Origin of the sequence: Algoriphagus aestuariicola, assembly GCF_017254835.1 — a bacterium.
Classification (GTDB): Bacteria; Bacteroidota; Bacteroidia; order Cytophagales; family Cyclobacteriaceae; genus Algoriphagus; species Algoriphagus aestuariicola.
Window position 1 is genome coordinate 346,029 of the sequence record NZ_JAFKCW010000001.1, and the last position, 57,671, is coordinate 403,699.

Consider the following 57,671-nt stretch of genomic DNA (forward strand, 5'->3'; position numbering starts at 1 on the left):
GCTGAAAATCCAGATTTCGAAGAACTTCTTTCCGGGAGTTTTTTCGGCGATAGCCGAGCGTTAGTCCCTTTCCTTCCAGTGCGATATGTGGCTGGTGTTTTCTCATTTCTTAAAAGTCCCGACTAAAGTTGCGCTTCAGAATCAGGGCAATCACGATCGGAGCTCCTACCAGGGATGTTACCGCGTTGATGGGAAGTGTGCTGGCCATGCCAGGAAGCTGCCCTGCTGCATCACAAAGGAGTAGCAAGATCGCGCCAATAAGGGCTGAGCCGGGAAAAAGAACCCGGTGGTCAGAACTCTTCCAAACTATTCTCGCCAGATGGGGCACGGCAATGCCTACAAAGGCTATCGGACCACAAAATGCCGTGATGCCTCCGGCCAGAATACCCGTGCTGACGATCATCAGCCAGCGCATTTGGGAGGTGTGAATACCCATACTCTTGGCATAAACTTCCCCTAGCAAAAGCGCATTGTAGGACTTGATCGAGCCAACTACCGGGATAGAACCTAATAAAATCAGCAGCCCCACAATGCCAACCTGCGACCAGCCCAGGGCACCGAGGCTGCCCATGGACCAGACGGTAAACAACTTTAGCGCCTCAGCTCCGGAAAAATAGGAAAGCACCGAAATCACGGCGGAAACGGCGGAGCCAAACATCAATCCGACGATCAACAAGGTCATGCTGTCCTTGACCCGCCAAGCAACCAAGCTCACTCCGGAAAGTACCAGGCCTGCACCCAGGACCCCTGCCGTTGCGATGGCCCAGGAGTTGATTCCGCTGATGACAAGGCCAAATGCGCTACCTGCCAAAATCAACACTGCCACACCAAGTCCCGCTCCCGAGCTGATGCCCAAGACGAAGGGGCCCGCGAGCGGATTTCTGAAGAAAGTCTGCATCTGCAGCCCGCTCACACTCAATCCCACTCCTGCAAAAACCGCCACCAAAGCCTTAGGTAGTCTGTAGTTTAGAATGATCTGCTCCCAGGAGTTTTTTGACCAATCGCCAGATACTATCCCCGAGGCGATTTCCCCAAAAGGAATCATGACGGATCCCAGACCTAGGTTGAGCAGGAAGCTCAGTCCGAGGACTAGGAGACCGATAGGAAAGAGGTAGGGGCGCATGCTGGTATGGTCTGGATCAGTGTAAACTCTGACTCCGACATTGGTTTTGGTCTAGTTCAATTTTTGGTAAAAGTACATTTCGTAATCCGGCAGCAGGTCGGGATGCAGGATTTTTATCAGATCCTTTAGGATCAAGTCCGGCCGCACATACCCCAACTCAAAATATTCCAATCCGCCGGTGGCACCTTTTTTGGCGGTGTAGGTGAAAACCTGCCCGTTTTGCCAAGCCTGAAAAGCTTGGTAGCGAGGCTCCGAAGTTCCCATGGTTTTTAGATTTGGAAAGTCAGCCGAACCTATCCAAAAGTCGGCTTCCATACCCCTGTCCAGCACAAATTCGTAATTGAGCTGAAGGCTTCCAGTCCCTGCCTGATCGGCGAATAAGTAAGCTCCTCCGGCGTTTTCAAGGATGCGTGCACCCCAGCTCTCCGCTCCCGGTGCGTACCAGATGTCCTGATACATCACTCCGCTGAGCACTTTTGGTTTTTTCTCCGATGGAATCGACGCGGCTAGCTTTTCGGCATCTTGGTAGGCTTTTTCTATTTCGTTGAAGACAGTTACAGACTCCTCGTATTTTCCGAGCAAAATTCCCGTGAATTTGATCCATTCCGCTCTGCCAAGGGGATTTTGCTCCACATATTCCCCGTTGATCAGCGCGGGTATGCCTGCTTGTGTCAAAAGATCCAGGTAGCGCAAGTCCTCGCCCAAAGTGGAGATCATTATCCAGTCCGGCCGAAGGTCTATCACCATTTCGGGATTGGCGGAGGGACCACTGCCCAGGTCGGTGACTTTTTTCGAGTCGACGCGAGTGCGTGCGGCGGGGGAGGAGATCAGGTCAGTGTTGGGGAATCCAGCCAAGAGATCTGTTTGACCCAGCAGGTCGAGGTGGGGAATTTGCGTGGTGGATGTCATCACCACCTTGGCTATCGGCAGCTGTACTATGGCGTCAAAACCGTTTCGTTCAGCCCTCGAATCCTCTTCCAGAACCAGGTAGCGATAGGTTTTTTCCGCGCCAGTGTAGCCTTGAGTCACATGGATTTCCCAGAAATCTTCACCGCGGAAAATCTCGAATCCCTGGGCATATTCCAGGATTAGCGGTTTTTTCTCAAGGGTGTTCTCTGTTGGTTTTCCGCAGGAAAGAAGTAGGAAAATACTCGATAGAGCCAGTAGGTAAGTGCTTGGATACGAGGGTAAAAAGTGTTTTTGAAATCTTGCAAACATGGAATGATCCGAACGAAATATTCTGCCAAGGTAAAAGAGATCTTGGCTGTTTTCCAAAATTATTGATCGTCTCTCGCTTTTCTGCCAAATCAAAATCGCTTTACTTTGCAGCGATTTAGGTTCCCAATCCGTCCCGTCCCGATAGTTTTCGGAAACGGGTTCGGCGCTTGGGATGAAAAGGGAATCCGGTGCAAAACCGGAGCTGTCCCCGCAACTGTAAGTCTGTCCCTTACCGATAGCCATCGGGATCGGGAAAAAGCTTTTGCGCCACTATGCCATTTTTCCGTCCCGTCCCGATACCTATCGGGAGTCATCGGGAGGAGAGAGAAGGCCGGCAAAAGTCAGACGAGCCAGGAGACCTGCCTCGATCGTTGGATTCTGTGCTTTCGGAGGAAAAGCAAAAAGGATTTGTCTATTTCCCTTCCCACGCGTGGGTTTGGATAGTTTTCAATTCTTTCTATTTCTCTTCAAGCCCGAATCGAGTTGCAACAAATTCGATCTGGCATGACGCTGCTGCTTTGGGTAGTTACGGTTTTTGGTTTTGTTCCGGTGCAGGACACGGTTTCCCTGCAGCCTGTGGAGGTGTATGCGCCAGCTTTGGATCGCTACGCCCAAGGGCAAAAGGTTGTCGACTTTGAGGTAGAGACGCTCAGAGCTTACTCCGCCCGATCGTTGGGGGATCTTCTGCAGGAGAAAAGCCCCCTCTTCATCCGTCAATACGGTGCGGGAATGTTGGCCTCGCCTTCTTTCCGGGGCACTTCCGCCGGGCACACCGCGGTCTTTTGGAACGGGCTTCCCATCAACAGCCCCTCACTTGGCCAAAGTGACCTGAGCATCCTGCCAGTAGAGGCGATGGATCGGGTCCAACTTCAATTTGGCAGTGCAGGGGCGCTTTTTGGAAATGAGGCCATAGGGGGAAGCCTTCACCTTTCTTCGGAAAGTGACTTTGGCAAAGGGTTTCAAGCGGCACTTTCCCAGACAGTCGGCAGCTTTGGATTGTTCAATACCTCGTTTTCTGGCGGTTTTTCTTCGAAAGAATCAACCCTCCAAGGGATTGAAACCCTTCGAGGGTTAGGCAAAAGCTTCAGCGCCAAAACCCGTCTTTACCGCCAGTTTGCCAACAACGATTTTCGCTACCAAGATCTAGCCCAGGCTGGAACTCCGGAGGTGCGCGAAGACCATGCACAAGTCGAGCAGATCGGGCTGGTGCAAGATATGGCTTGGAACCTCAGTACGCAGGATCAACTCAAGGCTGCTTTTTGGTGGCAAAAGTCGGATCGTGAGATCCAGCCGCCGATGGGATCCCATACACAAGATCGGCAATCCGACGAAAGCATCCGGGCGGTGCTTGACTATTACCGTTTTGGAAGGCACTCGACTTTGAATCTGAAGTCGGGTTTCATCCAAGATCAGCAAATCTTTAATGGTAGTTTAAACCAAACCCGCCAGTTTTTGCTTGCAACGGACTATGATTTTTCACCGGGCGAGGACTGGAACTTTAAGGCAGGGGCAAGGGCTACCCTCGTCCGGGGGGACTTGAGTACCTATAGCGCCACAGATCGGCGCTATGAATTTTACCAATCCGCACGCTGGTATGCTGGCGAAGGTCTGTCGGTCTCCCTGAATCTTCGACAGTTGGCCTATCCCGAGAACTTTGAGCCTTTCTTGCCGAGCATAGGGGCAGATTGGAAGTTTTGGGAAAATGGAAAACATCAAGTCCTGCTGAAGGCTTCGTTGGGCAAAGGCTTCAAGGTGCCGACGCTCAACGACCGATTCTGGGAGCCAGGCGGCAATCCCGACTTGCTACATGAGGAGAGCCTGAACGGGGAAATTGGGGTGAGTTGGGAGAAAAAGGCCTCTTTTTCATGGGAGCAAAGCCTTACCTACTATCGAATGCAGGTAGATAACTGGATCATCTGGCTGCCAATGGGCTCTGTTTGGACTCCTCAAAATATACGGGAGGTCAAAAATCAGGGCATAGAATACCAGGGAAAGGCAGAGTGGAAAACGGGAAGATTGGAATGGGCCTGGATGATGGGCTATACTTTTTCCCAAGCTTTGGACTTGACCACGGAGCCCGAGAATCCCAAACAGCTGCCCTATACGCCCGAGCATCAGGCAAATGGAAACCTCAGCGCTACTCGCGACTGGATCTCCCTCAATTTGTCCTCCTTTTTCGTAGGCCAGCGCTCCATCGGTACGGGCGGCGCCCGAATCATGGACGCGTACCAAGTTTGGAATGCGGGCCTCTTATTTTCCAAACTGCACTGGGGCAAGACCAGCTTCCCGCTCAGTTTTCAGGTGCTCAACCTGCTGGACAAGAACTACCAAGTCCTCTATCTCCGAGCCATGCCGGGCAGATCGTATCAACTTAATTTAACCATACACTTATGAAGTACATTTTCAAAAATCAACTTTGGGCGCTTGTCCTGCTAATTTTTGCTTTTTCTTGTAATGATAACGGCGGCGAAAAACCCCTAGGAAAATATGACACGGGAATCCTGATCATGAATGAAGGAAACTTTGGAACGAATGATGGAGAGGTTTATCACTACGATCCATCTACCGAAACGCTCACGAAGGATATCTTCGAGTTGGAAAACAGCCGGCCTTTTGCAGGATTGGTTGAAGATATGGTGCTGGAACAGGATAGACTTTACTTAGTCGCAAATACCGGAAAGGTGGAAATCGTCAACCCAGGCGACTTCAAATCCATCGGCGCTGTATCGGCAGACTTGGATCAGCCAAGGTCCTTGGCTACGGCCAGCGGCAAGTTGTTCATCTCGGATTATGGACCTTATGACGCCAGCTATGCAACTCCGGATTCCTATATCGCTGTTGTCTCCGGCTTGGATGGAGGCACCGTGAAAAAGAAGATCGAGGTCTCCAACAAACCTGAGGATCTTTTTGCTTTCGGCAAATATGTGTTTGTCGCAGGATCCGAGGAAAGCCAGATAGAAATCATTGACGCTGAAAAGGAAGAGGTCGTCAAGTCATTAGAGGTAACTGGACGTCCCGTGCAATTCTTTGAGCAAAATGGTGACCTATGGGTTTATTCTTACGATTCCGACCATGTTTATTTTCAGTCTTTTCATAGGGATAACCTGACCAAGAAAGAGTTTCGAGAGCTGCCGGTTGGCCAGGCTACAGGAAGAATCGCACTTGGCGAGGATTCGAAGATCTACATCGTCACCAGTAGTGGATGGCCTGAATACCAAGATGGAGTCGCGGTAGTTTCAATCTTTGATACAACATTGATTCCTGACTGGACAAGCGGTTCGGGATTTTATGGTATCGGCTATGATCAAATGCGACAGGAAGTCTACCTAAGCAATGCAAATGATTTTCAGGGAGCAGGAACAGTCACCGTTTTTGGCAAAGACGGAACCGAAGTAAAGAGCATGGAAGTGGGGAGAGGGCCGTCTGGATTTATGTTTAGGTAGGCGGATTTCGAAGAAACTGGATTTACTATATAATAAAGGTGCCGTGGGGGATTCCCGCGGCATTTTTTGTTTTTGGGGGGAAAATGAAATCAGAGCTTGTGGCCCTTGATGAGTATTGCCGCCTGGATGGATTGTTCTTTTAGGTGTAGAAAGCGCTTTCTTTCGTCGTCCTTCATGAAGTTTTCGAAATCCCCCTCCGAGTCGAACTCGACCAGATGGATCTCGTAGGGTTTTTCGATGGAGGATTCGATGAAAGCGCGTTCCTCCGGCCTGATCCTGAGGAGAAGTTTGCCATTGTATCTTGAAATTGTGGGGATGGCAACGTCCTCAAACTGATGAAAGACCTCTTCTTGACCCGCTTTGATGTAGATGAGTTGAGTGATCAATAACATGGAATCACTCTTCGAGGCGTTTGTTCATGTTATTTTCGAATTTTACAAAAAGCGGCAGATAGCGATGCTTGATGTTATCCAGGAATTTTTGCTGCGTATCCATGGTATAGATGGGGTTATATTGGATTCGGTCGATGATCATGTCCAGCCAAGTTTTGCCATCGTCGATCAACTCGGCATGGAAGGCTTCCACGGTCGTATCTCTGGATCCCGAGAAGGGCCCCTTGCCCATCGTAGCCAAATAGGCCGAAATCACGTTGAGCGCAAGCTCGTGTGTCGTTTCGAAACTTGCAATCAGCTCCCGGCCCTGTGGTTCGCTTATGCTGTTATTTGGGCTGCGGTTGGCGAAGGCATTCAGGTCGTCCAGTGCGATGGCAAAGTCGGACAGAAATTGTTCGCATGATTGGGGGATTGTTCTCATTTTTGTTTTGAAATTACAGATTTAGTATATGTTATATTCTGTTTTTTTATAGTTAGTGTACTTTTTGTTTTTATCGATATATACATAACGTAAGTTACTATTTAATACAAATTGTTTCCTATTCCGGTAGGGCTTTTTGCTTTGATATTTATCAAATGTTTAAAAAATGTTAAAAAATCATTAACCGTTCATCACTTAAATGGCCCACCAGTAACACTGTTTGAGGCTTGGATGTATGATTTTTAGGAAGGTAGCCAAATGAAAAGTCATATTTAAGGCTATATCTAACCAAATTTTCACTTATGAAGAAAGTATTACTAGCTGCCTTACTGTTAGGCTGTTTTGTGCAATTTACTTTTGCACAAGACAGAACTATCAGTGGCACCGTTTCTTCGTCAGAAGACGGAGGGCCCTTACCGGGCGTTAGCGTTTTGGTCAAGGGTACAACCCTTGGCACGATCACCGGGATTGACGGTGAGTATTCTATTTCACTTCCTGAAGGAAAGAACATCATCCAGTTCTCCTTTGTGGGTATGGTAAGCCAAGAAGTGGTGGTAGCCGAGTCCAATGTCATCGACGTGACGCTGGATCCGGATGTGAAGGCACTGAATGAGGTAATCGTCACCGCCCTTGGTGTGTCGCGTGACGAGCGCTCGGTAGGTTCATCCATCCAGTCTGTGGACGGAGACAAACTATCAGCGGTTCGTGAGCCAAACTTGGTAGGTTCGCTTGCTGGTAAAGTGGCCGGTGTACAGGTAATCGGTAGCTCCGGCGCCGCTCTGGGAGGTACCCAAAACATCCGTCTTAGAGGGATCAACTCTCTGGGTGGTGGTTCGCCGCTGTTTGTGGTAGACGGTACCCCGATTGCCAACAATTCATTCTCCCCGGACAATGACGGAGCCGGCCGGGATTACGGGAACTTGGCGTCTGACATCAATCCGGATGACATCGAGAGTGTCTCGGTTTTAAAAGGCCCAACTGCTGCGGCGCTCTATGGTAACCGTGCAGCCAACGGTGTGATCCTGATCACCACCAAGAAAGGAAATAAGAAGAAAGGTCTGGGAGTAGACATTAACCAGAGTACTTCCTTTGAGAATGTGTACATTCTGCCCAACTACCAGAATGAATATGCAGGTGGTTACACGCAGGATTTCCTGACATTTAACTATGATCCGGCCATCCATCCAGAGTCATGGTCGAGCTTTGACGGCCAAAAGATGCTGAACTATGCAGCTGACGAATCCTGGGGCCCAAGAATGGACGGTACTCCTGTTAGACATTGGGATTCATGGTTGCCAGGCGAACAATTCGGAGAGCTAAGACCACTGGTTGCCCAGCCGGACAACGTCCGTGACTTCTTTGATACTGGAATTACTGTGAACACCGGTGTTTCTTTCTCAGGAGGAAACGACGAGGGGAATTTCAGAATTTCTGCAAACAACATCTCCCAGAAAGGTGTGATGCCGGGTAGTGAGCTGACTAAGAATAACCTGAGCTTTAACGGTTCCCAGAAATTTACAGACAAGCTGAATGTAGGTATCAACTTCAACTACACAGGAACCGAAGGTTTGGGCCGACCTGCCTCTGGATACACTGGACGTAACCCTACCAACTCCTTCAACCAGTGGTTTCAGCGTCAGATCGACATGGATCGTCTGCGCCAGTACAAAAACCCTGATGGAACTTACCGTTCTTGGAACATCAGAAGTCCATTGGATGCCCGTCCGCTGTACTGGGATAACCCATTCTACGAGGCGTTGGAAAATGCTCCAGAGGACCGCAGAGACCGTGTTTATGGAAACATAAGCGTAGGCTACCAATTTACGCCAGAATTCAAAGTGACTGGATTCGTCCGCTCCGACTTCTACAATCAGAAAATCGAAGACCGGATAGCTTCGGGCGGGTTGGACTTGGACTTCTATGGAGTAAGCCAGCGATTCGGCAAGGAAGACAACTATGAAATCTTGCTTCAATACGACAAAACCTTCGGTAACCTCTCTCTAAGTGCAACCGCTGGCGGAAACATTCGAAAGAATATCTACTCCTACCTGTATGAAGGTACTGTTGGTGGACTTTCCGTACCAAACTTCTATAACATCGACGCATCGGTGGATAGACCTACCACCGACTCCTATAAGCAAAACAAAACCGTACGCTCTGTCTATGGTAGTGCTTCCCTAGGTTATCAAAACACCATCTTCTTGGACGCAACCCTGAGAAATGACTGGTCTTCTTCACTTCCAGTGGCAAACAACAGCTACCTGTACCCTTCCATCGCGACTTCTTTCGTGTTTACCGAATTGATGGGATCCAGCGACTTCCTGAGCTTCGGTAAGTTGAGACTGAGCTACGCGCAGGTTGGGTCTGATATCGATCCTTATGAGATTGCCCAAGTGTATGAGGTAGGCACGCCGTATGGTTCATTCCCAAATTTGGGAGTACCCAACACTTCACCTAATCCAAACTTGAAGCCGGCACTTTCCTCCAGTTACGAAGCAGGTCTGGATCTGAGATTCTGGAATGGCAAGCTCAACTTGGACATGACTTATTACAGAAACAACAACAAGGATCAGATCATGACCCTGACTGTACCGGGATCCAGCGGAGTGACCGGTGCCATCGTCAACGCGGGTAACATCCGAAGTGAAGGTTTCGAAGTTTCCCTCAATGGTACTGTACTTGAGAAAGGCAATTTCTCTTGGGATATGGCGCTCAACGCTGCCAGAAATACTTCTGAAGTAGTGGAACTGGCAGCAGGTATCGACAACAGACAGCTCCAGTCTGCCTACTGGGGAATGACCCTAAACGCGAAAGTAGGCCAGCCATGGGGTACCCTGATCGGTACTGGTTTCCAGTATGCTGAAAACGGCAAGCCAGTGATAGACGAGGACGGATTCTATGTTCAGCAGACGAACAAAGAGCTCGGAACGACTCTTCCTAAGTTTACCGGAGGTTTCAACAATACCTTCCGTTACAAAAACTGGGATTTGACCGCATTCATCGAGTTCCAGGGTGGAGGTCAGTTCTACTCCGTGACCAAGATGTTTAACAACTACTCTGGTCTGGGCGAGGAAACTGCCGGTCTGAACGACAAAGGAAATCCTGTCCGTGATGCAGTAGCTGACGGTGGTGGGGTTCGTGTTGACGGTGTATTGGAAGACGGTACAGATGCGACAATCTATGTGGACGCCTATGATTACTACTCTTCGTTGTTTGGTATGCACGAGCGCTGGATCTATGATGCATCCTATGTGAAGTTCAGAGAATTGAGATTGGGTTACAGCCTGCCTGCGAGCCTCTTGACCAAGACTCCTTTCCACACCGCAAACATTGCATTGATCGCAAAAAATCTTTGGTTGATCCACTCCAACGTAGAAGGGCTTGATCCATCTGAATTTGGCGTCGGAGCAAATGGCTATGCTTACTTCGAGTCTGGTCAGCTGCCAGGCGTGAGATCTTTTGGTTTTAACATCAAGCTTGGCCTCTAATTGAAACTAATCATGAAAAAAATAAATAAACTAGTAATGGGTTTGTTGGCAGGATCTATACTGCTAACCTCCTGTAATGATTTTGGTGATCTGAACACGGATCCCAACAGACCTTCGAATCCGTTGACGTCCGGCCTTTTGACCGGAGCCCAGAGATCTGTCAGCAGCGTTGTCGGTGATGCCACCAGCGTACTGTACGCGCAGCAGCTTTCAGAAAAGCAATATACGGAGGCCTCACGCTACCAGACGATTTATTTTAACTTCAACGATTTCTACTCAGGTCCACTGATGAACCTGCAAAGAATCATTGAGTTGAATACCAACGAAGAGACCAAAGGTGACGTACTGAGCTCAGGAAGCAATGAAAACCAGATTGCCGTTGCCCGAATCCTGAAGGCTTATTTTTTTGCCACGCTGACTGACAGATGGGGAGAGCTTCCTTACACCGAGGCGCTCAAGGGCGAGCTCGATTTCTCTCCGGCTTACGATTCCCAGGAGTTTATCTACACAGACCTGTTGAAGGAGCTGAAAGAAGCCGCCGCTCAGATCGACCCTGGTACGGCAGCTGTGGAAGGTGACTTGCTTTTCGACGGCAACATGGAAAGTTGGAGAAGATTTGCCAACTCCCTGAGAATGATCCTTGCGCTGAGAATCAGCGATGTATCACCTCAGGCGGCCCAGACAAACTTCACCGAAGCCTATTCCGGAGGAATTCTCCTGACTGATTTTATGTATCCATATCTGGGTGAGGCCAACAACCAAAACCCTTGGTATGGCAGATACCTGACACGGGTGGATTACGCGATCAGCGACACGATGCATGACTATATGAAGCCTCTGAATGATCCCCGTCTGGAGGTTTACGCTGATACTACTGCAAGCGGAAAAGGGATAGTTCCGATGCCTTATGGAATTTCCAACGCTGAAGCCGGATCAATCACCAATGCGGATGTTTCCTATTTGGGAATGGCTATGCGCGAGCAAGGTGCCGAGCTGCCTATCCTTACTACTGCGCAGCTGGAATTCAGCTTGGCTGAAGCAGCTCTCAAGGGTTGGATCAGCGAAAGTGCAGAAGACCATTACCTCAAGGCAATCGAGTCTTCGTTCAGACAATACGGTGTTTACACCCAAGCTGGTTTTGATGCTTTTGTAGCTCAGCCGGACGTGGCTTGGTCTGACGCAGCAGGAATCGAAAAGATCGGCTATCAGAAGTGGGTAGCGCTGTTTCTTCAGGGGTTTGAAGCTTGGGCAGAATGGAGAAGACTGGACTATCCGGCCTTGGCTCCGGCCACGGCTGCGCTTAACTCAAGCAAGGAAATTCCTGTAAGACAGGCTTATCCTACCACTGAGCGTGATATCAATACAGACAACTATCTGGAGGCTGTATCCCGTCAGGGTGAAGATGGCCTGGATACCAAACTCTGGTGGGATGTGAAATAAGCAAAAGCTTATTGATAAAACTTTTAAAAGTCCCGGGAGTGCTCCCGGGACTTTTTTTTGTGTATGTGGCTAGTCCTGGAAAAAGTCGGCACCAAACCTCACTCCGTCCATTTCTTCGCGTTTTTTGCGGTTAATTTTTGCCGCCAAGGGCACAAAGGTTTAAGGGATTAATGCCCAGAGGCTGCCAAGAATCTCAATCCGAGAACTATCGCCAGCCTTTTTGAGGACGCAAAGGAAAAAAGCTTCGCTTTTTCTTCGTGTTCTTGAAAAAGGCCCCCAAAAGTCAAGTGGTCAAAGGATCAATTGGCCCAGAGTTTACTCCTTCCATTCCTTCGCGCTCTTTCCGGTTAAATTTTGTTTCTCAAAACCAACATTCCTCCTGTTTTAAAGGCGGTAAATAAGCCTATTACCTCACATTAAAGCTCTGCAAAAATGGCTGACCATTGGGACCCACTCCTTCGAGTCTGAGACGGCCGCTATATTTTTCCAAGTACTTTCCAACTTCATCTGGATCTTTTGCAGGCATTTGGTTGATATGGGTGATCACGTAGCCGTCCCTGAATCCCAGGTCTCTCAGATATCCACGAGTCAGCGAAGTGATCTTCACTCCATAGGGGATCTTCAGCCGGTCTCTTTCAATCGTGTTGACAGCCTCTAATCTGGCCCCAAGCAGACCAGAGCTGTAGAATTCCCGCTTGATGACGCCGGTTCCTCCCTCAAGGTTTTGTAGGGTCAGTTCCGCACTTTGAAGGCTTCCGCCCCGCATGAACTCCACATTCACCTTGTCTCCCGGATAATAATAGGAGATCGCTTCTTCGAAACTTCCCTTTCCTGTGATTTTCCAATCTGCTACCCGGGTGATCACGTCGTTTTTGAGAAGCCCGGCTTCCGCGGCGGCTCCCTCACCCAGGACATGGGTGACGATTACACCATCCAAACTTTTTATTTTCATCTCCTCGGCAAGTTCTGGCGTCAGCTCGACCACGTCCATACCTGGGATGGCTTTTTGTACCTCTCCATATTTGATGAGGTCGTTTGCGACTTTTACGGCGATGTCTACCGGTACCGCAAAGCCATAGCCAGTATAGGTTCCTGTACGGGAAAGGATGGCGGTGTTGATGCCTACCAGTTCGCCATTGACGTTTACCAGCGCACCTCCGGAATTGCCCGGGTTGATGGGCGCGTCGGTCTGGATGAAGCTTTCCAGTGGGAATTCTCCGCCCAGGATATTGATTTGTCTTTCCTTGGCGGAGACGATTCCGGCAGTGACCGTAGAGGTAAGGTTAAATGGGTTGCCTACGGCCAGTACCCATTCGCCGATTTTTAAAGCTCTGCTGCTTCCCCTCTTGATCTCCGGGAGATTGCTGGCTTCAATTTTCAGTACCGCGATATCGGTGTTTTTATCGGTCCCCACGAGCTTGGCCGGATAGGTTCGCTTTTGGTGGACCACCTCGATGGTTTCGGCACGCTCGATCACGTGGTTATTGGTGACGATGTAGCCGTCTTTGGAGAGGATGACTCCTGATCCAGTACTCACCTGCTGGGTAGGCCCTGTACCAAAAAAGAAGTCAAACATGCTGTATCGGCTCGGGTCTGTTCCGCTGAAATTTTTGATGAAAACCACGGATTCGGTGCTGTTTTGTGATGCTTCTACAAAGGAAAGCGGTGGATCAGTCCTCAAGGGAAGTGGGGAGTTGTCCGAGGCGAGTTGGGTTGGGAGTGCTGAAAATCCATCTCGGATAGAGTTCTCCAAGGGAATGCTTTCCGAATCTATGTTGGTCCAAAGTGCCGCTCCTCCCAGTCCCGCAGCGAATGGAATTGCTATTGATTTGATCAGAGTTTTCATAGGAGTGTTTATCGAATGTGCTTTATACAAGTTGTTTACCTTGGCTATGCTTTACAAATTTTAAGAAGTATTTGATGCATTTATTTTTTTCAAAGACCGCCTAGAACCCCGTCTTCTTGATAGCGGTCCTAGTGTGTATAGCCTTCGACATGCCCGATTTCCTCCATGGAAACGGCAATAATTTTTCCAAATCCCAAAATCTGACGGATTGTACAAGGAAAAGTCTTTCCAATTGGTAATTTTGTCAGCCTAAGCCTGAAATCTACCTTTTGAAAAGGTGTTTTTTTTGGGCGCTAATCCCATTGAATGACAGAATCAAAACGTGTAGCCATCCTCGGTAGCACCGGAAGCATTGGCACACAGACATTGGAGGTAATCCGACAGCACCCAGACAAGTTTACTGTGGAGGTGCTTACCGCACAGAACAACTGCGATTTGCTAGTTGCCCAGGCGATTGAATTTCAGCCCAACGCCGTCGTGATCGGCAACGAGGCCAGTTATCAGCTGGTAAAAGACGCGCTCATTTCACATGACATCAAAGTCTATGCTGGCCAAAAGGCAATCACCCAAGTGGTCGAGATGGAAACCATCGACGTGGTATTGACCGCATTGGTCGGCTATTCTGGCCTGATCCCAACTGTCAACGCCATCAAGTCAGGTAAGCAGATCGCTCTGGCAAACAAGGAAACCCTCGTGGTGGCTGGAGAGCTCATCACAGCCTTGGCCCGTGAAAATGGAGTAAATATTTACCCAGTCGATTCGGAGCATTCCGCGATTTTTCAGTGCCTCGTCGGCGAGTTTCACAATCCGATTGAGAAAATCATCCTCACCGCATCTGGGGGGCCTTTCCGAGGCAAGGACCGGACTTTTCTCGAAACGGTCAGCCGGGAGCAGGCGCTACGGCATCCCAATTGGGATATGGGGGCAAAGATCACCATCGACTCTGCCTCCCTGATGAACAAAGGACTCGAGGTCATAGAGGCCAAGTGGCTTTTTGGACTAAAAAAAGAACAGATTGAAGTGGTGGTCCACCCACAAAGCATCATCCATTCCTTGGTGCAGTTTGAGGATGGATCGATCAAAGCACAACTCGGGCTGCCCGACATGCGTATCCCCATTCAGTTTGCGCTGAGCTATCCCCATCGGTTCAAGAGCGATTTTGAACGATTTGACTTCACGAAATATCCTCAGTTGACCTTTGAGCAGCCCGATTTGAAGACTTTCCGTAACCTGCAGCTTGCCTATGACGCGCTTGCTCAGGGAGGAAACGCTCCATGTATCCTGAATGCCGCCAACGAAATTACCGTGGCTGCATTCTTGAAAAATGAGATTGGATTTCTTGAAATGTCTGATTTGATTGAAACGACGATGGGCACCGTGGCTTTTGTTGCAAATCCATCCCTGGAAGACTATGTCGAGTCAGACAGGGAAACTAGAATCATAACCGAAAAATTAATTAAGTCGAAAGTATAATGGAAACATTGATTATGGTGGGCCAATTGCTCCTGGGATTGTCTATCCTGGTCGGGCTACATGAGTTGGGCCACTTGCTTACCGCCAAGATGTTTGGCATGAGAGTGGAAAAATTCTCCATCGGATTTCCTCCGAAAATCGCCGGATTCCAGTGGGGAGAAACAGAATATTCCATAGGCGCAATCCCTCTGGGTGGCTTCGTGAAGATCTCCGGAATGATAGACGAATCGGTGGACACCGAACAAATGGCCGGCGAACCGCAGCCTTGGGAGTTTCGTTCCAAGCCTGCTTGGCAGCGTCTGATCGTGATGCTGGGCGGGATCATCGTCAATGTGATCACTGGGATTCTGATCTTCTTTGCCTTGGTGTACCACAATGGTGAAACCTACTATTCCAGGGATCAAGTCGTAGAAAACGGGATTGTAGCCTACGAATATGGAGAAGAAATCGGTTTGAAGACCGGCGACAAGATTCTAGACATCAACGGCGAGCCGTACCAGAGTATCACGGACCTTACCAGTGGGTCGGCTTTGTTGAGCGAAAATGGCTATTATACCGTAGAAAGAAACGGGGAAACACTGAAGGTTGAAATTCCGAGGGGCTTCATCAATACCTTCAATTCGGAAGACGCGTTTACCAAGTTTGTCGGACTTCGGTTTCCCTTTGAAGTAGGGGAAGTCGACCCGGGCAGCAGTGCGGAGAAAGCCGGTATCGCGGTAGGGGACAAGATTCTTTCGATCAATGGGCAAGAGATCCAGTATTTTGACCAGATGCAGACTTCCCTGAAGGACTTGGTCAATGGATCGGCACAAGTTGTCAGGCAACAGGGGGCAAAAGTCGATACCTTGAGTATTCCAGTGACGGACGATGCGCGGATTGGAATTACCGTGAATCCACTCATAGAACCAGTGAGGAGAGAGTACGGATTGGTTGAGGCGTTTAAAAAGGGCACAACACGAGCTTTCACCGTGGTGATCGTCAATGCCAAGGCCATGGGCAAGATGTTTACCGGGGAGGTCTCCGCCAAAAACGTGAGCGGACCAATCGGCATGGCCAAGATTTACGGAGCCGAGTGGAGCTGGACGAAGTTTCTTAGTATCACCGGTTTGATTTCAATGATTTTGGCATTTATGAACTTGCTTCCGATTCCCGCTTTGGACGGAGGTCATGTGATGTTCCTATTGTATGAGATGATTTCTGGCCGTGCTCCTTCGGACAAATTCCTGGAAAATGCCCAGAAGGTCGGGATGGTCATCTTGCTCGCGCTGATGGTGTTTGCAATTGGGAATGATATACTGAAGCTTTTCAACTGAGATTGATTCTTTCTTTCCAAAGTTTTGAAACCGGGTTCTTTAGCCCGGTTTTTTTGTTTGAAATCAAAAAATCCAAATCGTCAAAAATAAATGTATTGATAACCATTAGCTTATGAACCGCGGTCCTTTCTGTGTAGCAAATTAACAGTTTAAGCATTAACTCGAATTGCAATTCTAGTTTTATGTTTAAAAGTATCTTCCGCCTTGCCATTTTTGGCTGGCTTTTCTTTGGCTCGCTTCCGGTTTTTTCTCAGACTGACAGGCTGTCCGAGTTTGACTGGACCAATGTAGATCCATCCTCTGGGCAAGAATCCGACTTTGTAATTTTGGTGTCGGGGGAAAAGGTCTTCGGAAAGATCGTGAGAAAATACAACCAGGCTTTCTATGAAAAGATCGTGATGGAGACGGGTGGGACTCGAAGTGCGTACGTTCCTGGAGATTTGAAGGGTTTTGGGCTGGACAATGGACAGCTATTCTTTTCTAGGCCCTTGCCAGACTCCATCGAGCCGGTGTTTATCCAGATCCTTGTGTCCGGACCTATAGAATTGAGCGGCTATAAAGGCAAGCACTTCCTCGACGACGGGACGTCGTACCGCCAACTGAATGCCTACTATGCGGATGTGAAGGTGGACGGCCGTCCTCGGAATAAATTTGTCAAGCCATATATTTTTGTGTTCAAGTCGGCCATGAAGGGAGAATGTGGGGTTGCACTTTATTCGAAAATAGACCGTCTCCCGGATCATGAAGAGGCTTTTATCGATCTTTTGGAGAGCTATTACAAATGCCAAGGGGTCGATTATCTAGTGCACGTGGAGAAGGTGCCCTTTTTGAAATTATCTCCTACAGCTGGGTTGGGATTGTCTTACTTTTCCATCCAGTCCATCCAAAAAACCGAGGGGAGGAATGATCAGCTGCTCAACAATGTAGCGTATCAGGGCTTCATTGGCCTAAGGCTGCATGATTTCAGAAATCTCCCGAGACTGAGTGCGGACTTCAGGTTTGGCTACTCGATGTTTAGCACCACCTTACTTTCCAGCTATGAGGGGGCGCAATTCCTGCGGACTGCCTCTGAGAAACTCGAAGAAATGGCGATTTACCTACCGGCAAGCCTTAACTATAGCCTCCTTAAAAACCAACGATCAGAGATCTATCTAGGCATCAGTGCTGGGGTATGGATCAAGCAAGTGACTTTTTCCGAGGGAATGATTGACCAGCGATTTTTGGGGTCAGGGGAAACGCTTATCCAAGAAACCGAAATAGCCGAAGTGTTCGATTCCAATTTTCTCCCCGGTGTCAAGCTGGGGTACAATTTCAGTCTCAATACCAAACTTCGTCTGCTCATGGAATTGGAGGCGAAGCGGCAAAAGGAATACTATCAGTTCAGCCTTTTCTCCAACGAATCGGAATATTCGAGGTCGAGCATTTCATTTCAGATGGGCCTAGAATTCTAAAGTGATGATCAGAAGAATAATAGTAGCGGTCTTTTCGGCGTGGTTGCTGATTTCATGTGCCGAAGATGAGGTAGTCCCGAGGACCAATCCGAGGTTTAGTGTGGCTTTGATACAGGGTGTGGATCAGACGGGAGCGGAATTTTCGGCAAATATCTACGACTATGGTTCGGAGGAAATCCTAGAATATGGATTTGTGTACGGCGATGTCGCGCAGCTGGGAAATATCAACTCGGAGATCATTTCCGCAAAAGGTAATCCGCCAATGGAATTTAAGCTGCGGGCAATACATGGACTCGCCAAGGGCAAGAGCTATCAGGTCGCGGCATTTCTCAAGACCGAGTCAGGTGTAGTCTATTCGGAGAGCCGGCAGTTTGTTGCCGATGGTTCCATTGGATTTATTCTCAGCCAGATTATTGCGCCGTCCGAGGTTTTTTTTGGTGATGAGCTCATTTTCCAAGGGGAAAATTTGCCAAGAAATCCAGCATCGATCCGTGGAAAGTTTGAAGGGGTCGAGATGAAAGTCACCCAGGTAGAGGGAGGCCAGTTCAAGGCTGAGATCCCCCAGATGTTTGTGTTTGATCCAGAGCGGGCCGTGGAGGGTCGGTTTCTGATCACCATCCTAGTCGGGGCAAAGACGCTTGAGGTGGAGAAAGTACTCAATTTCCGCAAACCTACATTTCAGGTTTCCAGCGCTCCCGAAATCGCATACGACGAGCTCATCCAGATCAGGGGGAGGGATCTTCAGGATGCTGGTGTGGCAGTCAGCTACACGGACAATACCGGCAAAAAGACCAAGCTGGACTTGGCGAGCTCTACCGATGAATTGATCGAAGTGAGCCTAAATGCCCTGTTTACCGAAGGAAAACCCAAGCTGACGGTATCAATCAGAGGCATCGCGTATGAGCTGGCCAATGTGTTTTCGTTGAAGCCAACGACGATCACCGCAGGTCAGGGAGAGGAATATGACGGATGGTACCGATACCTGGAAATCCATGGGGAAAATTTCAATCCGATCAGTCCGGACTTCAACAGGCTAGTTCTAGAGGGAGTGGTGTCCCACTATACCGAAATTACCGAAGCGACATCCACCAAACTGCGGGTGACCCTGACTCCCGGCGCGGGAGTCTACTCCAGGCAGATTTCGATTCGTTCAGAGATGGGGCCGGGGAAAAGCGAACACGGTTACCTTCTGAAAGTGACTACTCCCGAATTGCCGGTGGAGGAGTTGCCATACGGTCTTTTTGGCTTGAGCCACGCGCTGGGGGTGAGCTACCAGGGAAAGGGCTACTTGATAGCTGGAGAGGGTATTTACGAATATTCCGCTTCCGATTTCTTTCCAAAAAAGATCCATGGCCAGATACAGGTGCCGTATTTCAGCTTTTCCAGACTGGCCTTCGCCACGGGCGGGGAAGGAAGCTTGTTTGTCTCGGATGGAGAAGTGCTGTTTAGCTTTGATTTGGCCAGCAGGCAAGTCCGACTACATCCCGATCTGCCAAACATCGCGGCAGAAAACCTCGGCTTTTTCGTGGAAGGGGGATATCTCTACGTAGAATATGGGAATTTAAGTGGTTGGGGTTTTACTCCTACCTGTAAAAGACGGTTTAGGATGAACCTGGCTTTGAACGTTTGGGAAGAGCTCGAAGCCGAAAGCCGGGATCGATACTATATCTCCAACAAGCCCTTCCGGGTAAACGGAGTATTGTACTCTTACAGGATCGTGACCGAGCAAAGTGGCAATAGTTCGGAGATTGTACGTTTCAATCCGGCAACCAAAAACTGGGATTTGGTAAAGGTGCTTTCAAGTGATTACATAGAGGTATGGACCAACGAAGTGTATGTGATAGGAGACCTGGTTTATTTTCCCGCGAATGCAAATTCCTTCGTTTTGGACTCCAAGACTTGGGAGGCCAGATTTATAGACAACTTCTTTTTTGGCACAAGGCCAAGAGAGGGCGCCCAAATAGGATCGTATTTTTATCAGTTTAAGTCGAATGCGGACCACTTCTACCTCTACCAAATCGACCCCTCATACTTCGTCCTTAGCAGGAGGGAGTAGGCTAGGGCCTACTTGACCTGCCATTCTGACCCCATTCCTTTTTGGCACCTGTCTTGAAACAATAGGAAGAACCTTCTTAAATTGAAGGTTCTTCTTTTATTTTGGCTATTTCCTGACAGTCCGGCTGTCATTCTGTCCCATATGAACCAATTCGAAAATTCCCTATTCCAACACCTCATGACCGGCGACTATTCCGGAGAAGGAGACTTGATCCAGTTGATTACAGATGAGGAAGAGGAAGACCAGGGCAAAGAGTCCTTTGGAGAGGAGATTCCCATTCTTTCCGTTCGCAATACCGTCCTATTTCCCGGAGTGGTCATCCCGATCACCGTGGGAAGGCAGCGGTCCATCCGACTCGTGAAGAAAGCCCACAAAGGGGATAAGCTGATTGGTGTCTGTGCACAGATCAACCCCAACAATGACGACCCTACCTGGGACGACATCTATTCCGTCGGCACGCTGGCCAAGATCATTAAGATGATTGTGCTGCCGGATGGAAATACGACGATTATTATCCAGGGTAAAAAGCGCTTCAAAATCCGCGAGCAGGTCACCGACGATCCCTATTTTATGGCAAAGGTGGATTACTTGGACGAAAACTTTCCGAAGAGTTCCAAAAAGATAAAGGCTCTGGAGGAATCGCTCAAGGAGGCGGCAACCAAGATCCTTCACTTGAATCCAGAGATTCCCCGCGAAGCACAGGTGGCCTTGGACAATATTGACAATACCACTTTTCTGACGCACTTTCTTTCGTCCAATATCAATGCGCCAGTAGAGTCCAAGCAGCGCCTGTTGGAGATCAACGACGGTGTCGAGCGTGCGACCCTTCTGCTGGAGTACATGATGAAAGACATACAGATGCTGGAGTTGAAGTCGGAAATCCACAAGAAAGTCCACACCGACATAGACCAGCAGCAGCGCGACTACTTTCTGAGACAGCAGATGAAGGTGCTCCAAACCGAACTCGGCGAGGAAGGCCCAGAAAAAGAGGTAGAAGACTTGCGGGAGAGGGGAGAATTGAAGCTTTGGCCTATCGAGGTGAAGAAACACTTCGAGAAGGAGCTAGACAAGATTCTTCGCATCAATCCGTCTGCCGCTGAGTACCCTATTGCGCTGAACTATGCCGAAACGCTGGTCGAGCTGCCTTGGAATGAGTTTACCCAAGACAATTTTGATCTGAAACATGCCCGTGCGATTCTCGATGACGACCATTTTGGCTTGGACAAAGTCAAGGAGCGTATCATCGAATACCTAGCGGTGTTAAAACTCAAAAACGACCTGAAAGGGCCCATCCTCTGCCTCTACGGTCCTCCGGGAGTTGGGAAGACTTCTCTAGGCAAATCCATCGCCGCAGCTTTGGGCAGAAAATACGTCCGGATGTCCCTAGGAGGCCTGCATGATGAAGCAGAGATCCGCGGCCACCGAAAGACCTACGTAGGAGCGATGCCAGGCAAGATCATCCAGAACATGAAGAAGGTGAAAATCTCCAATCCGGTGTACGTACTGGATGAGATTGACAAGCTTTCTTCTGATTTCCGGGGTGATCCTTCTTCCGCCTTTTTGGAAGTGCTCGATCCGGAGCAAAACAGCACCTTTTTGGACAACTACCTCGAAGTGGAATACGATCTGAGCAAGGTTCTCTTCATCGCCACGGCCAATTCGCTTGATACCATACAGCCAGCCTTGCGCGACCGTATGGAGATCATCGAGGTCACCGGATATACTCAGGAGGAAAAGCTTGAAATAGCCAAGCGACATCTGGTGCCAAAACAGCGCAAAGAACACGGGCTCAAGGCCAAGGATGTCTCTTTTGAAAAAGCTGCTCTAATTAAGATCATCGAAGACTACACCCGCGAATCGGGCGTCCGAGGTCTGGAACGCGCGATTGGCAAGGTGGTACGAAACATCGCCAAGTCCATCGCCATGGAGGAAGAGTACAATCATAAAATCGGCGTGGAGGCTGTGCGGAAAATCCTCGGTGCGGAGATCTTCGACAAGGAAATCTATCAGGACAACAGCGTGGCGGGGTTGGTGACCGGCCTAGCCTGGACGAGCGTGGGAGGCGAAATCCTTTTCATCGAGTCCAGCCTGAGCAGAGGTCGGGGTAAGCTCACACTCTCAGGTCAGCTGGGTGAGGTGATGAAGGAATCGGCGATAACCGCACTTTCTTATCTCAGATCGAAGGCAGAGACCCTGGGCATTGACCACCGGGTATTTGAGCAATACGATCTTCACATCCATGTGCCAGCGGGAGCGGTACCAAAGGACGGACCATCGGCTGGCATTACCATGCTGACCGCCATGGCTTCAGTGTATACCCAGCGAAAGGTCAAATCCAAAGTAGCCATGACGGGGGAGATCAGCCTGATCGGGAAAGTAATGCCAGTGGGAGGGATCAAGGAGAAGATTCTAGCGGCAAAAAGAGCCGGGATCAAGGAGATCATCCTTTGCAAAAAGAACCTTAGGGATATCGAAGAGATCGATCCACAGTATATCAAGGGCATTGAGTTCCATTTTGTAGATAGAGTAAAAGAAGTGCTGGATATTGCCCTTACTAAAAGCTTGGTGGATCAACCGCTGAAATTCACCTTCTCCTCGGAGACGAAACAACCACAGGAATAAATTCAAGGACATCATTGGGAAATGCTTCTGAAGCTGTCCTGCTCTTTTGAAACTAAACCACATTCACTAGACCACAACATTTCCATGAACCAAATAGAATCATTGACTCCAAGGCAGATCGTCACGGAGCTGGACAAATACATCATCGGACAAAAAGACGCCAAGCGAAACGTGGCGATTGCCTTGCGCAACCGCATTCGTCGCATGATGGTGAAAACGGAAATCCAAAAAGATATTGTGCCCAACAACATTCTGCTGATCGGAAGCACGGGGGTTGGTAAGACCGAAATTGCCCGCCGTCTGGCAAAAATTGCACAAGCACCGTTTACTAAAGTGGAGGCCTCCAAATTTACCGAAGTAGGCTATGTAGGCCGCGATGTGGAAAGCATGGTACGTGACCTGGTAGAGCAATCTGTCCATCTCGTCCGAGAGATTAAAAACGAAGCGGTAAAGGTAAAAGCTGCAGAAGCGGTAGAAGAGGTAATCTTGGATATTCTGATTCCTCCGGTGAAAAGCGCAGGCTTCACGCGGGCAATCCCTGTGGACACTAATCCTGAAGCCGAGCCTAACTCTGACGAAGAACTCAACGAACGGACTCGGGAGCGGTTCCGGGAGAAGCTCCGCAACGGCGAGTTGGATGATCGAAAGATCGAAATCAATGTCAAGGCCAACAACTCGGTAGGCATTGGCATGATCGGCAACGGCATGATAGATGACGCCAGCATGGCTGGTCTTCAGGACATGATATCTGGGATGATGCCCAAAAAGACCAAAAAGCGCAAGCTCAGCATCTCCGAGGCCCGCAAGGTTTTACTCGAGGAGGAGGTTTCCAAGTTGGTGGACTTCGATGAAGTCAAAGAAGAAGCGATTCGGCTGGCCGAAAACAACGGCATTATTTTCATCGATGAGATTGACAAGATCGCCTCCAAATCCGGAAAAGGAGGTAGTGGGCCGGACGTGAGCCGTGAAGGCGTGCAGCGTGACCTTCTGCCTATCGTCGAAGGTTCCGCCGTCAATACCAAATATGGCGTGGTCAATACAGACCACGTGCTATTCATCGCTGCCGGCGCATTCCACGTAAGCAAGCCTTCAGATTTGATTCCTGAGCTTCAGGGGCGTTTCCCTATTCGCGTAGAGCTGCAAAGCCTCACCCAAGAGGATTTCTCTCGAATCCTTCGTGAGCCGAAAAATGCTCTTACCAAGCAATATCAGGCTTTGTTTGCGGCTGAGGAGGTCTCTTTGGAATTTTCTGAAGATGCAATAGAAGAGATTGCCAGAATCGCATTTGTGATCAATCAGGAGGTGGAAAACATTGGTGCCCGAAGGCTGCATACCGTCATGAGCCATTTGCTGAATGACTTCTTGTTTGAGGTGCCGGACGTGATCGAGGCAAATTCCAAGATCATGATTACCCGGGAGATGGTGCTTGACAGACTCAATTCCCTCGTGAAAAACCGGGATCTGTCCCAGTACATTCTTTAACCCTAAAGGCACCTCGAGTGCCTTTTTTTCTATGAAAAAAACACTGCTCATACTCACAGGACATTCCAAAGGACTTGGAAGGGCGATCTTGGATAGGTTCCTCGATGCTGAAGGGACTGAGGTCATTGCCATTTCCCGAACAGCCCTGGGCTTGAAGCGGGCCAATCTCCGGGAAATTCAGTTGGATTTGGCCGACCTGGAAAGCCTAGGAATTAGACTTCCCGATATTTTTCCAGTTGGCGATTTTGAGAGATTTGTCCTGATCAACAATGCCGGATGGATAGGAGAAATAAAGCCCGTTGGAAAGCTCGATCCAGGCCACATTTCAAAGTTGATGAACCTGAATCTCTTGGCTCCCATGATTCTGACGGATGCCTTTGCAAAAGCCTACTTCCCTCTAAGCGCGGAAAAGTTGGTTTGTAATATCAGTTCGGGTGCCGCTTACAAGCCTATGCCAGGCTGGGCGGAGTATTGTAGCAGCAAGGCTGCTCTGGCGATGTTTTCCAAAGTGGCGGCTGAGGATTTGGCCAAGAATGGAGTTCGGGTCTTCTCTCTGGCGCCGGGGATCGTAGACACGGAGATGCAGGCCGAGATCAGGACAGCCGCGCTCGAGGATTTTCCGGCCTTGGCGCGTTTTGAAAATTTCAAACGGGAGGGTAGCCTTTCACCGCCAGAGATGGTTGCAGATAAGGTCTTTTATCTAGTTTCCCATTCTGAGCGTTTTTCTGACGTGGTCCAAGACGTGAGAGACTTCGAATTGCCCTAGTGGTGCTTTTTTGGGTAGTCCACAAACCAAGGTTCTACGTTTTCCGGCTTCAGATCTTTCCAAAAACCAGATTTTAGCTTAAATCCAAACTGGCCGGAAGTAGGGAGGTTGTCAATGTCACCTCCCAAATAAACTATCAAGTCAGTGAAGCCAGGATTGTGGCCAAATACCAGCACAGTTTGGTGGCGGTCATCCTGACTTTGCAGGTATTTCAAAATGGCGTGCGGAGAGGCATGAAATAAACTTGGTTCAAGGATGATTTTGTCTTTTGGGTAGCCTAGTTCTTTGGCGATGATTTTAGCGGTTTCCTTTGCCCGAAGCGCAGAGGAGCTGAGCAGTAGGTCCGCATGGATTCCGCGATTTTTTAGCCTTTTTGCCATTCTAGGGGCGTCATTTAGCCCCCTTTCCGCCAATGGACGGTCATGATCGCTCAAATTCGGGTTGTCCCAAGCTGATTTTGCGTGTCTTACCAAAATTATTTTCTTCATATCGCCGGAAAAAAAACGATTATTTTGTTTTTTTCGATCAAATATTTACTTTTAAAACACTTTCAAATACAATTTATCACAATTAATTATGTTTACCGGAACAGTAAAATTTTACAATGAAGCCAAAGGTTTCGGATTTATCGTTGATGACGAAACTCAGGGAGATGTGTTCGTGCACGCTACCGGGTTGGTTGACAAAGTCGCCCAAAACGACAAAGTGACCTACGACATCAAAGATGGTAAAAAAGGACCCAACGCCATCAACGTCAAAAAGGCCTAAGAAATTCAAGAGAATGTTTTAGTGTGCATTATCCCCCGGATCTGTTTTCGGGGGATTTTTTTTGTCCCCCAGATTGGCTGAGTCGTCGGGAAGGCTTTTGATGTAAAGGTCTCGCTTGGGGAATGGGATTTCTATGTCGTTTTCTTTGAATGCTTCGAAAATCGCATTCATGACCTCGTTGCGCATCTCCAGCATCAGATCCATGGATTCGATCCAGAAGAGAACCCTAAAATCCACGGAGCTCTCGTTGAAGGTTTGCATCAGAACCCTCGGGACGGGAGTTTTTAGAATTCGGTCTCGTTTCAATACTTCCTCGATGAGCGACTTTACTTTTGTCATGTCCGCATCGTAGGCCACACCGATGATCAGCTCAATACGACGTCTTTTATCAGAGAGCGTCCAGTTGATGAGGCTTTGCGACAGCAGATCGCCATTCGGTATGACCACCTCAGCACCGTCGTAGGAGAGGATTTTGCTTGCACGGATGCCGACTTCTTTGACTTGTCCGCTGTTTTGCCCCACTTCAATATCATCTCCGATTTGTATGGGTCGCTCAAAAGCCAAGATGACGCCAGATACAAGATTGTTAATGATCGTCTGCAGGCCAAAACCTATGCCCACCGAGAGGGCACCCAGCACGATGGTGACTTTGTCCAGGGGGATCTCCGCTGCCGTAGCGGCGATGATAAACCCCACGATCAATACGCTCAGTCTAATCAGCAGGATGGAGCTCCCCAAGCGTTTGGTTCGATTTCCGGAATACTTCTGGTCCTTAAGTGAGGCAAAGTAGGCAATGTTGTTCGCCAAGATATAGGAGGCGTAGATCAAGAAGCCGAAGAGCAAAATGCTGCTAAAGGTGAAGCTGGTGGCTCCGAGTTTTCGCTCTTGGGAAAGAAAGCCGGAAACTGTGTCGTATACATAGTCGCTCAGAGCCAGGTTGTGGAGAAAGATGATCACCCAAAAGAAAAGTGCCAAAAACATGAAAAAGCCACGGATTCTACTTTGAATTGCCTTGTAGTCTATGTAGGTGGTAAATGCGTCTGCGTCCCGCTTGTTTTCCACTATTGCGTAGATGATTTCCATGATCACCTTGACGAAAAAGTAAAGGGTAATCGCATGGACAAACCCTACCACTCCGGCTACACTGAGGATTTTGGCGAGGCTAAACCGCCCAAAGATGTTTGCTACGATTCCCAAAATAAGGAATACCATTGTCAGGGTCCGGAGCCGCTTTAAGAAGAATACTTCATTGGGATCTTCCGACTTGAATTTTTTGGGGATCTGCCAGAGAAGTATCAGCACTGTCAAATTGCCGATCTGAAAGTAGATCCGTTCCTGGTACGCGATTTCCCAGTATAGATTGCTCACGGAGAAAAAAAGGAATACGGCCACGACTATCAACCACTTGACGAAGACATTTGTCGGGAAGGCTTTGTGTATCAAAATCGTGGAGAAAAAAACGAGCAGATACATGAAAAAGGTCAGTAGCGCTACCGACCCGGTGTCAAACATGAAAAGTACCAACGGGAGCAAAGCCACCATCACGCTGGAAAAAGTTCTCTCGGATAGGAATTTGATCCGGTCGAGGATGACTTTTCCATATTCCTTGTCCTCTTTGATTTTTTTGAGGGTTTGTTTAATCATCAAAAAGCTGACTGCCAATATCAACACCGCCAACACGGTGGTGAACAGATCCAAACGCAACTGTCTTAAGAGAAAGAGGTAGTTGATTTTTAAGGAGTCCAGCGTAATGTTGAAGATGCTCTTTGGGGAAGCGATTTCATAGGATTCCCAGATAAAATTGATTTCCTTTTTGAGTAGGTTTTTTTCCAGAATGGTCCGGTTGATTTCAACATAGCGCAGCAATTCCATGATGCCTATGGTGATGGAGCTGAGTTTGGACTGATATCGTGCGGCCTGCAGTTCCTGCCGGTAGATGGTACTGTCCAGTTGATGGATGTTGGCTTTGAGATTTTCTATTTCTGAAGAATAGGTGGGCAGCAAAAGTGTATCCCTGATTTTGTAAGTGAAAAAATCGTCCGCCTTAATTGCTCCCAACAGGCTGTCAAGGTATTGCAAGCGATCCAGTCTCACTTGCACAATCCTATCCAGTTCGGCGTTGTTTTCTTCTGTTGACTTCAGGACTCGCAGCAAGGCTGCTACGTATCTGAAGTTGAATTTGGAATTGGGGTTTTTCGCCCTTTCCCTAATGGAAGCAATGTACCCTTCCATCATGGGAATCTCCTCGGCAAATCTGGAGGTATCCAGCTTTTCCTCAAGCTCCAGCATGATCTCATTGGCCTGAAGGCTGTAGTTTCTTCCTTTGTAGATTAATTCTTCGAGTGAGGGGGATTTGAGGGATTCCGGGACCTCAGGTTGGATAAGCGTGGAGTCTAAAAAAATCAGGCTGTCCTTGGAAGACATCAAAAGACTGTCGGCATTGCTTTTCAACGGACTTTCTTGCGCAAAAGCTGCCTGGACAAGCAAAAGGAAAAAGAAGAACGGGATCGAAAAATAGTTTTTCATCGGGTTGCGATAGGTAACTAAAATTAGGGATTATATCGAATATAGAAGAAAGGCAGAGAGGCTTGTTTTACTTTTTGGCTAGCCTGGAATAGGACAAATTGACCGTATTTGGTAAAGATGAAGTGGTTTGTGAGACAAAACGGCCGAAAAATCCTTTTGGAACGAAATTTACAGCTAGGGAGGATGAAAACATTTAACCACAAAAACAATGAAACTCGTGAGATACAATCAACTCGAAAACGAAAGTCCTATCACTTTCAGCGCTATGCTCGACAGGCTGTTCAATGAATCCCTTGGCTCGTCCTTGAGACAATTCAGCCCCGCCGTGGACATAGCAGAAGACGAAAAATCCTATGAGATCCAGCTCGCATTGCCGGGGATGAAAAAATCGGATTTCAAGATTGACCTGGTAGATCGCAAGCTCACCGTCTCTGGCGAGCGAAAGCATCAGGAGAAAAAGGAGGGAAAAAACTTCCATAGCGTAGAAACCCAGTTTGGTTCGTTCAAGCGCTCCTTTTTCCTCCCCGAAGATGTGCTGGAAGATCATGTAGAAGCCAGCTATCAGGACGGATTGCTTACCTTGGTTCTCCCGAAAAAGGAGAAAAAGAACAGCAAAGCTGTCATCGAAGTGAAATAGATTGGAAGTGGGTTCGCCCACTTCTTTTTATTTAAGGATATCCATTGAAAATATCCAAAAAGCGGTTAAATCTTGTTAATTTGAAGGATTGGATTAATCGCGCGGGTATAGAATTGAGTCTATACTTTAGAAAATTTGTATTGACAAAATCGAAAATCAGAAAAAAATTATGAGCAAAAGACAGTTCTTTCTGGGCATGCTACTCGCCGCTATCATCGGTGGAGTGGTGGCCTTGGCGGGTGTAGGTTTTCTGATCAAACCACAAAGCGCCGGAAGTTTTGATGAGAAACAACAAGCCAGTTTTGTAAACCTCCTATCTGGAGAGGATTTTACGATTCCTGACGGGATCAATTTCGTTGCCTCAGCACAGGTGGTCACCCCAGCGGTCGTCCACGTCAAAAGCCAAATCGCTTATACTTCGCGCTCGGAGCGGGATCCCGTTCAGGAGTTTTTTGGATTCCCGGATCCAAGAGGCGATCAGGGTGGCCCAGGCGGCAATATGCCGGTAAGCTCCGGCTCAGGGGTGATCATCTCCAGCGATGGCTACATCGTCACCAACAATCACGTGGTGGATGGCGCGACCAAAATCGACATTTCGCTTGAAAACAATAAACGCTATGAAGCTGCAGTAATCGGAACCGATCCGACGACCGACTTGGCCCTGTTGAAGATCGAGGCAAACAACCTTCCCTTCGTCAGATTTGGCGACTCGGATGAGACCAAGATCGGCGAATGGGTGCTGGCAGTGGGGAATCCATTTGATTTGAACTCCACCGTCACTGCAGGGATCATCTCCGCAAAGGCTAGAAATATCGGTATTCTTAGAAATGTGGAAAACAACCTGCAAATCGAATCTTTTCTCCAGACTGATGCAGTGGTAAACCCTGGCAATTCGGGAGGTGCATTGGTGAACTTGGCCGGTGAGCTGATCGGTATCAATACCGCAATTGCAACCCGCACAGGTACATTCTCGGGATACTCTTTCGCAGTGCCGAGCACGCTGGTGAAGAAAGTTATGGACGATCTGATGAAATATGGAGCTGTGCAGAGAGGTCTTCTAGGAGTCCAGATTCAGAGCTTGAGCCCAGAATTGGCGGATTACCTTGACAAAACCTTCCCCGTGGAACAAGGTGTCTATGTCGGTGGCGTCAATGAAAATTCCGCTGGTCAAGAGGCTGGTCTGAAAGAAGGCGACATCATCATCGCTATAGATGGAAAGAGGGTCAACAACGTAGCCAACCTTCAGGAATTGGTGGCACGAAAACGACCTGGTGACAAAATCGAGGTTGAATACATGCGCGATGGAGATACGAAAAAGGCCAACGCGACATTGAAGAATTTCTCCGGAGACACCAATATCGTCAAGCGGGAGGTTCCCAAAACCTATACCTTTGAAGGCATCCAGTTTGAGGAGCTCAAAGAGCAGGTGAAGGATGATCTGAAAATCTCCGGTGGTGCTGTGATCAAAATGAACAGCAATGAAAACTGGAGAAAGGCTGGCGCCAGAAACGGATTCATCATCACCTCGGTCATCTCTGACAGCGGCAGAACCCGAATCAACAGCGCCCAGGATATGATTGATTTCCTCGAAAGCAACAACGGAGCGGAGATCGTGATCTTGGGGATGTTCCCTGACGGTACGGAATATTACTTTGAAGTAGAGGGGAATTGATTCGTCAAAACTTATGGGAAAGCCGGAGTGATCCGGCTTTTTTTATGCTCGCTTTTTTCTAGTTTAAGGGCTTTTAAACCTAAAATGACATGAAGAAACGAGTTTTGTCTGGATTGGCCCTTCTTGCAGTAGCCAGCCAGCTTTCCTTTTCACAGACCCTATCAGACCCAGGCAAAAATCCAGTTCCGGGTATTTCCCAAGAGCGGGTCGCTAGACTGGATGCTATGCTTGAGGAAGCCATGCAAAAAGACCAGGTGCCCGGTATGGTCGCCATGGTAGTGAAGGACGGAAAGATCGTCTACCACTCTGCGAAGGGGTTGGCGGATGTGGAGTCTGGCAAGGCAATGGAGAAAAATTCCATCTTTCGCATAGCTTCCCAGACTAAGGCTATTACCTCCACGGCGGTCATGATCCTTTGGGAAGAGGGAAAAATCAGGCTGGATGAACCCATTTCCAAGTATATCCCAGAGTTTAAAAACCCCCAGGTTTTGGCCAATTTCCGCTACGCGGACACGACCTATGCCACCAAGCCCAGCAGCAAGGAGATTACCATACGTCATCTCCTGACCCATACTTCCGGCTTGGGCTATGGGGTGATAGACGGAGACGAGCGGATGAGGATGATCTACCACAAGGCAGGCGTGGTTGATCTTTTTACTACCGAAAAGGTGACCATTGGAGAAAGCGTGAAGCGTCTGGCCAAGCTCCCGCTCCATCACGAGCCGGGGACTAAATACACGTATAGCGAGGGACTGGATGTATTGGGCTACCTTGTGGAGGTAGTGAGCGGAAAACCCTTTGACGTCTTTTTGAAAGAAAGGATTTTTGATCCCTTGGGCATGAACGATACCAGGTTCTATCTGAGCGAAGCCCAAGCGCCGAGATTGGTGACCGTGCATACCAGAAAAGATGGCAAGTGGGCTTCCTATCCCGTGACTTTTTACGATCCGGCTTATCCGAAAACCGGAGCAAAGGCTTTCTTCTCTGGAGGAGCAGGCCTATCGAGTACTACAGAAGACTATGCAAAATTCCTTCAGATGTACCTCAACGGCGGCGTGTATGACGGCAAGAGAATCCTCAGCCCAACCACCATCAGCACCATCATGAGCAATCAGGTCGGAGACCTACTGGGAGATGGTGGAAAGGACTATGGCTTGGCCTTCGGACTGGTGGATGAAAAAGGCGTTGCTATGGGTGGCTTGGGCAGCAAGGGCACATTCGACTGGGGAGGCTATTTCAATACCCAATATTTTGCAGACCCGCAGACCAAAGTGATCGGCCTGATCTTCAAGCAGACTTCCGGTGCCGGCAACGGAGACGAAACTGGCTGGAAATTCCGACAGATGGTCTTTTCGCTGATAGAATAATGAGAATAAACTAAAGGGGGCAAGCGCTCCCTTTTTCTATTTTAACATAGGGATTATTTCAGTGAAATCGGAAAACGCAGCCGTGCAGCCCATTTCGATCAGTTCCTTTCGGGTATGGGATGTGGCGATACCGATTACCGTGAGTCCCGCCGCCAAAGCCGAGCGGATGCCTCCACCCGAATCTTCAAAAACAAGACATTCCTCTTTTTTCAAACCTGTTTTTTCCAAACACTTAAAGAAAATCTCGGGGTTCGGCTTTCCTTTGAATACCTCATGCCCCCCGGTGATGGTTTGGAAGAAGTCGCGGATGCCAAGCCCGTCCAAGGTAAAATCTATGTTGTTTTGATCCCCCATTGTAGCCAGGTGGATGGATATTTTACGGCTTTGCAATGCTTTCAGAAAAGCAGTTAGGCCTGGCACTTCCCTCAACTGGGATCGACAGATCGTTCGATAGATGGTTTCCTTTTCCTCACCCAGTTCCGCTCTTTTTTGCAGGGACTTTTCATGCGGGAAAAATTTTGCGATCATTTCATGTATGGTGCCGTGGTTTTGGGCATGAAAGTCTTCCGGACGGAGATGGATGCCGTGGTTTCCCAAGAACCGCAACCAAGCTTCCTGGTGAAATGGAATACTGTCTGTCAAGGTGCCATCCATGTCAAATAGTACGGCTCGGACTTCTTTGGGAAAAATCATGAATGGGTAGTTTTAGAGCCTCGTGAGGCAGGAAAAATCTAAAAATACAAAATCAGGATGGACTGAAAGATTCCTTTTCGGATTTTGGGATGCAATGGCACAGGCGTTCTGAATATATGGGGATTGAATCGGATAGCTGCTTGATTTTCAGTAAATTTTAGAATGCCAAACTCTAAAACATCATGAACAAACGTGATTTCCTAAAAAAGACCTTGGCGAGCTTTGGCTCCATTGTCGCGCTGCCGGTGTTGGCTGGGACAGGGTCCTCCGTCAATAACGGCGATGAATCCATAGCCTGCGAAGTTTCGCCACGCGAAACCCGGGGGCCGTTTCCGATCAAGTCTCCCGCGGAACTCTTGCGGGCGAATATCGTCTCTGACCGGCAGGGCGTCGCTTTATTGATCAATCTGCAAGTGCAAGCCCAAGGCGACACTTGTACGCCACTATCCGGCGCACAGGTGGATATCTGGCATTGTGATGCCGAAGGGCATTATTCGGAATACGGCGGTGTCCGGCTTCAGGAAAAAGACTATACAAAGGTATCATTTCTCCGAGGGAGACAGACCACTGATGAAAATGGCCAAGTTTCGTTTATCAGCATCTTTCCGGGATGGTACCCTGGACGTGCCCCGCATCTCCATGTTGATGTTTTGAAAAATGACGAAATCCTTCTCAGCACCCAGATAGCCTTTCCGGAAGAAAGCACGGCGGCAGTCTATGCCAGTCGGGGATACCAAGGCAAAGAAGATACCCCAAATGAAAGAGATGGAGTGTTCAGGAACAGTCTCGCTGGGAATATGGCCGACTCAGTCACTGGTAACGTACAAGATGGCTACACGCTTAGCAAAGTGATCACCGTGGGCTAAAGTAGGGATTACTGAGTTTTTTCTCGACTCTTAAACCATTTTACGTTTTTTTGCCTAAATTTTACGCTTATGAAGCAGGCCATTCTATTGATTTTTCTAATTGCAGTATCGAGCTGCACTGACTTGGATGGAAGCCCAACGCTCAGCGAATTGGAGGGCAAATGGGTGGATCAGGAGACCAAAACGGATACACTTGAGTTTATCCGGCTGGAGGATGGAAGTGCTCTATTGCGGTTGGGTAGGGGACGTGAGCTTAGAAACGGATACGATCTGCCTAAAATTGGTGCGGGGCTTTACCGATTTGAATTGAAGGTGAAAAGCATTTCTCTTCACTACTCGATTTCGAGCGACTCGAGGTTTAATGAATACTTTTTCGAGCAAAGGGGCTCCAGACTAGAAATCGGGAGATTCTATGAATCGGAAAACGATGATCCAGTCTTGACTTTCAAGAAGATAGATTGATAGGTTGGCTCTTCCAACTCGGGAGATCGTGAGTTCAACTAGCAGGGATGCTGTCAATTGCTAGATTATTGTCGCAAAGAGGGACTTGAGCACTTCAACTTTTCGCTTCCTTTGGTGTTCTAGGAGCCTTTTTTTCCTAGCCATGCCAATACAAATCCCACGAGAAAAATAGTAAGAGTACCCATCACGATCGCCATGTTGGTATGAAGGGGATTTGCGAGCGTCTCAGGAAGCCCATTTTCGATCAGGATTTTAGTAAGGCTCATCCAGCCGATCACCAGCACGCCCAAGACGACGGCCAGCACAGCCTGGGGATTTTTTGCTTTCGAAAGCAAGCCCAAAAGGAAAAGGCCGAGGATTCCCCCGCTAAAGATTGAGGAAAGCGCCCACCATGCATCCAGTGCGCTGGTGACTCCATTGAACGCCAGGCCGACCAAAATGGCCAGTAGCCCCATGCCCATGGCGCTGAGGCGTAGCACGAGCAGGGAGGTTTTATCAGAGGGATCTTGGTCGATGTATTTGCGGAAGTGATCGGAAAGAATCACCGTAGCCGAGCTATTGATGCTGGTGGAGATGGTACTCATTCCCGCTGCGAAGATGGATGCGATCAACAATCCCGTAAAACCCACTGGAAGCTGGTTGACGATGAAATAGGGAAATACCTTGTCACCTGCGGTGCCGGCAGGTAAGAGTTCGGGCTGAGCTTGGTAGAAGGCAAACAAAGCGGAGCCGATGAAAAAGAACAAGAGCGACACTGGCACAAAAAGCAAGCTTCCGAGCCAGGTGGATTTCTTGGCTTCCTGCTCCGTTTTCGCCGTGAGATATCGCTGCACATAGCTCTGGTCTATCCCGAAATTCTGTAGGTTGATGAACAGGCCGTAGACCAAGATCATCCAAAAGGTAGAGGTGGTGAAATCCATCTCATAGCTCCCCAAACTGAATTTGTCCGCTTCATTGGCTAGCCGGAAAACCTCCGATGGGCCTCCCGGGATCTCAAAGAAGATCACCAAGATACAAGCCAAGGCACCACCTATGAGGATAATACCCTGAACGGCATCTGTCCAGATCACGGCCTCAATACCTCCCCACATCGAGTACACGACCACGCTGATGCCGGTGATCACGATGATTGAGGGGATGCTCATGCCCAAAAGAGAATTCATAGGCAAAGCGAGGAGGTAAAGGATAGCGCCCATTCGGGCAAGTTGCGTGAGCAGGTAACATATAGAAGCGTAGATCCGGGCCCAAGGGCCGAAGCGCTGCTCGAGATAATAGTAGGCCGATTCGCTTTTCAGTTTCCGATAGAGCGGTACAAAATACTTTACTGCTACCCAACCTGCCAGTGGGATCGACAAACTGAACACAAAGCCATTCCAGTTGGTGCTGTAGGCGTTGCCTGGATAGGCAAGGAAGCTGATGCTGCTCACGAAGGTCGCGAAGATCGACATTCCGATCGCCCAAGCTGGAAGTCGGCCGCCACCGGTGGTATAATCCGATGAGGATCTTTTTCTGAAAGAAAAAGAAACCCCAAAACCTATGATAGCAACCATGTAAAGCAGGAAAATCGCAAGGTCTAAAACAGGCATGGGGTTAAGTTTCGGTGGGTTGGATTGAATTAAAAGAAGAAAAAGCAAAGGTGCAAAGATGGCCAAAAGTAAACTTGACCTCCGTTCTTTGCTTAGTTTGATTGGTGTTTTTCTAGATGGCGGCCAATAGCGCTTGCTCCACACGGTCTTTGACCGCGCTAAAACGATCCCGCAGGGCATACTGCTCTTCCTCGGAATAGGAGTAAAGCGGTAGGGCCAGTGTGCCATCGCACAGGTCTTCAAAAGATAGGGATGCTTTCAAGCCTTTGAGATAGCTGGACTTGTAGGTGCCATTTTGGTAGATGTTTTCGCTCAGGAAAAGGATGGTCTCCTGGAGGTTTTGGACCTTTTCGTCTTCTTGTTTTTGAAATGCTTCAAATAAGCTCACATAGAGTTTTGGGAAAAGATTGCCTCCTCCGCATACGCCCCCGTGTCCCCCCATTTCCAGGCTTTCGGCGAGGATCTCCTCCGGGCCTATGAATAGCCTGAAGTCCGGCTGGTTTTTGAAGGCATCGCAAAGCGCCTTGAAGTTGTCCTTGTTTCCCGTGCTGTCTTTCAAACCGATGATATTGGGATGCTCGGACAGCTTCACCGCCGATTCGATTTCGATCTTTACCTTGGTGTGGGAGGGCATATCGTAGAGGAAGAGTGGCAATTTTACCGCATCCGCCAGCTTTTGATAGTAGTTGACCACCTCATCCTGATCGATGTTGATGTAGAAGGGCGTAGCGGCCACCAGTGCGCTAGCCCCTGATTCCAGGGCCACCGCCGCCAGATCCAAGCTTTGCACGAAGGAGCTTTCGGTGATCCCAACGAGAACAGGAACCCTCCCAGCCACCTTTTTGCAGGTCAGGCGGATGAGATCGTTTTTGACATCCATGCTGATACTTGCTGACTCGCCTGTGGTACCGATGATGAATATGCCGTGAACCCCTCCATCGATCAGGTATTCGATGAGTTTTTCGGTATGTGCCACATCCAGGGAAAAATCGGGATTGAGCGGAGTAATCATGGGAGGGAAGATTCCCTGAAATATGTCGATTGGGTTCATAGGTTGGAGCAAGTAAGATTAGACTTTAAGATGGATGTATTTCACCTTGACCCGGTTGTAGGTATAGCTGATGTGAACCGTACCATCCTTTGCCTCGATGATGGCCGGATAGCTGAATTCGCCCTCGCTTTCGTCTTCCAAGACCAAGAGTTCTTCCCAGGTAATACCATCTGGAGAGCCAAAGAGACTAATCTTGTTCCTCCCTTTTTTTATGGGATTGCAAACCAGCAGGTGATAGCCATTTTTCAATGTGACTGCATCGATGCCCGAATTGTTGTGTGCCAATCCTGTGGATGCCATTTTGCTCCAGGTGTTTCCGTTGTCTGAAGACGAAGAAGTCGCAATTTCCCCCTGCTGGGTACGAAAAAGCAGCTGGAGTCTTCCGTTTGGGTGACGGAGGGTCGTGGGCTGGATGGCACCAAAACCGTTGCCGTCAATTTCTGATTTTCTCCATGTTTTCAGTTGCGGATCGGTGATTTCAACATGGCTGGTCCAGATTCGGTTGATCTCAAAACTACTTGGGTGCAGGAGTCTACCGTCGGGTAGGACGATGGATTTGTTTTTGACCGGGCCAAGAAAGCCCGGTGGCGTTTGGATTTCTTCAGACCATGTTTTTCCCTCGTCCTCTGAGATTTTGTAGAGCCCCCACCATTCTCTGGGGTTTGGCCCTTCTTTGTAAAAAAGGACGATCTTTCCGTCCTCCATTCGATGTAAGACCGGATTCCAAGTCGGATTTCGAAAGTTCTCGTTTTCCACCCCATCCGCTACCATTTGAGGAGTGGACCAAGCACCCTCGCTGAGCTTGGAGGTGTAGATGCTGACGTCGGGATGTCTTTCGTGGGTCCCCCCAAACCAGGCTGCCATGATCCCCGACGGAGTCTCCAACAAGGTGGAGGCATGGCACTGTGGAAAAGGCGCGGATTCATAGACAAAGCCGGAGGCTAGAATTGTAGGTTTGACAGGGTTTTTTAGTGAATGAACGAGTTGAAATAAGCTAAGAATCAGAACGAATAGGTTCATGGTTGATCGGAGATTTTATCGGTTTAGACATAAAGATGCCTTCGAATACAGGGGTGTCCATACTGTGCTCACCTGTAGGTGATTGGGATACCTGCGGTAGAGGTGTTGGAAACGTACTTGCAGGATTTAACCCAAGCTCATTTGGACAACAAGGTAGACAAGCCTAGATTATGTACCGTTTTTTCGAAGACAAAAGGCGTGTCATTTGCAAGGGCCCGTAGATAGGACATGGCAGCGAGTACCTCGCTAGAAGGGTTTTTTGGGTTGGGTTTCATAGGTGGGAAACAGGGTTTTAGGTTATTTAGGTTTCGGCTAGACCGCTGGGATTTTATTAATGCACCGCAGGAGTGCTTGCTTTTTTTGACACAAAAGGCTCAAAAGGATATGTCCTGGGCAAGACTTCCACCCCGGTGGTGACTTTCAAGGGGCTTTCTCCCGCATAAGTCAGCTCGACGAAATAGCCCCGGAAGCCTTCATCCGGTGTTTTCAGCAGGACTTCCAGCTCACCGCTCTCCGGCAGCCGGATTTCCTCCGCTACCCAGTTTGGCCCAAACACATCAATGCGAAAATCGCGAGAGAGGGGATTGAGTGCTGACCATAGCTTGACGGAAGCTGGCCGGTTGCTGGGGTCGGTCTTCACGAGGATTTTGTCTCCCTCGATTTTCCATTCGTAGTTTGGCCGAGTGGTTTTGTTGAGGATGGAGCCGTAGAAAGCAATCATATTGGGCAGGGCATCGGAATCCCCTATATCGTGGCCAAAATTGGGTACATACATCAGGTGCTTTTCCCCCGGCAGGCTATCCCAGTAGAAATTCCAGCTGTCAGGTTGGAAAAACTCGTCGCCAGCTGCATTGATCAGCAGCTTGGGCATTTCGTAGTCCTTGCGGAAGGAATAGGGCTCCGTGATCTCCATCATCCGGTCAAACTCAGGAGTGCCGACCCATTCCATCACTTCCTCCCGCACATAGTCTCCTACGGCCGGCGCCCAAAATCCATAGTTTTGCCAATGGTGCTCAAAAGACGGCACCAGATTGAGCAAGTCAATCACGACCGGGACGATGCCAACAACCCGATCATCCACCGCTGCGGTGGTCCAAGTGGTCCAGCCTCTTTTGGAGGCTCCGCCGACCACGTAGCTATCAAGGATCTTGCTGTATTTCGTTTTTGCCATATCGCTTACGGCATCCATGGCGAGTTTAGCGGCTTTGGTCATAGGAAGCCGAGCCAGCCAGATCGCGTCCTTGTCTTTGGCTCCTCCTTCCAGAAATTTCCTCCAGCCATAGGAAATGATCTCATCTTCATAGCGCTCACCAAAGGTGTCGTTGGCGAAAGTGATGGGCTGGAAGGGCACGTTGTGGATCTTGGCTACGATGGAATTGGTCTGCGTGGCGGCCGCCAAGATTAGCGGATCCGGTTCCTCGGGCATTTTCGAATTCGTGCTGCCACCGGAGATCCAGAGCATGCCGGTCTGATGAGGCGTGTTTTTTGGGACGACCGCGGAGACCCAGTGCCACCATTCGGTCTTATCCACGATATCGGGCGTGAGCCAATGCTGGGAGTACATTTTCAGCACGACATAGTCAAATTCTTCTCCCGGTACGCTGTGGACGATCTCATAGCGGTAGGTGGAGTCGGCTGCGTGAACATAATCTTTGAGCAGGGTAGAAGAGCTGAGTTCCGCTTCGGCGGCTTTTTCTGCTGGCTTTTGGCAGGAAAAAATTAGGCTGGTGCCAAAGACTACAGCCACCCAGCTGAGGGCGAGCCAATATCTTTCTTGGTTCATAACAGGTTCGGTTGCTTTAGGTTTCCTAAAATGTAAGCAGAAAAGACTTTTGCAACAAAACCTCCGGTTAAGCAAATAGGACTATCCTTCGTTGACGAGATTATTCTCTGTTCCAAACCACAGGCTTGAAGACGATTTCCTGATAGTTGTTTCTTTCGTAAAGGATGCCCAGTGTGCCGGTGTCTAGCTTGACCAGGTCGGAGTATGCGGTCCAAGGAAGCTTGGCGCTGTCTCCTGTGTAGTCTATCGGCAGCGTGAGTTCCCAGTTTTTACCCCCGTCAAAGCTGACTTTGACAGTAAGTTGGTTTCGTTCGGTTTCATTTGCGTTGTTGGAGTGTGCGAGGATGGTTTGCCCGTCGCTTGTTCCGAGGTCGAGGATGGAGCCCTGGCAGACTGGGTCAGGCAGACTTTCGTCGAAATAGGCCTCGTCCCAGGTCTGTCCACCATCCGAGGAGTAGGCTAGGATTCGCTGTCGGATATCGCCTTTTTGGTTTCGAATGCTCATGATCATCCTGTTGTCGCTGAGCTCAGCGGCGATGGATTCATTTGAGCCGGGAATGTCAACTGACTCGGAAATGCGGAAGCTTTTCCCATGGTCGTCGGTGTAAAAACCGTGGGCTTGGTATTCGGCAAAATTTTCCTGGGGAGCTCCTACAGAGTGGTTAGCTGCGACGTAGATCCGGCCTTTGTATTTTCCCTCTTTGAATTGGAAGGCATGGCCGGGCGTATTGGCATAGTGCCTCCAGTCCGCCGGGTTTTTGTATTCGGGATTGAAAGCCGGATTGTTGGGCTTGTGTACTTGAAGGGTGATGTTTTCCGGCTTTTCCCAGGTTTTGCCAAAATCGAAAGACTTGATCATCCATACCTCTCGCACACCTCTGTTCATACGAATGTCGTACTCGTGGTTGTTGCCGGTGTTGTAGAAGAGGTACACAAGGCCCTTGGGGTGTTCTGGGTCAAAAAGATCTACGACAGGAGCCGGATTGCCGGCTTGGAGGGAGTCGTAATCGACCAAGGTCTGAAGGGAGGACCAGGTTTGGCCCTGATCTGCACTTCTTTTCATCACCAGATTTACGTCGCCGAAGTCATCGCTTCCATTTACCCTGCCCTCGGCAAAGGCCAACAGTTCACCGTTTGGCAGGTCTATGATGGCAGGAATCCGATAGGTAGCGTGGCCTTCCTCGCCGCCTTGAAAAACGATCCTCTCTTGCGCGGCGGCGAGATGGACGAGAGAAAACGCGAAAAAAATCGCTAAGGCGAGTTGGTTAGGTTTCATGGGTTTATTGTTCAGGTGCTCAAACTAGCACAAGCAGCCTGATTTTCAAACCAAGAAAATCCCGTTGAAAAAAAGATCCGAAAAAATGGGAGTCGTCGGGAACCAACTTCGGCAATACGTGATTGAACGTTCATTCACTCATTCCCATGGAGCAAAACCCAAGCAAAAAGGTTCAGATTCTCGAGAGCGCGCTAGAGCTTATCAAGGAAAATGGATTCCACGGTTGCCCGATCAGCCAAGTAGCCAAGCAGGCCTCTGTCGCAGCCGGATCGGTCTATACCTACTTTGAGAGCAAGGATGAAATGATCCTTGAACTTTATACCTATGTCAAAACTGAAGTCGCAAAAAAAATCAGTGAAAAAGATGACCCCAAAAAGAACTTTGAGGCCCGCTTTTTTGATTTGTGGAATAATGTGACTTCACTCTATCGGGAAAAGCCCGCTTTTCAGAGTTTTTTGGACCAGTTTAGCAGTAGTCCCTATAATACCGAGGCAGTCCAGCTGGAATGCGATCCTTTGGGGCAATGGCTGGAAGCATTCTTCAAAGAGGGTGTAGAATCCGGACAGCTGAAGGCCTTGAATCCCAAAATCATTTCCATCATGGTGCTGGGCAGCCTTATTTCTTTGGTTCGTTTTACTACTTATTTCAAAGCCAAGACCGCTTCGGCAGCCCAAGACCTACACTTGATTCCCCAAATGGTTTGGGACGGGATCAAATTTCAATCGTAACATTTTCAAACCAACTATATTTTAATGAGACAAAGACGATTCCTACTTTGTGTTTTTTGGCTGCTTTCTGCGTCCGCCCTAAAGGCTCAGGAGCAGCCGGAGGACAGTACCCAATTCACCGTCGAGGAGATGGTGAAATTTGCCTTGATCAACAGCCCTCTGGTGAAGATTTCCGAACTGGATGCCGAGATTGGCGACAGGCAGATCAAGTCCAGTCTATCGGCTTGGCTGCCCCAAGTCTCCGCCAATACCCAATGGAGCAATAACCTGAAGCTACAGACCCAGCCCATTGGCGACCAACTGATCACTTTTGGGCAGCCATATTCGGGCAACCTCAACTTCACCGTAGACCAGACGATTTTCAACCGGGACGTTTTCTTGGCTTCCAAAGGCTCCAGTCTGGCTAGAAACCAACTGAGCCAAACCATGGAGACCCAGAAAATCGAAGCGGTGATCACGGTGGCGAGGGCTTTCTATGACTTGCTGCTGAGCCTGGAGCAGATCAAGGTCTTCGACGAAAACATTGTCCGCCAAGAGAAGCAGTACAAAGACGCCAGAGCGCGATTTGAAGCTGGTCTGGTGGATAAGACCGACTTCCAAAGAGCGAGCATCAGCCTGGCCAACATCCAAAGCCAACGAAACAGACTGGTATCTTCCCTTGACGCCAAATACTCCTACTTGAAGCAAGTAAGTGGCTATCCCCTTGATCAGGAATTGACTCTCCACTACGAGTATGGAGAGATGGCAAAAAGGGCGGAGCTGGACGTGGCGCCGGATTTTATCATGGAAAACCGGGTGGACTATCAGCTGGCCAAGACCCAGTATTCCCTGTCAGAGCTGGAGACCAGCTACTCCAAATGGGCTTATATACCGGCGATCAAGGGTTTTTATAATTACAACTTCCTGTTTTTCAACCAAAATTTCTCCGGCTTATTGGATGAGTCCTTTCCCACTTCAGCCTTGGGCTTGAGCGCATCCATTCCTATTTTCCAAGGAGGCAAGCGCTCAGACGAGGTGAGGCTGGCAAGGCTGAAACAGGAAAAATCCCTAGTCTCCCTAAACAATTATGAAAAGCAGCTGAATACCGAGTATGAGACGGCTCTGGCGGATTACAATGCCAACTATTTTGCTTGGCAGACGCTTCAAGATAACCTAGATCTGGCGGAGGAGGTGTACAACACCATCAAACTCCAATATGACGAAGGGGTCAAAGCCTATGTCGATCTGGTCGTGGCTGAGTCTGAGCTCCGCACCGCGCAGATCAATAATTACAATGCGCTTTATAGTGTCCTTTCCAGCAAGTTGGATCTCCAGCGCGCAATGGGACTTATCAATCCATCTTCCATAGAATCTTCATTCTGATTTCAGCTGTCCATCGAAAATAAATTACTACCAGATGAAAAAATATTTTAATCCAAGCATACTATTCTTTGCAGCGCTAGGCGCGGTACTTTATGGCTGCGGAAATGCCGCCCAGACACCGCCTCCTCCTGCTCCGGTGGCCGTGTCCGTGTACAAAGTAGCCAGCAAATCCGTCACCGGACTGGATACCTATCCGGCCACGGTAGTCGCCCTCAATGAGATCGAGCTCCGTCCCCAGGTCAGCGGCTACATCACGCAAATTTTTGTCCAGGATGGACAGCAGGTGAAAAACGGCCAGAAGCTCTACCAAATCGACCAAACCAAATATCTGGCGGCAAGAAACCAAGCGGCGGCTTCTTTGGCTTCAGCCCAAGCCAATCTCGCCAGAATCCAGAAGGATGTGGATCGCTACGAGCGCCTTGACCAAAACGAGGCTATTGCCAAGCAGACCCTAGACAACGCCAAAGCGGAGCTACTGGCGGCTGAAGCGCAAGTTCAGGCCAGTGAAGCCCAAGTGGCGGCCGCCGAGACGGATTTGGGATACTCCCAGATTACCGCCCCCTTTGATGGAAGGATCGGGATTTCCCAGGTTAGGTTGGGAACGCAAGTCTCTCCTGGACAGCCTTTGCTCAACACGCTTTCCTCGACGGATCCGGTGCAGGTGGACTTTGTGATCAACGAAAAGGAAATTCCCCGCTACTACAAGCTGGTCAATGCTCCCGACGCACCGGATTCTCTTTTTACCCTCAAGCTCAGTGACGGAAGCCTTTATCCACAGCCGGGAAAACTGGCGACAGTGGACCGGGCGGTGGGAAGACAGACCGGTACGATCAACATCCGAGTGGAATTTCCCAACCCCGACAGGATGCTGGTGCCTGGCATGACGGGAGTTTTGCAGGTGATCAACGATGACCACGGCGACCAGTTGGTCATCCCATACAAAGCGGTGACCGAGCAGATGGGCGAATACTTCGTCTATGTGGTCGGGCCGGATAGCTCCGTGGCGCAACAGACCGTCAAGCTGGGCACAGTATTCGGTGCCGAAGTAGCGGTGAGGGAGGGACTACAAGCCGGACAGACTATCGTGGTGGATGGACTTCAGAAGCTACGCCAGGGAGCAAAAGTTCAGGTTCAGTAAAATTTTTTCCATACCAAGAATCCCAAGAAATGATATCAGAAATATTCATAAAACGCCCCGTCATGGCGATGGTGATCTCCATCGTCATCGTCCTGGTGGGCGCTCTGGCGGCGTTCAACCTGCCCGTGACCCAATATCCCAATATCACGCCGCCGGTCGTATCGGTGTCCGCGATCTATTCCGGGGCGGATGCGCAGACCGTGGAACAGACGGTAGCTACACCCATCGAGACTCAGGTCAACGGTACTCCGGGCATGTCCTATATCAGCTCCAACAATACCAGTACCGGACAGATGCAAATGAACGTGACCTTTGATGTGGGGACGGACATTGACATCGCGACGTTGGATGTGCAAAACCGCGTGAGTATCGCGGAGCCGGTCGTACCTGAAGCGGTTCGCCGATTGGGGCTGACCGTGAGGAAAAGAAACCCGAGCATCATGATGGTGATCAGTATCTATTCACCCAAAGGCACCCATGATCCGAAATTCCTCTCCAACTATACCAACATCTTCATCAAGGATGCCTTGGCGCGAGTGGCAGGGGTAGGGGACATTAACGCCATCGGGCAGGACTTCTCCATGCGGGTATGGCTGAGACCGGACAAGATGGCCCAATACGGTATCTCCACTTCCCAAGTGAATGCCGCTATCCAAGAGCAAAATCTCCAAGTGGCTGCAGGTACTGTTGGCGGCATGCCGCAGTTTACCTCCCAGGCTTTCGAATATCCCATTACGGTCAATGGTCGATTGGTAGAGCAGGAGGAGTTCGAAAACATCATCGTCCGCACCAATCCCGAGGACGGCTCACTCGTGTACCTGAAGGACATCGCGCGCGTGGAACTAGGCCAGTTCGACTACGGCCGATACTCCACGGTCAATGGTCAGGATGCAGCAATCCTCCTAGTCTATCAGGCTCCTGGCAGCAACGCCTTGGAAACCGCCGAGGGAGTATACAAGGCGCTGGACGAGCTGAAGGCTTCCTTCCCGGCTGACATGGACTACGTGGTGCCTTTCGAGTCCGTCTCCGTGGTAGAAGTGTCCATCAACGAGGTAATCAAGACATTTGGCGAAGCCCTGCTCTTGGTGATTGTCGTCGTGTTCCTGTTCCTGCAAAGCTGGAGAGCCACACTGGTTCCCATTCTCGCTATCCCCGTCTCTATCATAGGGACGTTTATCTTCTTTGTACCGCTAGGATTTACCATCAACACCCTGACCATGTTTGGCTTTGTGCTGGCAATCGGGATCGTGGTGGATGATGCCATCGTGGTGGTGGAAGCGGCTCAGCACTACATTGACCGCTTTAAGCTTTCTGCGAAAGAAGCGACGCGAAGGGCGATGAAGGACATCACAGCTCCGGTAATTGCGATCGCACTGATCCTCGCCGCGGTATTTATTCCGGTAGGCTTCATCCCGGGTATCGTGGGAAGGATGTATCAGCAGTTTGCGATCACCATCGCGATATCTGTGTTGATCTCAGCTTTTGTCGCGCTTACGCTGACTCCAGCCCTGTGTAGCATTTTGCTTAGACCTTCTGAGGTAACTCCAGAGGGAAAAGGTTTGAATAAGTTCTTTTACCGATTCAATAACTGGTTTGAGCGTGTGACCGGCTCCTATTCCAATGGGGTGAGATCTTGGATCAAAAAGGCTCCCCTGGTGCTTGTGATCTTGGTCTGCATCTTTGCAGGCACTTTTGGGCTGTTCCAAAGCAAACCAACTGGCTTCCTCCCGACTGAGGATGAGGGACGTCTATTCGTATCCGTGGAGTTGCCAGAGGGTGCCTCCAGCTCCCGAACGCGCGAAGTAATGGCGGAAATGAACCAGCTGATCCGCAGTACCGAGGGAATCAACAACGTGACCGGTATCGGCGGACTTAACGCGATCAACTTCTCCTTCAAGCCCAACTCGGCGACTTTCTTTGTGCAAATGCATCCTTGGGAAACGCGAAAGGATCCTTCCTTGCAGCTCTTTGGCATCATCGGTGCGCTCAACCAGAAGTTTACCGCCATCAAAGGCGCCAACATAGTAGTTGTTCCGCCACCAGCAATTCCGGGTCTTGGCCAGACTGGCGGTTTCAGCTTTATGCTGGAGCAGCGGGCCGGTGGAAATGTGAAGGAATTAGAGGGCGTGCTGGGACAATTCCTCCAGGCAGCCAACGCCCGTCCTGAGATCGCCATGGCCTATAGCTTCTTTACTGCGAAAACCCCGGGCTACCATGTCGAGGTGGACCGGGAGAAAGTGAAAAAACTCGGCGTGTCCATGACCGATGTCTTTGCCACGATGTCCAGCATGATGGGTTCGAGCTATGTCAATGACTTCACCAAGTATGGGCGTAACTTCCGCGTCGTGACCCAAGCGGATACCACCTTCCGCAGTGGAATAGAGGATTTGCAAAAGTACTACGTGCTCAACCGGCAGGGAGAATCCGTGCCGCTGAGTGCGTTGATCAACTATAAAATCACGGAGAGCGCGCCGGTGATCTCCCACTACAACCTCTTCCGCTCTGCGGAGATCAACGGTAACGCCGCTCCGGGATACAGTTCCGGTCAAGCGATCGCGGCCCTTCAAGAAGTGGCTGCCGAGGTATTGCCGGATGGCTATGGCTATGACTTCTCCGGTCTGAGCCGCGAAGAGATGGCGGCTGGCAGCAGCACCATCCTGATCTTCTCACTGGCCATCATCTTGGTTTCCCTCTTGTTGGCGGCATTGTATGAGAGCTGGTCGGTGCCGTTCTCGGTCTTGCTGGCGCTTCCTCTGGGTGCATTCGGAGCGATCTTGGCTTTGACCTTCCTGCCTAAGCTGGACAACAATGTCTATGCGCAGATCGGTTTGATCACATTGATTGGTTTGGCTGCGAAAAACGCCATCCTGATTGTGGAGTTTGCCAAGGAGCGGGTGGACAAGGGTATGCCGCTGGTGAAGGCGACCCTGGATGCGGTGAAGCTCCGACTACGTCCCATTATCATGACTTCGTTGGCCTTTATCCTCGGCGTGGTGCCGTTGGCGCTGTCCAACGGTGCCGGAGCGGTCGCGAGACAGACCATAGGCTGGACGGTGATCGGGGGGATGCTCTCGGCTACCTTCCTGGCGATCTTCTTCGTGCCCGTGCTCTATGTGGTGATCACCAAGATCGCCTATGGTAAGAAGGAGCTCCAACGCCTCGAAGAAAACGCCGACCTCAGCGGGTTTGAGGACCATCACTAAATAGAATACTAACCCAAATAGAAAAAGCTACCCTGGAGACGGGGTAGCTTTTTTCGTGGTTTGGGAAGTTGTCATCAACGCCTACACGGGGGTAATAAATTTGGATAGACAGTGAGGACGGTTTTCTGTCATCAGTTATTTTATTTTTAGCTTTTCCAAGCTTTCAATAAAGTCGTACTCTTTTTTGTGAATTTTTTTGCTTGTCATGTCAATTTTTACTGTTTCTAGAAACTCTTTGAAATCACTATTCATTGCTAACTTATTGATGGTTTCAAAGTCTAGATCTTTTTTATGCTTCGCAGGAATTAATATTTCCGATGAATCCGGATCTTCAATATTTAGTTCGATTACGCCAATTCCAAATGATGTAGATAGTCTTGAAAGCTCGTCAGAAAAATCTTCGTTTTCGGAAATTCTAGCAGCTACCAAATACGATTCGTTTGCCCAAGAAGAGTTTGATACGCATTGAAAAAAGCTCTCTCTCAAATTTGAAAAGGATAATTCTCGTTTTATCTCAAATGAATACATTACCGTACCACGTACGCCAATGGAACTACTGAAGTCATAAACTTCTTTCTTCCAATCATCCATTCTGAAATAGCAACCTACCATGTCAGGGTGTACCCATTCCCCAAATTCCTTCTTGTTCGATATATTGTGTTTTATAGTTTTTGTGTAGCATTTGAGATGATAATAGGCAAAATATGTAAGGTATTTATGTAGGTCTTTTTCAAGGTAGTCGAACTTTTTTTCTTTCGTTTGTACGATGTCCTCTGGAATAGAATTGTCTTCCAGATTGATTTGGGAGGCCATTGACTTTAGGTAGAATTTTTTTGGCCTTGAATCAGTTTTCCCAAAAACGGACTTTAAGTCATCTTTTGCACTTACATAAATTTGAGCTCCCAGTGTTGCCCAAGGTGTTTTTCCTTGTGAATTCAGTTGCTTGTCGTAACCTTTTTTAGTTGCGATATTCCAAATCTCAATTGAAGTTAGAGGCTTGTTTTCCTCTTTTAGTGTTCTTTCTGCAAGTTCTAGGAATGTCATGTCTGATTCACTGAATGTGTTAACGGGCGTGTAAGTTGTTTTTATATTGAGGATCTAGCTGATTCGTAACTAAATAGAGTATTTTTTTTCAGCAGGTTAACTTAAGCAAGCAACGTGCTCGGTATCTGCCTTACCCAATTGCGCTGTACAGTTTTGTCTGCCTCTAAAGTTGACCAAGTATTGACTCTAACTTCCTGACTAAAATTAAGTGATTCGGAGATTTTTGCAAGGACTAGGACTGACTTCGCTGTGAGTTTTCTTTTGCCTACCCTAGTCCTGTCATCCGAGCGGTAGTCACCAACTACTCCGTGAAACCGGTAGTTCTTCAGCGGGCTCACACACGGGGCGCAAGCTATCTCGGCCCCTCGCTACTCTTTTCGCTTGTGGATCAGCTTGGTGTTCTCTTTTCTTGGATGCCCGATTCCAGTCCAGATAGTTTGGTTTTTGTCGAAGGCGACGCTCCACTCGCTGTCGTCGTCATCCACGTCGCTGTCGATGTATAGTATGGACGCTTCATTGTCGGCAGTCCAGTAGCCGGTGTTCCTGCCGAAAGGCTTTCCTTCACTTACGAAGGAACCGTCGGATTTGAACTCAATCCATCTGTCCTGCGCGGGATTGTGCTTTTCCGTGACATCGTTTTCGTATTCGTAGACCTTCTCCATAGTCCAGGTTCCGATAATTTTCCGGTCGAGCTGGTCGGATTGCCCACAGGAGGATAGAAATAGTAGAAGGAGGATTTTCAGGTGTTTAGTCATTGTCGGTGTGTTTAATCCCATAGCACATCGCCTCATCCAGAATGTCGAGTTTGATGTCTTTGACTGTTTTGAATTTGATGCAGTAGCCGGTGACGCTTGCCTTGCCGATGCGATTCCCGAAAGTCTCCGGCAAGTATTTCTTGTCTTCCAATCCCATGACATAGACCGAAATGCCCGTGCTATTGCTGCTGATGCCGATTTGATAGAATTCTTTCGTCGAGCCGTCCTTGTAATGGATCGTGTACTGCCCGTAGCCTATGCTGGGGTTGGTAACCACTTTGCCTGTTTCGTCTTTGCCATCCAAAAACCACAGTTTGGCTTTTGGAAAAAGTTGGAGAATGTGGGTATGCAAAACTTGCATCTCAGCGCATTTGGGCTCAGAAAGGCTGTCGAGAAAAGCTTTGATTTTTTCAGCTGTGTCCATGGCTCCTTAATATACTATAAGTGAGGTTTTCGCAGAAGGGATTTAGGGGGATGCTTTCTCCCTTACCTCAGGTATTTTCCCATAAAATCATCCTTGTAAGCCCGGCCGAGGGGAAGTTGGGTGCCGTCGTGGAGGAAGATCGTGTTGCCGCTGACCTTGTCGATCTGGTGGATGTTGACCAGGTAGGACTTGTGGATGCGGAAAAAATCCCAGCCTTCCAGCAGTTCGATCCACTTTTTCAGGGATTCGGAGGAGAGGTGCTTTTTGCCTTCCAGGAAGATCTCGCAATAGTCACCGTCCGCCGCTAGGTAGAGGATGTCCTCAAAGGCGATGCGGATGTGCTCATATCCGATTTTGACAAAATGTTCCTTTCGGGCTGGTGCAGCAGGTGAGTGACTTTCCATTTGGGGCCGGCGGACTTTGGACACGGACTTCAGAAAGCGCTCAAAGGAAAAGGGCTTGAGCAGGTAGTCCACCACGTCAAGCTCATAGCCTTCAAGGGCATATTCGGAATAGGCGGTGGTGAGGATGACTTGGGGTTTTTTCTGGAGGGTTTTGAGAAAGGCTATGCCGCTCAGCTTGGGTAGGTTGATGTCCAAAAAGAGCAAGTCCACGGGATGCTCCTCCAGAAAGGCCATGGCCTTCAGCGGGTCGCCAAAGACCTCCAAAAGCTGAAGCGTGCCCAGATCCTCTATGTATTTGCGGAGGATGCGCTGGGCGGGTGGCTGGTCTTCTATGATCAGGCAAGTCACGGCGTCTGGAGTTTGATCTGGAGCGAAACGCGGTATTCTTTCCCTTTTTGCTCGATTTCGAGGCGATGCCGCTCGGGATAGAGGAGGGCCAGTCGCTTTTTCACGTTTTTCAAGCCTATGCCCTGGTTTTCCCCGTTGGAAAAGTCGGTGGGCTCGAAGTTGTTCACACAGCTAAAGTGCAGCGTCCCGGTGTCGTCCACGGCGAGGGATATGGAGATGCGGATCTCGTCGGACTGTCCAGATTGGCTGTGCTTGAAGGCATTTTCCACAAAGACATTGAGGATCAGCGGGGCGATTTGGTAGTTGTCGCTGACATTTTTGGTGGTAAAGTCCACAGCGCCCCGCTCTTCTATTTGCAGCTCGTAAAGCTGGATGAAGTTGCGGAGCTGCTCGACTTCCTTGAGCAGGGGGACAAATGCTTCCCTGCATTCGTAGAGCATGTAGCGCAGCACCCCGCTCAGACCGAGGATGATTTCGGGGGTTTTCGGCGACTGCTCCACGGCATAGGAGTAAAGGTTGTTGAGGTTGTTGAAGAGAAAATGCGGATTGATCTGGGAGTTGAGAAAAGAAAGCTCGCTGTCTTTGACCATGAGCTTGAGCTCGTCAATCTCCCGCTGCCGGTGTATGGAATCCCAAGCGAATTTTACCCCAGTCAGGGCTCCCAGGACCGACAAGACTTCTCCCAAACTTAGTATCGCTCCCTGGAAATCGGAGCCCCGCGTGTTAGGAAAGAAGATTTTCTCCAAGACAAACTCCTCGATCAGGATCACAGCCACCACGATCAGCAGGCAATAGACGGCAAACTCCAAATATCTTTTCCGATACAGGTAGCGTGGTAGCAGCACGTAGCTAATGAGCAGGTTGGCGCAGACGTAGTTGGCGAAAAAGGCCAGTTGGTACCAGTCCAGCTCATAGACCATTTGTCCGTGCTCGTGGTCGATGATCACAAAGTGGAATACCGTCAAATGCAGGATGAGCTGGAAGATCCACTCTTGCTTGGCAGAAGTATGGGCGCGGGACTTGGAATCCATGGACTGAAAATAATGGGGAAAGCGGCTGTGTTGCTAATCCTGTGGATGAACGACCGTTTTTTCCAGTCAAACGACCCGGGTGGCCGGACCTTGCCGTTCGTCTGGAAAGTCCCGTCGTTCACCGATTATATTTTTTAAGGTAAGCATTCCTCGGCAGTTTTGGAGGGTAATCAACAACCTCCACAATGAGATTTTCGCTTACCTGTATCCTGTTTTTTGGCTTGGGCCTGAGTACCGTTTTTTCACAAAGTGTGGAGATCACCGGCAAAGTGGTCGATGCAAAAACCCAATCTCCCATCGAGTTTGCCACCATCAAGCTGCTGGACAAAGCCAGCGGGGAAATGCTCGCCGGTACGACTACCCTGCCGGACGGTACGCTGCTGTTAGCCACCGAGAGTCGGAGCTTCAGCCTGGAGGTAAGTTTCATGGGCTTCATTACCCAGGAGTTTTCAGAGTTTGAAATAGTGAAAAACCAGGTAGACTTGGGTACCATCGCTTTGGCAGAAGATAGCAAACTCATGGATGAGGTCGTGGTGCGGGGCGAAAAATCCACCACGGAATTCCAGCTGGACAAACGGGTCTTCAATGTAGGCCAAGACCTTAGCAGCACCGGGGCCAGCGCCCTGGATGTGCTTAACAATATCCCCTCCGTCAATGTGAACATCGAAGGCCAGATCCTGCTCAGGGGTACTGGCGGGGTACAAGTACTGATCAACGGAAAGCCTTCTGTTTTGACCAGCGACGGGGGGAATGCTTTGGGTACGGTGACCGCCGACATGATCGAGCGGGTGGAGGTGATCACCAACCCCTCGGCAAAATACAATGCCGAAGGGACCTCTGGGATCATCAACATCGTCCTGAAAAAGGACGAGAAGCGCGGAGTCAACGGCTCGGTGACGCTCAACACCGGTGTGCCCAATAACCACAGCCTCGGCTTTTCGCTGAACAAGCGAACGGACAAATTCAACCTCTTCAGCCAGCTGGGGGTGGGCTATAGGACCATGCCGGAGGACTTTGAAACCCGCAACAGCAACCTCATCGACGGCACCGAGGTGACCAGTCTGGGTGAGGCCGAGAAGAACGAGAAGTTTTTCAATCTTATCCTCGGTACTGACTACTACATCAACGAGCGCAATGTGATAACGCTCTCGGGAAACTATGCTTTCGAAGGCGAGACGGAATATTCGGACGGGGCTTTCAGCTCCTTTGATGCCTCGCAGGTGATGGTATCAGGCTGGAACAGGACGGAGTCCACCGAGGCCACCAATCCCAAGTGGCAATATGAGTTGCAGTACAAAAGCGACTTTTCCGACAAGGACGACCATTTTCTTCTGATCAGCGCCTTGGGAAGCTCTTTTGCCAAGGATCAGCGTTCGGAGTTTGACAATTCGCCTACTTTTGGGGAGGGAGCCCAAACGGAGCGCCAGTTGGCTGACAATGACTTCAGCCAAGCTGAGTACACCTTCCAAGCCGATTACACTCAGCCGTTTGGGGAGAAGTTCACGCTGGAGACCGGGGGGCAGTATTTCCTGAGCACGGTGAAAAACAACTATTCCATCTCCGATTTTGAGGAAGGGGAGTGGGTGGTGATCCCCAATCTTACAAACGATTTCCACTATTCCCAAAATGTACTCGGACTCTATGGCACGGGCGCCTACGAAGGGGACAAGTTTGGGTTAAAACTGGGCCTAAGGATGGAAAATACCGACCTTCAGACCGAATTGGAGCAGACCGGCGAGGAGAATAAGCAGAACTTCACCAATGCTTTTCCCACCGTTCACGGATCCTACAAGGTGGCCAAGAACTTTTCTTTACAAGGAGGCTACTCTAGAAGAATCTCCAGACCAAGGTTTTTCGACTTGAATCCCTTCTATAACATCCGAAATCCTTACAATGTCAGCACGGGTAATCCCGACCTACTCCCTGAGTACACCGACAGCTACGAGGTGACGGCGATCTTTGACCATGCTCTGTTTTCGCTCAGCGGCTCCGTTTACCACCGTTACATCACCCAAACGATCGAGGATGTGACCACCGTAGAAAGCGGTGTCAACATCACCAAGCCCATGAACATCGGTACCAACAACGTCACCGGATTGGAAGTGAATGGCAAGTTGACACCCAGCGACTGGTGGTCGGTGAACGCGGACTTCAACTACAACTACTTTGACCGGAGCGGAACTTGGGAGTCCACGCCCTTCGGCTTCACCTCTAGCCAGTGGTCAAGCCGACTGACCAACAAGTTTGAACTTCCGGCGGATTTTGCATTGGAGGTGGTAACGGACTACCGGTCTTCCTATCAGACCTTCCAGCGGAGCAACAAGGGTTTTGTCATGGCAGACCTTGGCGTCCGTAAGAAGATCGTAAATGGCAAGGCCATCATCAACCTCAGCGTCAGGGATGTATTTGCGTCACGGGTGACGGAGAGCGAAAGCTATTCACCTGAATTCAGCCAGTACAGCTTTCGCCAGCGGGGAAGATTTGTGACGCTCGGTATCAGTTATGGCTTTGGCAAGGGCGAGGCCATGGAGTTTAGCGGAGCCAAAAGATTCTAGTAAGACAATCAACCAAAAAGTGCGGAAAACAGGGAGGCAATCGCCTTCCTGTTTTTCTGTTTCAGCCGCTTGAGCCAAACATCAACCATTCAACTTTTGGAGGCTAGTTCACTTTAACCTTCGATTTTTTTCCTAGCTTATTTGATAACCAGGATAACCCTTCAATTATGAAACAGTCGCTGCTTTTTCCTCTCGCTTTTCTTTTTTTGTTCTATGGCATCCAATCAGCCCACTCGCAAGACAAAGGGTCGGATAGGCCGAACTTCATCATCATCTTCACCGATGATCAGGGCTATGGAGATTTGGGGGTATTTGGCCACCCCACGATCAAGACGCCAAACATTGACCAGATGTCGGCTGAAGGGCAGAAATGGACCAACTTCTACGTAGCCGCCAATGTCTGCACTCCCAGCCGGGCGGGGCTGTTGACGGGAAGATTTCCCGTACGCACCGGAATGTATAGCAATGTGCGCAGGGTTTTGTTTCCAGATTCTGGAGGCGGATTGCCCGCCTATGAGCTGACCATCGCAAAACAGCTCAAATCCGTCGGGTATGCTACCGCGGCGATAGGCAAATGGCACCTCGGCCATTTGCCGCAATACCTACCGACCAGTCATGGTTTCGATTCTTACTTTGGCATCCCCTACAGCAATGACATGGATAGGGTGAACGATGTCTCGGCAAAGGAAGCTTTCCAAAACTCCAAGATTGAATACTTCAACGTTCCCTTGATGCGAGATACCAGCGTAATCGAGCGACCGGCAGACCAGCGGACGATTACCAGAAGATATACCGAGGAGGCGGTGAAAATCATTGGGGAGAATAAGGGCGAGCCGTTTTTCATTTATCTGGCGCATTCCCTACCTCATGTTCCGCTCTTTGCTTCGGATAGTTTTTTGGGGCAAAGCGAGCGGGGACTCTATGGGGACGTGATCGAGGAGATAGACTGGAGCGTGGGCCAAATCCTGGCGGCGCTCCGCCAGCATGGCTTGGAACAAAAAACCTATGTGGTCTTTACTTCGGACAACGGCCCATGGCTGACATTCAACGAACAGGGCGGAAGTGCTGGTTTGCTTTTTGGGGGAAAAGGGACCAGCTACGAAGGCGGAGTCCGCGTACCGACGGTGATCTGGGGTCCGGGAAACGTAAAGCCAGAAGTCGTGTCCAAAATGGGCAGCACCCTCGATTTGTTTCCCACGATTACCTCTCTTGCCAGAGTGGAAATGCCAAGGGACAGGATTTATGATGGCTTTGACTTGAGTCCGGTGTTCCGGGGACAAGACGAGTCGCCACGGAAGGAGATGTTTTACTACCATGGCGATCGGCTGTTTGCGGTGCGAAGTGGCGACTTTAAGCTCTATTTCTACAGCAACAATCCCTCGGGATACCCTGCGAAGGTTGAGGAACTAGACAAGCCGAAGCTTTTTAATCTTGCCCATGATCCATCGGAGAGATTTGACGTGATAGATCAGCATGCAGACGTGGTGGAGGAAATCATGCTTGGTGTCAAAATCCACCGCGAGAACATGACCTTTGGCCAGACCCAGCTTGAGAGCCGGATCGGTCAGTAGGCTAAATCAGTACACCGTTTATCGCGGGAAATCAGCCAAGCCTGGCAAATAATAAACAGGAATGGCGCAACGAGCCCGCCTAGGCTACTTTGCTTCTTTCAAAAAAGAGAAGCCATGAAAACATCCTTGAAGTACCTTCCGATTTGGATTTTAATCCTTACCGTATTTGCCGCCTGCGGGGATGGTGGAGAGGAACCCCAGCCCCAGTCAGAATATTTTTTCCGGTTCAAGGTGAACGGTATGCAAAAGGAATTTCGTGCCAACCTCCAAACGCAGGGTATGGCGATGACCTACGACACCTCGGGTGAGGTGTATATGGCCACGGCGATAATTCTCGGCGATGGCAGTGACGGAACCAAAAACTTTGTGTCTATGACGGTTTTGAACGAGGAGCCTTTCGATACCGGCATGAGCTACGAGATGCAGGACGCGATCGCGTATAGCGGAGTGCCCCTTGTTCGGATTCAATTCACCTATGCCGACGAAGACGGTGACTTGTACAATGCCGTGCTTTTTCAGCGAAACGATCTTTCCATGAAGATTACCGATGATGCCAGCGTACGTTTTTCCTCCCTCAGTCAAAATCTAGTCGAGGGAACCTTCAGCGCCACGGTGCTCGGCCCGGTATCCACTCCATTGGGTCGGGCAAACGAGGAGATCAAAATCACCGATGGACAGTTTAAGCTGGTTCTCTATCGCTCGGGCCTATAGTCATTGGCGATACCTAGTCGGAAATGATAGATGGAGGTCGTTGCTTGGATCTAGCCGGAATATTTTGCTTCAATTTTTTCTGTATCTCGCTCTAGTGTTGGCTTTTGAACACCTCTTTTTGTAAATAGGAAGGGTGTTTTTTAAGCCCCGCTCATGTGTCGTTTGACCCTGATTCTTTTTCTGACGCTCGTCGCACCGCTGGTTTTTGGACAAAAGGTGGTGGATTCCCTAAGAAGCGAACTGACCCGTTCCAGCCTGCCCGACTCTTTGCGTGTAGATCTTTACAATGAACTCGCTTTCACCTATGCCGGGATCAATCCGATTTTGGGCCATGCTTATGCGGATTCAGCCTTGGATTTGGCTAGAGAAAAAGGGATGTCTTCACGAGCCATATCTGCCATCAACTACCACGGAGTCAACTATTGGTACCAAGGAGAGGATTCCTTGGCGCTGGTTGCATACCGGCAGGTCCTGGAAGCGCACCGAGAGAGTGGCAACCGAAAGGGTCAAGCGAGCGCAACCAACAATATTGCCCTGATCGAATACCGAAATGGCAACTACCGCGAAGCACTCGAAGCCCACGAGGCGGCAACGAAGATCTTTGAGGAATTGGGACTGAGAAAAAACATGATCAACAGCCTGACCAATACCGGAGTGGTGTTTTTGGCTTTGGCAGACTATCCCAATGCACAGGAATATTTCCTGAAAGCACTGGGAAAGACGGAGCCCGAGGATATCTGGGAGCGTGCAAACAGCTTCAATAATCTCGGCTTGATCGAGAAGAACCTGGGCAGCTATGAGGAAGCAGAATCTAACTACTTGCAGGCGCTTGAGCTCTATCGGCAGACGGAAAACGTCCAGTCCGAAGCCTCTGCCCTCGGCAATCTGAGCGCAGTGGCGCAACTCCAAGGTAAGTTCAGGGAATCCGAAGCCTACATCCGTCAAGCTCTGGCACTGAACAAAACCATCGGCAACTCCCGCCGCATTGCCTCAGACTATGCCAACTGGGGAACGCTCGCGCTGGAAATGGACCAACCCCAATTGGCTGACGCCTATTTGGACAGCGCCAGAAGTCTGTACCTGGAAGCAGGGGAAAAACTCAGCCTCTCCACCGTCTATCTCGAGCTGGCCCGGGCAAAAAAAGCCTTGGGTCTACCTGCCAGTATCTCTCTGAGTCTGGAGCGGGAGGCACTTCGCTATGCAGAAGAGTCAGGTTCGCTTGATGCCCAGCGAAGTGCTTGGGCTGCATTGTCCTCCTCGCTGGAGCGTTCTGGGGATTTCAGGGAAAGTCTTGCCGCTTTCCGCAAGTTCAGCCAATTTCAGGACAGCATCTTCAATGACGAAAACGAGCGGAAGTTGCTGAGGTCCAAGATTGGGTATGAGTTTGAAGCTCGGGAGAAGCAGCTGACGGCGTCTTTTGAAACGGATCGCAAGCTGTTGGAAGCCGAGCGGGAGCAAGAGAGGTTAAAGGCAGGACTTTACTTGGCGTTGGCAATCGGCATAGTGCTGGTGGCCGTGCTGGTGATTTTCCTGCTGCGCATGCAGGCCAAAAGCAAACGCGTCAAGCTGGAGTCCGAGTTTCGGGCAAGGTCAGCGGAGCTGGAGTTGAAGGCACTTAAGGCCCAGATGAACCCCCATTTTATTTTTAATGCACTCAGCTCCATCAGTAGTTTCTTGCTCAAAAACCAGCCAGAAGAGGCGGACCGCTACCTCACTCGCTTCTCCCGGCTGATCCGCCGAATTCTCGAGTATTCCGACAGGGCCGAGATTACCTTGTCCGAGGAGGTGGGGCTTTTGAAGGATTATATCGCCATCGAAGCTCTGCGGCTGGGCAAGAAAGTAGATTTCAGCATCGTGCTGGAGGAGGGGGTGGATGGAGACAGCCTGCTGATGCCGCCTTTGATCTTGCAGCCATTGGTGGAGAACAGTCTTTGGCATGGCATCGCCAACACCTCCTCGGATGGGGAGATAATCCTTAAGGTTTTCCGTCAAGAATCCAGCTACTTACTCGTCTTGAGGGACAACGGAGCTGGACTCAGGGAGGCTGTCCAAGTCGAACAAAAGCACCAATCCATGGGGATGTATCTGGTGGAGAGCCGCCTGGAAAGCCTCCACAGGGACAGGCCGAATTCCGCATGGTCACTGTTGAGAGAAAG

General features: G+C 49.5%; 45 protein-coding genes and 1 riboswitch (2 of these 46 cut by a window edge). Of the genes, 25 read left to right on the top strand and 20 right to left on the bottom strand.

All coding sequences use genetic code 11. The features are described from left to right. The 3 genes in view from J0A67_RS01485 to J0A67_RS01495 are tightly spaced (at most 51 nt apart) and all read right to left on the bottom strand, a layout consistent with a single transcriptional unit that may run on beyond the window. Nucleotides 1-106, bottom strand: the start of a protein-coding gene (locus J0A67_RS01485; protein WP_206567500.1) for an ABC transporter ATP-binding protein. Its footprint begins 878 nt before the window's first position; 106 of the gene's 984 nt are visible here — the first part of the coding sequence; the start codon lies at nt 104-106; the stop codon falls past the left edge of the window. Between the two features lie 3 nt (nt 107-109). Continuing rightward, the gene (locus J0A67_RS01490) at nt 110-1,123 is read right to left on the bottom strand and encodes an iron chelate uptake ABC transporter family permease subunit (RefSeq protein ID WP_206567501.1); all 1,014 of its coding nucleotides are present in this window, start codon (nt 1,121-1,123) and stop codon (nt 110-112) included. Nucleotides 1,124-1,174: 51 nt separating this feature from the next. Next, on the bottom strand, nt 1,175-2,341 hold the full coding sequence (locus J0A67_RS01495) for an ABC transporter substrate-binding protein (RefSeq protein WP_206567502.1): 1,167 nt from the start codon (nt 2,339-2,341) through the stop codon (nt 1,175-1,177). A 144-nt stretch (nt 2,342-2,485) separates the two neighbouring features. Further along, nucleotides 2,486-2,722: riboswitch (cobalamin riboswitch) on the top strand. Nucleotides 2,723-2,845: 123 nt separating this feature from the next. Between J0A67_RS01495 and J0A67_RS01500 the strand changes: the two genes are divergently transcribed. Next, nucleotides 2,846-4,735, top strand: coding sequence for a TonB-dependent receptor plug domain-containing protein (locus J0A67_RS01500; protein ID WP_206567503.1), 1,890 nt, complete (start codon nt 2,846-2,848; stop codon nt 4,733-4,735). Then, complete coding sequence (locus J0A67_RS01505) at nt 4,732-5,784, top strand: YncE family protein (RefSeq protein ID WP_206567504.1); 1,053 nt, start codon at nt 4,732-4,734, stop codon at nt 5,782-5,784. Before J0A67_RS01500 ends, J0A67_RS01505 begins: the two co-directional genes overlap by 4 nt. 89 nt (nt 5,785-5,873) lie before the next feature. Here J0A67_RS01505 and J0A67_RS01510 read toward each other — a convergent pair whose 3' ends face one another. Beyond that, a complete protein-coding gene (locus J0A67_RS01510) occupies nt 5,874-6,176 on the bottom strand; it encodes a DUF1330 domain-containing protein (protein WP_206567505.1) in 303 nt (100 codons plus the stop codon). Nucleotides 6,177-6,180: 4 nt separating this feature from the next. After that, nucleotides 6,181-6,597, bottom strand: a complete 417-nt coding sequence (locus J0A67_RS01515; protein ID WP_206567506.1) for a nucleotidyltransferase substrate binding protein — start codon at nt 6,595-6,597, stop codon at nt 6,181-6,183. 302 nt (nt 6,598-6,899) lie between these two features. Here J0A67_RS01515 and J0A67_RS01520 point away from each other — a divergent pair, with 302 nt between their 5' ends. Further along, the gene (locus tag J0A67_RS01520; protein WP_206567507.1) at nt 6,900-10,085 is read left to right on the top strand and encodes a SusC/RagA family TonB-linked outer membrane protein; all 3,186 of its coding nucleotides are present in this window, start codon (nt 6,900-6,902) and stop codon (nt 10,083-10,085) included. A 12-nt stretch (nt 10,086-10,097) separates the two neighbouring features. Further along, nucleotides 10,098-11,525, top strand: a complete 1,428-nt coding sequence (locus J0A67_RS01525) for a SusD/RagB family nutrient-binding outer membrane lipoprotein (protein ID WP_206567508.1) — start codon at nt 10,098-10,100, stop codon at nt 11,523-11,525. Nucleotides 11,526-11,931: 406 nt separating this feature from the next. Here the strand turns inward: J0A67_RS01525 and J0A67_RS01530 are convergent, their stop codons facing one another. Further along, entirely contained in the window at nt 11,932-13,371 is a 1,440-nt protein-coding gene (locus J0A67_RS01530) for a S1C family serine protease (protein WP_206567509.1), read from the bottom strand. Nucleotides 13,372-13,677: 306 nt separating this feature from the next. Here J0A67_RS01530 and J0A67_RS01535 point away from each other — a divergent pair, with 306 nt between their 5' ends. The 7 genes from J0A67_RS01535 (at nt 13,678) to J0A67_RS01565 (ending at nt 24,534) form a co-directional block, all read left to right on the top strand. Then, nucleotides 13,678-14,844, top strand: a complete 1,167-nt coding sequence (locus J0A67_RS01535; protein WP_206567510.1) for a 1-deoxy-D-xylulose-5-phosphate reductoisomerase — start codon at nt 13,678-13,680, stop codon at nt 14,842-14,844. Continuing rightward, nucleotides 14,844-16,157, top strand: coding sequence for an RIP metalloprotease RseP (gene rseP, locus J0A67_RS01540; protein WP_206567511.1), 1,314 nt, complete (start codon nt 14,844-14,846; stop codon nt 16,155-16,157). The genes J0A67_RS01535 and rseP overlap by 1 nt, the downstream gene beginning before the upstream one ends. A 182-nt stretch (nt 16,158-16,339) precedes the next feature. Then, a complete protein-coding gene (locus J0A67_RS01545; protein WP_206567512.1) occupies nt 16,340-17,608 on the top strand; it encodes a hypothetical protein in 1,269 nt (422 codons plus the stop codon). Nucleotides 17,609-17,612: 4 nt separating this feature from the next. Continuing rightward, nucleotides 17,613-19,664 (top strand): Kelch repeat-containing protein, encoded by a 2,052-nt coding sequence (locus J0A67_RS01550; RefSeq protein WP_206567513.1) that lies wholly within the window; start codon nt 17,613-17,615, stop codon nt 19,662-19,664. Between the two features lie 141 nt (nt 19,665-19,805). Next, the gene (lon, locus tag J0A67_RS01555) at nt 19,806-22,286 is read left to right on the top strand and encodes an endopeptidase La (protein ID WP_206567514.1); all 2,481 of its coding nucleotides are present in this window, start codon (nt 19,806-19,808) and stop codon (nt 22,284-22,286) included. An 84-nt stretch (nt 22,287-22,370) separates the two neighbouring features. Further along, on the top strand, nt 22,371-23,768 hold the full coding sequence (gene hslU, locus J0A67_RS01560) for an ATP-dependent protease ATPase subunit HslU (RefSeq protein WP_206567515.1): 1,398 nt from the start codon (nt 22,371-22,373) through the stop codon (nt 23,766-23,768). A gap of 31 nt (nt 23,769-23,799) precedes the next feature. Then, nucleotides 23,800-24,534 (top strand): SDR family NAD(P)-dependent oxidoreductase, encoded by a 735-nt coding sequence (locus J0A67_RS01565; RefSeq protein ID WP_206567516.1) that lies wholly within the window; start codon nt 23,800-23,802, stop codon nt 24,532-24,534. Here the strand turns inward: J0A67_RS01565 and J0A67_RS01570 are convergent. After that, complete coding sequence (locus tag J0A67_RS01570) at nt 24,531-25,022, bottom strand: SixA phosphatase family protein (protein ID WP_206567517.1); 492 nt, start codon at nt 25,020-25,022, stop codon at nt 24,531-24,533. The two genes, J0A67_RS01565 and J0A67_RS01570, sit on opposite strands and share 4 nt — an antisense overlap. Before the next feature lie 88 nt (nt 25,023-25,110). Here J0A67_RS01570 and J0A67_RS01575 point away from each other — a divergent pair, with 88 nt between their 5' ends. Beyond that, nucleotides 25,111-25,302: a cold-shock protein gene (locus J0A67_RS01575; RefSeq protein WP_067545283.1), complete on the top strand. Its 192-nt coding sequence runs from the start codon at nt 25,111-25,113 to the stop codon at nt 25,300-25,302. 18 nt (nt 25,303-25,320) lie between these two features. On the opposite strand, the gene J0A67_RS01580 is transcribed toward J0A67_RS01575, so the two are convergent. After that, nucleotides 25,321-27,828 (bottom strand): mechanosensitive ion channel family protein, encoded by a 2,508-nt coding sequence (locus tag J0A67_RS01580; protein WP_206567518.1) that lies wholly within the window; start codon nt 27,826-27,828, stop codon nt 25,321-25,323. A 208-nt stretch (nt 27,829-28,036) separates the two neighbouring features. On the opposite strand from J0A67_RS01580, the gene J0A67_RS01585 reads away from it, so the two are divergent. The 3 genes from J0A67_RS01585 (at nt 28,037) to J0A67_RS01595 (ending at nt 31,504) form a co-directional block, all read left to right on the top strand. Beyond that, nucleotides 28,037-28,465, top strand: a complete 429-nt coding sequence (locus J0A67_RS01585) for an Hsp20/alpha crystallin family protein (protein ID WP_206567519.1) — start codon at nt 28,037-28,039, stop codon at nt 28,463-28,465. A 169-nt stretch (nt 28,466-28,634) separates the two neighbouring features. Continuing rightward, nucleotides 28,635-30,137, top strand: coding sequence for a S1C family serine protease (locus J0A67_RS01590; protein WP_206567520.1), 1,503 nt, complete (start codon nt 28,635-28,637; stop codon nt 30,135-30,137). 89 nt (nt 30,138-30,226) lie between these two features. Next, on the top strand, nt 30,227-31,504 hold the full coding sequence (locus tag J0A67_RS01595) for a serine hydrolase domain-containing protein (RefSeq protein ID WP_206567521.1): 1,278 nt from the start codon (nt 30,227-30,229) through the stop codon (nt 31,502-31,504). A 36-nt stretch (nt 31,505-31,540) separates the two neighbouring features. Here the strand turns inward: J0A67_RS01595 and J0A67_RS01600 are convergent, their stop codons facing one another. Next, complete coding sequence (locus J0A67_RS01600) at nt 31,541-32,197, bottom strand: HAD family hydrolase (RefSeq protein WP_206567522.1); 657 nt, start codon at nt 32,195-32,197, stop codon at nt 31,541-31,543. 182 nt (nt 32,198-32,379) lie between these two features. Between J0A67_RS01600 and J0A67_RS01605 the strand changes: the two genes are divergently transcribed. Both J0A67_RS01605 and J0A67_RS01610 read left to right on the top strand, forming a co-directional pair. Then, the gene (locus J0A67_RS01605) at nt 32,380-33,063 is read left to right on the top strand and encodes a dioxygenase family protein (RefSeq protein ID WP_206567523.1); all 684 of its coding nucleotides are present in this window, start codon (nt 32,380-32,382) and stop codon (nt 33,061-33,063) included. A gap of 69 nt (nt 33,064-33,132) precedes the next feature. Further along, nucleotides 33,133-33,525, top strand: coding sequence for a hypothetical protein (locus J0A67_RS01610; RefSeq protein ID WP_206567524.1), 393 nt, complete (start codon nt 33,133-33,135; stop codon nt 33,523-33,525). A gap of 119 nt (nt 33,526-33,644) precedes the next feature. Here J0A67_RS01610 and J0A67_RS01615 read toward each other — a convergent pair whose 3' ends face one another. The 6 genes from J0A67_RS01615 to J0A67_RS01640 form a co-directional block, all read right to left on the bottom strand. Beyond that, complete coding sequence (locus J0A67_RS01615; RefSeq protein WP_206567525.1) at nt 33,645-35,111, bottom strand: sodium:solute symporter family protein; 1,467 nt, start codon at nt 35,109-35,111, stop codon at nt 33,645-33,647. Between the two features lie 112 nt (nt 35,112-35,223). Continuing rightward, the gene (locus J0A67_RS01620) at nt 35,224-36,162 is read right to left on the bottom strand and encodes a dihydrodipicolinate synthase family protein (RefSeq protein ID WP_206567526.1); all 939 of its coding nucleotides are present in this window, start codon (nt 36,160-36,162) and stop codon (nt 35,224-35,226) included. A gap of 18 nt (nt 36,163-36,180) precedes the next feature. Beyond that, nucleotides 36,181-37,182, bottom strand: a complete 1,002-nt coding sequence (locus J0A67_RS01625; RefSeq protein WP_206567527.1) for a sialidase family protein — start codon at nt 37,180-37,182, stop codon at nt 36,181-36,183. A 137-nt stretch (nt 37,183-37,319) separates the two neighbouring features. Next, on the bottom strand, nt 37,320-37,457 hold the full coding sequence (locus tag J0A67_RS01630; RefSeq protein WP_206567528.1) for a hypothetical protein: 138 nt from the start codon (nt 37,455-37,457) through the stop codon (nt 37,320-37,322). 56 nt (nt 37,458-37,513) lie between these two features. Continuing rightward, a complete protein-coding gene (locus J0A67_RS01635; protein ID WP_206567529.1) occupies nt 37,514-38,965 on the bottom strand; it encodes a PhoPQ-activated pathogenicity-related family protein in 1,452 nt (483 codons plus the stop codon). A gap of 100 nt (nt 38,966-39,065) precedes the next feature. Further along, nucleotides 39,066-40,241: a sialidase family protein gene (locus J0A67_RS01640; protein ID WP_206567530.1), complete on the bottom strand. Its 1,176-nt coding sequence runs from the start codon at nt 40,239-40,241 to the stop codon at nt 39,066-39,068. 122 nt (nt 40,242-40,363) lie between these two features. Here J0A67_RS01640 and J0A67_RS01645 point away from each other — a divergent pair, with 122 nt between their 5' ends. From J0A67_RS01645 to J0A67_RS01660, 4 genes are read left to right on the top strand one after another with little or no spacing between them, the layout of a single operon-like run. Continuing rightward, complete coding sequence (locus J0A67_RS01645; RefSeq protein WP_206567531.1) at nt 40,364-40,969, top strand: TetR/AcrR family transcriptional regulator; 606 nt, start codon at nt 40,364-40,366, stop codon at nt 40,967-40,969. Nucleotides 40,970-40,993: 24 nt separating this feature from the next. Beyond that, on the top strand, nt 40,994-42,331 hold the full coding sequence (locus tag J0A67_RS01650; RefSeq protein WP_206567532.1) for a TolC family protein: 1,338 nt from the start codon (nt 40,994-40,996) through the stop codon (nt 42,329-42,331). Nucleotides 42,332-42,365: 34 nt separating this feature from the next. Then, entirely contained in the window at nt 42,366-43,469 is a 1,104-nt protein-coding gene (locus tag J0A67_RS01655; protein ID WP_206567533.1) for an efflux RND transporter periplasmic adaptor subunit, read from the top strand. 29 nt (nt 43,470-43,498) lie between these two features. Beyond that, complete coding sequence (locus J0A67_RS01660; protein ID WP_206567534.1) at nt 43,499-46,672, top strand: efflux RND transporter permease subunit; 3,174 nt, start codon at nt 43,499-43,501, stop codon at nt 46,670-46,672. 135 nt (nt 46,673-46,807) lie between these two features. On the opposite strand, the gene J0A67_RS01665 is transcribed toward J0A67_RS01660, so the two are convergent. From J0A67_RS01665 to J0A67_RS01685, 5 genes are all read right to left on the bottom strand, one after another. Continuing rightward, entirely contained in the window at nt 46,808-47,716 is a 909-nt protein-coding gene (locus J0A67_RS01665; RefSeq protein ID WP_206567535.1) for a COG2958 family protein, read from the bottom strand. A 368-nt stretch (nt 47,717-48,084) separates the two neighbouring features. Next, nucleotides 48,085-48,471, bottom strand: coding sequence for a hypothetical protein (locus J0A67_RS01670; RefSeq protein ID WP_206567536.1), 387 nt, complete (start codon nt 48,469-48,471; stop codon nt 48,085-48,087). Then, nucleotides 48,464-48,895 (bottom strand): DUF1801 domain-containing protein, encoded by a 432-nt coding sequence (locus J0A67_RS01675; protein WP_206567537.1) that lies wholly within the window; start codon nt 48,893-48,895, stop codon nt 48,464-48,466. The genes J0A67_RS01670 and J0A67_RS01675 overlap by 8 nt, the downstream gene beginning before the upstream one ends. Nucleotides 48,896-48,957: 62 nt before the next feature. Then, nucleotides 48,958-49,647 (bottom strand): LytR/AlgR family response regulator transcription factor, encoded by a 690-nt coding sequence (locus tag J0A67_RS01680; RefSeq protein WP_206567538.1) that lies wholly within the window; start codon nt 49,645-49,647, stop codon nt 48,958-48,960. Further along, the gene (locus J0A67_RS01685) at nt 49,644-50,678 is read right to left on the bottom strand and encodes a sensor histidine kinase (RefSeq protein ID WP_206567539.1); all 1,035 of its coding nucleotides are present in this window, start codon (nt 50,676-50,678) and stop codon (nt 49,644-49,646) included. The genes J0A67_RS01680 and J0A67_RS01685 overlap by 4 nt, the downstream gene beginning before the upstream one ends. Before the next feature lie 185 nt (nt 50,679-50,863). Here J0A67_RS01685 and J0A67_RS01690 point away from each other — a divergent pair, with 185 nt between their 5' ends. The 4 genes from J0A67_RS01690 to J0A67_RS01705 all read left to right on the top strand — a co-directional run. Beyond that, a complete protein-coding gene (locus J0A67_RS01690; protein WP_206567540.1) occupies nt 50,864-53,233 on the top strand; it encodes a TonB-dependent receptor in 2,370 nt (789 codons plus the stop codon). Nucleotides 53,234-53,400: 167 nt separating this feature from the next. Further along, the gene (locus J0A67_RS01695; protein ID WP_206567541.1) at nt 53,401-54,804 is read left to right on the top strand and encodes a sulfatase family protein; all 1,404 of its coding nucleotides are present in this window, start codon (nt 53,401-53,403) and stop codon (nt 54,802-54,804) included. A 114-nt stretch (nt 54,805-54,918) separates the two neighbouring features. Further along, nucleotides 54,919-55,515 carry a hypothetical protein gene (locus tag J0A67_RS01700; protein WP_206567542.1) on the top strand — a complete coding sequence of 199 codons (597 nt, stop codon included), beginning with the start codon at nt 54,919-54,921 and terminating at the stop codon, nt 55,513-55,515. A 153-nt stretch (nt 55,516-55,668) separates the two neighbouring features. Then, on the top strand, nt 55,669-57,671 hold the 5' portion of the coding sequence (locus J0A67_RS01705) for a tetratricopeptide repeat-containing sensor histidine kinase (RefSeq protein WP_206567543.1). Its footprint extends 64 nt past the window's final position; 2,003 of the gene's 2,067 nt are visible here — the first part of the coding sequence; its start codon is at nt 55,669-55,671; its stop codon lies beyond the right edge, outside the window.

Bases quoted from the DNA above. Each gene is read 5' to 3' on its own strand.
- J0A67_RS01525 (WP_206567508.1), top strand. From the start codon at position 10,098: ATGAAAAAAATAAATAAACTAGTAATGGGTTTGTTGGCAGGATCTATA.
- J0A67_RS01515 (WP_206567506.1), bottom strand. From the start codon at position 6,597: ATGAGAACAATCCCCCAATCATGCGAACAATTTCTGTCCGACTTTGCC.
- J0A67_RS01700 (WP_206567542.1), top strand. From the start codon at position 54,919: ATGAAAACATCCTTGAAGTACCTTCCGATTTGGATTTTAATCCTTACC.
- hslU (WP_206567515.1), top strand. From the start codon at position 22,371: ATGAACCAAATAGAATCATTGACTCCAAGGCAGATCGTCACGGAGCTG.
- J0A67_RS01580 (WP_206567518.1), bottom strand. From the start codon at position 27,828: ATGAAAAACTATTTTTCGATCCCGTTCTTCTTTTTCCTTTTGCTTGTC.
- J0A67_RS01610 (WP_206567524.1), top strand. From the start codon at position 33,133: ATGAAGCAGGCCATTCTATTGATTTTTCTAATTGCAGTATCGAGCTGC.
- J0A67_RS01585 (WP_206567519.1), top strand. From the start codon at position 28,037: ATGAAACTCGTGAGATACAATCAACTCGAAAACGAAAGTCCTATCACT.
- J0A67_RS01635 (WP_206567529.1), bottom strand. From the start codon at position 38,965: ATGAACCAAGAAAGATATTGGCTCGCCCTCAGCTGGGTGGCTGTAGTC.
- J0A67_RS01590 (WP_206567520.1), top strand. From the start codon at position 28,635: ATGAGCAAAAGACAGTTCTTTCTGGGCATGCTACTCGCCGCTATCATC.
- J0A67_RS01595 (WP_206567521.1), top strand. From the start codon at position 30,227: ATGAAGAAACGAGTTTTGTCTGGATTGGCCCTTCTTGCAGTAGCCAGC.
- lon (WP_206567514.1), top strand. From the start codon at position 19,806: ATGAACCAATTCGAAAATTCCCTATTCCAACACCTCATGACCGGCGAC.
- J0A67_RS01565 (WP_206567516.1), top strand. From the start codon at position 23,800: ATGAAAAAAACACTGCTCATACTCACAGGACATTCCAAAGGACTTGGA.
- J0A67_RS01660 (WP_206567534.1), top strand. From the start codon at position 43,499: ATGATATCAGAAATATTCATAAAACGCCCCGTCATGGCGATGGTGATC.
- J0A67_RS01650 (WP_206567532.1), top strand. From the start codon at position 40,994: ATGAGACAAAGACGATTCCTACTTTGTGTTTTTTGGCTGCTTTCTGCG.
- J0A67_RS01550 (WP_206567513.1), top strand. From the start codon at position 17,613: ATGATCAGAAGAATAATAGTAGCGGTCTTTTCGGCGTGGTTGCTGATT.
- rseP (WP_206567511.1), top strand. From the start codon at position 14,844: ATGGAAACATTGATTATGGTGGGCCAATTGCTCCTGGGATTGTCTATC.
- J0A67_RS01510 (WP_206567505.1), bottom strand. From the start codon at position 6,176: ATGTTATTGATCACTCAACTCATCTACATCAAAGCGGGTCAAGAAGAG.
- J0A67_RS01495 (WP_206567502.1), bottom strand. From the start codon at position 2,341: ATGTTTGCAAGATTTCAAAAACACTTTTTACCCTCGTATCCAAGCACT.
- J0A67_RS01520 (WP_206567507.1), top strand. From the start codon at position 6,900: ATGAAGAAAGTATTACTAGCTGCCTTACTGTTAGGCTGTTTTGTGCAA.
- J0A67_RS01500 (WP_206567503.1), top strand. From the start codon at position 2,846: ATGACGCTGCTGCTTTGGGTAGTTACGGTTTTTGGTTTTGTTCCGGTG.
- J0A67_RS01615 (WP_206567525.1), bottom strand. From the start codon at position 35,111: ATGCCTGTTTTAGACCTTGCGATTTTCCTGCTTTACATGGTTGCTATC.
- J0A67_RS01625 (WP_206567527.1), bottom strand. From the start codon at position 37,182: ATGAACCTATTCGTTCTGATTCTTAGCTTATTTCAACTCGTTCATTCA.
- J0A67_RS01600 (WP_206567522.1), bottom strand. From the start codon at position 32,197: ATGATTTTTCCCAAAGAAGTCCGAGCCGTACTATTTGACATGGATGGC.
- J0A67_RS01695 (WP_206567541.1), top strand. From the start codon at position 53,401: ATGAAACAGTCGCTGCTTTTTCCTCTCGCTTTTCTTTTTTTGTTCTAT.
- J0A67_RS01690 (WP_206567540.1), top strand. From the start codon at position 50,864: ATGAGATTTTCGCTTACCTGTATCCTGTTTTTTGGCTTGGGCCTGAGT.
- J0A67_RS01490 (WP_206567501.1), bottom strand. From the start codon at position 1,123: ATGCGCCCCTACCTCTTTCCTATCGGTCTCCTAGTCCTCGGACTGAGC.
- J0A67_RS01535 (WP_206567510.1), top strand. From the start codon at position 13,678: ATGACAGAATCAAAACGTGTAGCCATCCTCGGTAGCACCGGAAGCATT.
- J0A67_RS01640 (WP_206567530.1), bottom strand. From the start codon at position 40,241: ATGAAACCTAACCAACTCGCCTTAGCGATTTTTTTCGCGTTTTCTCTC.
- J0A67_RS01630 (WP_206567528.1), bottom strand. From the start codon at position 37,457: ATGAAACCCAACCCAAAAAACCCTTCTAGCGAGGTACTCGCTGCCATG.
- J0A67_RS01505 (WP_206567504.1), top strand. From the start codon at position 4,732: ATGAAGTACATTTTCAAAAATCAACTTTGGGCGCTTGTCCTGCTAATT.
- J0A67_RS01665 (WP_206567535.1), bottom strand. From the start codon at position 47,716: ATGACATTCCTAGAACTTGCAGAAAGAACACTAAAAGAGGAAAACAAG.
- J0A67_RS01570 (WP_206567517.1), bottom strand. From the start codon at position 25,022: ATGAAGAAAATAATTTTGGTAAGACACGCAAAATCAGCTTGGGACAAC.
- J0A67_RS01670 (WP_206567536.1), bottom strand. From the start codon at position 48,471: ATGACTAAACACCTGAAAATCCTCCTTCTACTATTTCTATCCTCCTGT.
- J0A67_RS01545 (WP_206567512.1), top strand. From the start codon at position 16,340: ATGTTTAAAAGTATCTTCCGCCTTGCCATTTTTGGCTGGCTTTTCTTT.
- J0A67_RS01575 (WP_067545283.1), top strand. From the start codon at position 25,111: ATGTTTACCGGAACAGTAAAATTTTACAATGAAGCCAAAGGTTTCGGA.
- J0A67_RS01685 (WP_206567539.1), bottom strand. From the start codon at position 50,678: ATGGATTCCAAGTCCCGCGCCCATACTTCTGCCAAGCAAGAGTGGATC.
- J0A67_RS01655 (WP_206567533.1), top strand. From the start codon at position 42,366: ATGAAAAAATATTTTAATCCAAGCATACTATTCTTTGCAGCGCTAGGC.
- J0A67_RS01530 (WP_206567509.1), bottom strand. From the start codon at position 13,371: ATGAAAACTCTGATCAAATCAATAGCAATTCCATTCGCTGCGGGACTG.
- J0A67_RS01605 (WP_206567523.1), top strand. From the start codon at position 32,380: ATGAACAAACGTGATTTCCTAAAAAAGACCTTGGCGAGCTTTGGCTCC.
- J0A67_RS01675 (WP_206567537.1), bottom strand. From the start codon at position 48,895: ATGGACACAGCTGAAAAAATCAAAGCTTTTCTCGACAGCCTTTCTGAG.
- J0A67_RS01620 (WP_206567526.1), bottom strand. From the start codon at position 36,162: ATGAACCCAATCGACATATTTCAGGGAATCTTCCCTCCCATGATTACT.